We start from the raw sequence: 56,461 nt of genomic DNA on the forward strand, positions 1-56,461 counted from the left end.
CGGGGTTTTCGCCCATCTGGTCGGCACCCTGGAATTGCTCTCGCCGAGCGAGCAGGCGCGGGTCAAAGGTTTTGTCATCAACCGTTTTCGCGGTGACATCGCCTTGCTCCAGCCCGGCCTGGACTGGCTCGAAGAACGTACCGGCAAACCGGTGCTGGGCGTGCTGCCCTATGTGATGGACCTGCACCTGGAAGCCGAGGACGGCATCGACCAGCGCCAGGGCATCAAGGCCGGGCGCCAGCTCAAGGTCATCGTGCCGGTGCTGCCGCGTATCAGCAACCACACCGATTTCGATCCGCTGCGCCTGCACCCGCAGGTCGACCTGCAGTTCATTGGCCCCGGCCAGCCGATTCCGCCGGCCGACCTGATCATCCTGCCCGGCTCCAAGAGTGTGCGCGGGGATCTGGCGCAGTTGCGCGAGCGCGGCTGGGACCAGGCGATCAGCCGTCATTTGCGTTATGGCGGCAAGGTCCTGGGTATTTGCGGCGGGCTGCAAATGCTCGGCCGGCGCGTGGAAGACCCATTGGGCCTGGAAGGGCCGGCGGGTGTCAGCGACGGCCTGGGGCTGCTGGACTTTGTCACCGTGCTGGAGGCCGAGAAACAGCTGCGCAATGTCGCCGGTACCCTGCAACTGGAACAAGCGGCCATCAACGGCTACGAGATTCATGCCGGCGTCACCCAGGGACCGGCGCTGGAGCGCCCGGTGGTGCAGCTGGACGATGGTCGCGCCGATGGCGCCATTAGCGCCGACGGGCAGATCCTCGCCACCTACCTGCATGGCCTGTTCGAGGTGCCGCATTGCTGCGCCGCGCTGTTGCGCTGGGCCGGGCTGCAGGAGGCAGAGCAGATCGATTATCAGGCCCTGCGCGAACGCGACATCGAGCGCCTTGCCGATCTGGTCGAGCAGCACCTGGACACCGCGCGCCTGCGCCAACTCTGCGGACTGAACTGAAATGCTCAACCTGATTCTTGGCGGTGCCCGTTCGGGCAAGAGCCGCCTGGCCGAACAGCTGGCGGTGCAGAGCGGCCTGGCCGTTACCTACATCGCCACCAGCGAACCGCTCGACGGCGAGATGAATGCGCGGGTGCAGCTGCACCGCGAGCGGCGTCCGCCGGAGTGGGCATTGATCGAAGAGCCGCTGGAACTGGCCCGGGTGCTGCGTGCCAATGCCAGTGCCGAGCGCTGCCTGCTGGTCGACTGCCTGACCCTGTGGTTGACCAACCTGCTGATGCTCGACAACCCCGAGCGCCTGGCGGCTGAACGCACTGCACTGCTCGATTGCCTGGCGCAGCTGCCGGGCGAAATCATTGTGGTCAGCAACGAAACCGGCCTGGGCGTGGTGCCCATGGGCGAGCTGACCCGCCGTTATGTCGATGAAGCCGGCTGGTTGCACCAGGCCATTGCCGAACGCTGTCAGCGCGTGGTGCTGACCGTCGCCGGCCTGCCGCTCACCCTTAAAGGACCTGCACTATGAGTCAAACCTGGTGGCTTGAAGCCTGTCGTCCTGTTGACCAGGCTGTTCGCGAACAGGCCCTGGCGCGTCAACAGCAACTGACCAAACCGGCTGGCTCGCTGGGCCGCCTGGAGCAGTTGGCGGTGCAACTGGCCGGCTTGCAAGGCCAGCTCAAGCCCAGCGTTGAGCAGGTCTGGATCGCAATCTTTGCCGGCGATCACGGCGTGGTCGCCGAGGGTATCTCGGCCTACCCGCAAGCAGTGACCGGGCAAATGCTGCATAACTTCGTCAGCGGTGGCGCCGCCATCAGCGTGCTGGCGCGGCAGTTGAATGCACAGCTGGAAGTGGTCGACCTGGGCACCATCGACCTCGCGCTGGAGCTGCCGGGTGTACGCCATCTGCGCGTCGGCGCCGGCACGGCGAACTTCGCCCAGGTGCCGGCGATGACCCATGAACAGGGCGTGCTGGCCCTGCAGGGCGGGCGCGAGAGTGCCTTGCGCGCGGCCGCCAGCGGCGCCCAGTTGTTTATCGGCGGCGAGATGGGCATCGGCAACACCACCGCCGCCAGCGCCCTGGCCTGTGCCTTGCTCGGCTGCCCGGCTGTGGAGCTCAGCGGCCCGGGCACAGGGCTGGACGCCGCCGGTGTACGGCACAAGGCCGAGGTCATCGAGCGAGCGTTGCAGCAGCATGCAGATCTCGGCGACGACCCGCTGCAGCGCCTGTTCTGTTTTGGTGGCTTTGAGATCGCCGCACTGGTCGGTGCCTACCTGGGGTGCGCCCAGGCCGGTGTTGCCGTGCTGGTGGATGGCTTTATCTGCACGGTCGCTGCGCTGGTGGCGACGCACATCAACCCGGGTTGCCGCGACTGGCTGCTGTTCGGCCATCGTGGCGCCGAGCCCGGGCATCGCCGGGTGCTCGCCGAGCTCGACGCCGAGCCGCTGCTGGAGCTGGGCCTGCGCCTGGGCGAGGGCAGTGGCGCGGCGCTGGCGGTGCCGGTATTGCGCCTGGCCTGCGACCTGCACGGGCAGATGGCGACCTTCGCCGAAGCGGCAGTGGCGGACCGCCCGGCATGATCATCGACCTGCTGCGCCACGGCGAAACCGAACTGGGTGGCGGCCTGCGTGGCAGCCTCGACGATGCCCTGACCGCCAAGGGCTGGGCGCAGATGCATGCCGCAGTGAGCGGCGCGGGGCCCTGGGATGCGCTGGTCAGCTCACCCTTGCAGCGCTGCGCACGCTTTGCCGAAGCGTTGGCGGCGCAGTTGAACCTGCCGCTGCAGCGGGTGCCGGGTCTGCAGGAGCTGCATTTTGGTGAGTGGGAAGGGCGTAGTGCCGCAGACCTGATGCTCACCCACGAAGCCGAACTTGGGCAATTCTGGGCTGATCCCTATGCGTTCACACCGCCTGCTGGCGAGCCGGTGGCGGACTTTTCCGCACGCGTGCTGCAAGCCATCAGCGCCTTGCACCAGGCGCACGCCGGTAAGCGCCTGTTGCTGGTCACTCACGGCGGTGTGATGCGCCTGTTGCTGGCCCGCGCTCGAGGCTTGCCCCGTGAGCAGTTGCTGCAGGTCGAAGTGGCCCATGGTGCCCTGTGTCGCCTTGAGCTGCTGGCGGACGGCAGCCTGCGGGAAGTGCACTGACATGCTGGCGTTCTGGATCGCCCTGCAATTTCTCAGCAGCTTGCCGGTGCGCCTGCCGGGCATGCCGGCCCCCGAACAAATGGGCCGCTCACTGCTGTATTACCCGCTGGTGGGGCTGTTGTTCGGGGGGCTGCTCTGGGGGCTGAACGCGCTGCTGGCGGGCAGCCCGGTGCTGCTGCACGCCGCCTTGCTGCTCAGTGCCTGGGTGCTGCTCAGCGGCGCCTTGCACCTGGATGGCCTGGCCGACAGCGCCGACGCCTGGCTGGGCGGTTTCGGCGACCGCGAGCGCACGTTGCTGATCATGAAGGACCCGCGCAGCGGGCCGATTGCCGTGGTCACGCTAGTGCTGGTGCTGTTGCTCAAGTTCTGTGCCTTGCTGGCGTTGCTCGACAGCGGCCAGGGCGTGCTGTTGTTGCTCGCGCCGCTGATCGGCCGCGCGGCATTGCTGGGTTTGTTCCTCAGCACGCCCTATGTGCGCAGCGGTGGGCTGGGCCAGGCCCTGGCGGACCACCTGCCTCGTGGGGCGGGCAAGCTGGTATTGCTGGTCAGTGCGCTGGCCTGTGTGCTGCTGGCGGGGCTCAAGGGCCTGTGGGTTGTGCTGGTTGCCGCAGGGGTCTTCGCCTGGCTGCGTCGCTTGATGGTTCGCCGTCTGGGTGGCACCACCGGTGATACCGCCGGGGCCATGCTTGAGCTATTGGAGCTGGCGGTATTGATCGCCCTGGTGCTGTGAGTGGCGAGTAAAAGCTTGCAGTTGGCCAGGTGCGGGTATATACACGCATTATGTTGACCAGCGAATGCATCTGCACCCACCTGCGTCGCGCCGCCCGCGGGGTGAGCCGACACTACGACGAGGCCCTCGAAGGCTTTGGGATCAATGTCGCGCAGTTTTCTTTGCTACGGCATTTGCGTCGCCTGGACCAACCGAGCATTTCCACCCTGGCCGAGGCCATGGGCCTGGACCGCAGCACCCTCGGGCGCAACCTGCGGGTGCTGGAGGCTGAGGGCCTGGTGGCTTTGGCCGAGGGGCAGGATCAGCGTAACCGGATCGTTCTGCTCACCGAGCAGGGCCAAGCCAGGCTGCAAGCGGCAGAGCCGGCCTGGGAACAGGCGCAAAGCGACTTGATCGATACCCTGGGCGAGGGCCGGCGCGATGAACTGGTACGCCTGCTGGAGCTGTTGGCCTGAGCTTTTTTAAACTATAAGCGGGTATATACCCGCATAAGCCTTGCGGCGCTTTGGAGACAACAAAAATGACATCGGTATGGCGAACCAGTGGTTGGATTCTCCTCGGCGCGGCGCTGATCCTGGCGTTGTCGCTGGGCGTGCGACATGGCTTTGGCCTGTTCCTGGCGCCGATGAGCGCCGATTTTGGCTGGGGCCGCGGTGTGTTCGCCTTCGCCATCGCCTTGCAGAACCTGATCTGGGGCCTGGCCCAGCCGTTTGCCGGTGCCCTGGCTGATCGCCTGGGGGCGGCCAAGGTGGTCATGGTCGGCGGTATTCTCTATGCCGTCGGGCTGGTGCTGATGGGTATGTCGGACTCGGCCCTGACCCTGTCGCTCAGTGCCGGCTTGTTGATCGGTATCGGCCTGTCCGGCACCTCGTTCTCGGTGATCCTGGGCGTGGTCGGCCGCGCCGTGCCGCCAGAGAAACGCAGCATGGCCATGGGCATCGCCAGCGCCGCCGGCTCCTTCGGCCAGTTCGCCATGCTGCCCGGCACCCTCGGCCTGATCGGCTGGCTGGGCTGGTCGGCGGCCTTGCTGGTACTGGGTTTGCTGGTGGCCTTTATCGTGCCGTTGGTGGGTTTGCTGCGTGATCGGCCTTTGCCCAGCACCGGCAATGAGCAGACCCTCGGCCAGGCCCTGCGCGAAGCTTGCACGCATTCCGGTTTCTGGCTGCTGGCCCTGGGCTTTTTCGTCTGTGGCTTCCAGGTGGTGTTCATCGGTGTGCACCTGCCGGCCTACCTGGTCGACCAGCACCTGCCGGCGACCATCGGTACCACGGTGCTGGCGCTGGTCGGGCTGTTCAATATCGTCGGCACCTACACCGCCGGCTGGCTTGGCGGGCGTATGTCCAAGCCGCGCCTGCTGACCGCCCTGTACCTGTTGCGTGCGGTGGTGATCGTGCTGTTCCTGTGGGCGCCGATCACCCAGTTCAGCGCCTACCTGTTCGGCATTGCCATGGGCCTGCTGTGGCTGTCGACCGTACCCTTGACCAACGGCACCGTCGCTACCCTGTTCGGTGTGCGCAACCTGTCGATGCTTGGCGGTATCGTGTTCCTTTTCCACCAGTTGGGCGCTTTCCTTGGCGGCTGGCTGGGCGGGGTGGTGTATGACCAGACCGGCAACTACGACCTGGTCTGGCAGATTTCCATCCTCCTCAGCCTGCTCGCCGCGGCACTCAACTGGCCGGTACGCGAGCGCCCGGTCGCGCGCTTGCAGGCGCAAGCGGCATGAACCCTGTCGCTATTCGCACCTTGCTCGGCCTTGGCGCACTGTTGCTACTGGGGTTGGCCTGGTGGGGCTGGCATGAGGGCGGCCTGGCATTGATGCAGTTGGGCATGGGCGTGTGCTAGGAGTACTCTGATTTCTCCAGGAACGTTCGAGGGAGAGAGAAGATGCGCACACGCTGGATGTTGGTTCCGCTGTTGACCCTGGCCGCCGCTGCCAATGCCCTGGCCGCCGCTGCCAATGCCCTGGCCGCCGATTGCCCGGCGCTGCTCGACAGCAAGCTGCCGGAACTGCGCGGCAAGGAGCAGATCGACCTCTGTGAGCGCTTTGCCGGTAAACCGCTGGTGGTGGTCAATACCGCCAGCTATTGCGGCTTTGCCCCGCAGTTCGAAGGGCTCGAGAGCGTCTATAAGGAATACCGCGAGCAGGGCCTGGAAATGCTCGGGGTGCCCTCCAACGACTTCAAGCAGGAAGACGCCGATGCCGAGAAAACCGCCAAGGTTTGCTATGCCAACTACGGCGTGACCTTCACCATGACCCAGGCCCAGCCGGTGCGCGGCAGTGACGCTACGCCGCTGTTCAAGGAGCTCGCCGCGCAGAGCAGCGCGCCGAAGTGGAATTTCTACAAGTACGTGATCGACCGCCAGGGCAAGGTGGTGGCTAACTTCTCCAGCCGAACCAAGCCGGATGATCCGGCGTTCAAGGCAGCGATCGAAAAGGCTATCGCTTCCCAGCCCTGAGCGGCTGCCTCAGTGGCTGGTGTGCACGGTCCAGGCCACCAGCTTGAGCACGATCGGGCGTACCACCAGTACGCAGGCGAAGGCCACCGGCATGGCCAGTTGGTAGGCCTTGAGCACGTTGCCCAGGTACTGCTCGTCGATGCCGGCGTTGGCGGCGGTGATCACGAAGCACATCAACAGGGCCATGATCGCCGACATGTAGAAGGCAAACACGTAGGGGGTGGCGCGAACGCCGAGTTTGCGTCGGCTGCGGGCGCTGGTCTGGGTCGTCATGCTGGCTCCATTGGTGTGGGGGAGGGCGCAGCCTAGCAAGGCCGCCTTTGGCTCGGGTAGACGCCTGCGGCTTAGGTCTTTATAAAGAAGATCTTACGAATGCCCGGAAGCCTGCCATGAACCTGCTCGGTTCGATCAAGAGTTTCATCAAGGTTGTCGAAGCCGGCAGCATTGCCGGTGGCGCCCGTAGCCTGGGTTTGAGTGCCGCCGCCGTGAGCCAGAACGTCGCCCGCCTGGAAGCTCACCTGCAGGTGCGCCTGCTCGCGCGCACCACCCGTAGCATGGCGCTGACGCCCAGTGGCAGCCTGTACTACGACAAGGTCAAGCATATCGAGCGCGACCTTGAACAAGCGCAGCAGGCGGTCACCACCCCGGATTGCGAACCCAAGGGGCGCTTGTGCATCGCTTCGTCTTCGGCGTTTGGCCGTCATGTACTGGCGCCGTTGATTCCGGCGTTCAGCGCGCGATACCCGCAGCTTTCAATTGAATTGGTTACGAATGATCGGCGGGTCAATCATGCCCAGGAGGGCGTCGATGTCAGTATTCGCATCCAGCCACAACTCGAAGATGGCCTGCTGGCCCGGCACATCGCCAGGGTGCCGTTCATTTGCTGCGCCTCCCCGGGCTATCTGGCGGCGGCCGGCTGGCCACAATCGCCCGAGCAGCTCAAGGAGCATCGCTGCCTGGTGTTTCGTTACCCGGTAGACGGACGCTTTTTACGCTGGGGCTTTATCCGCGAGGGTCTGCGTTTTGATGCCGAGTTCGACAATGTGCTGATCAGCGATGACATCGATGTACTGACCCAGATGGCCGTGCAGGATGGTGGCATCGCCCGGCTGGCCGAGTTCGTCGCCCGGCCCTTGCTTGAGCGTGGCCAGCTGGTGGCGTTGTTCGAGTATTCGCAGCCCGCCATGGCCTATGCCCAGACCGAGCCGATGGACGTCTATCTGTGCGTGGCCGATCGCTTTGCCCTGACGCCCAAGGTGCGGGCGTTCATGGAGTACATCCAGCTTGAGGTCGGGCCTGCCTGGCCGGTCCATCAGGCATAAAAAAACCGCCAATGAAGGCGGTTTTTTTAGTGGCGCTGCAATCAGAAGCGATAGGTCAGCGACGCGCCAATACCGTGAGCGCTGTTTTCGTACTTGGCGTTGTACGAACCCTTGGTCGGGCTGGCCAGGTTGACCTTGGTGTCTTCTTCCCACAGGTAGGAGTAAGCCAGGTCGATGGTCATGTCTTCGGTAGGGCTGTAGCCAGCGCCCAGGCTGAACACCTTGCGGTCGCCAGTCGGAATGCGTGGCGAGCGGTCGTGGTTGTTGGTCGGCGACTGGTCGACGGTGAAACCGGTGCGCAGTACCCACTCTTTGTTCAGCTTGTACGAAGCACCGATGGCATGTGCCCAGGTGTCGTGCCAGTTCTGGTCTTCGTTGATGGTGCCGAATTGACCGGCAATCGGCGCAGGCACTTCGTTGGTTACGGTGATCGCTTCCAGACGGCTCCAGCGGGTCCAGGTGCTGCCCGCGTAGAGGGTCCACTGGTCATCCAGTTCGTGGGTGACCGAGAAGTCTACCGACTCAGGGGTCTTGATCTTCAGTTCGGCGTCAAACTTGCTGCCGCTGAACGGGCCGATCAGGGCCGAGTTGATCTTGGTGTTGCCTTCGAGCTTGTAGTCGACCATCGAGTGGTAGGTCAGGCCCAGGCGGGTCTTGTCGGTGGCTTGCACCATGACGCCGATGTTGTAGCCGACCGCGGTATCGTCGCCCTTGATCTTCACTTCGCCGTCGTTGAAGCCCGGGCTGCGTGGGTTGAGGACGTTGGAGCTCAGTTCGCCCTTGATACGGTTGAAGGTCGGGCCGAAACCGATCGAGACCTTGTCGTTGAAGGCATAGCTGACAGTAGGCTGGAAGGTAATGACTTCAACGTAGCTTTTCTTGCCCCAGTAGCGGCTGGCAGCTTCGTCTTCGTATTCGGTCACCAGGCCGAAGGGTGCGTAGACACCAAAGCCGACGGTCCAGTGATCATCGATCGGCTTGACGTAGTAGCCCATGGGCACGCCAACGAACGGCACCATGTCACCATCGGTGCTGCCGCCTGGGCGGCCGCCACCGGAAATGTCGGACTTGGCGATGACGGCGGCGCCGCCAACGGTGATCTGTTCGCGTTTCAGGCGCGACATGCCGGCAGGGTTGCCGAAAACGGTGCTGGCATCATCGGCAGAAGAAGAACGACCCGCGAAACCTGTGCCCATGCCGCTGACGCTTTGTTCGTTGAGGGCAAAGCCGCTGGCGAACAGTTGAGTCGAAGCGAGAGTGACGGCGAGGCTAAGAGAGGTTTTGAGCATGACTTTTTTCATTATTAGAACTCCTTGGGATCTCCGGGGCGAAAACTACCAACATTTCGCCCGCAGCGCTATAGGCTGTATCGCAGGAGATAGAGCGGTTTTGTAGGACAATCCGACCAAAATGGCGGGAATTTTCCGATTATGGAAAGCAGTGACTCTCAGCAGGCCTGAAGAGTCACAGGAGCGATGCAGGTTTGCCAGGCGCAGGTGAAATCGCGCAGCCGGCCCTGAGGTTGGAAGGTTTGTCGCCAGATGCGTGCCAGGCCCAGTAAATCGTCGGCGGCGGGCAGTTCAGGGGCCTGTTCTTCGATCAGCATCCAGGCGATGGCGGTGGCGTAGCGCAGGTTTACCGTCAGTTCCAGGTGCGGGCCGCTGAGGAAGGCGTGCTGGCTGGCCAGGCCGCGGACCAGGCTGGCAAGGTCCGGGTCGCGGGCCAGGAACTGGTCCCAGAGGCTTTGGTGGCGCAGTTCGCCGATGCGGTACAGGCCGTGCCCGCGACGGTCGTGCAGAGCCGAACCGAGTGCTGACTGGCTGGCGGCGACGCCGAGCAGCAGGGCTTCGGCGCTGGCGCAATGACGACCCAGGTAGATCAGGGTCGGACGAATGACAAACTGGCTCAACTCGCTCGCGGCGATACCCATGATGCCCTCGAACTTGAAATTGACCGGCGGACGCTGGAGCTTGGCAGCTAGTGAGTCGGTCAGGCCCGCCGGAAGCGGCCTTTGCCGCTTGAGTTGAAGTGTAGTGTCATATTCGCGCTGTAAAGGCCTGTTTTTAAAACATTTGCGGCTTTTAGTTATAAATCATATGCCGTGTGGCGATTAGTGATTCGCACTTAAGAATGGCCAAATTCCTGTGGGAGCTGGCTTGCCAGCGATGGCCGCAACACGTTAGCCGGGGCTGCCCTCATCGCTGGCAAGCCAGCTCCCACAGGGGGATTCGACAGATTTACCAGGCATAAAAAAACCCCGCCAGAGGGCGGGGCTTGAGCGTTTGCAGCGCCGTGCGGATCAGGCCACCAGGGCCTGACGGGTGCGCTCGATGACGGCCTGCAGCGGCTCGGCTTCGGAGTATTGCTCCGGGTACAGGCGCTCGCTGTGACGGGCAATGCCGTGCTCGTTGACCAGGGTGAAGCTGAAGCCGCCTTTGCGCGACGCCAGGATCAAGCAGTTCAGAGGGGCAAATGCCTGGGAAAGGGTGCGAATGGCAGCCTGAGTATGGTTGGAGTGATTCATAGTTATTAGGTGTTCCTGCAATAGACACGGATTCGATCCGTGCACATATAAAACGTTCCAGTAACGCGGGCATTTAAGCCGGTGCGAAGAACCTGACTGGAACAGGGCAGCCAGTTTTGGGCGCATTTATCATGTGGCGCTGGGGCTGACTGGTAGGTACGTCAGAGGACAGGCAACAGCCAGGGTCGGGTTCAATGCCGCTGGGTGAAGATCCTGATCAATCTGCAGGTTGGTTCGGTCAGAGTAAGAAGTGATTTACCTGGGGAACCATCGAGTGGGCCGGTCCTGGTTTCAACAGGCCTGTCCGATGTGAGGGGGCAGGGCACTGTAAGGACTGCTTTGGCCAGAATTGACTTTCAGCTTGGTACTAACGGCGGCAAGACTACAGGACTTTCCGGGTCTTGGCAAGCTTTGGGGGTTTTCGTCTGGCGAGCCGATCAGTATGTCGCGTTCCCGGCGCTCTGTGAAGTGGTATTTCACCGGCTTTGTAGCGTCGTGAGGCAGGGAACGTGCCAGTTTCGTGCAGATAAACGCCTCGCTTCAGGGCGGTTGTACACATTTGGGGCAGCCCCTGTTACAGCCCTGCAACAACGCGGCACATGGCCGCTAATGACTTGGCCGTTGCCTTAAGTCAATGAAAAAAAACACTTATTTTAGCTGGTGAAAAAATCGACAGTTTGACTGAAAGCCCCATTCCATAGGGGTTTGCGGGGTGGTTTAGGGGGTTGTCCACCGAGTTATCCACAGCTTCTGTGGATTGTCCCGAGCGCTTGCTCTAGGACGGGCGTGCCAGCTTTTTGGCCGGTGTCCGACAATCCTTCGGCAGTCTTCTGTCAGGGACAAAATGCCCGCCCTGACGTCAAGAAAAAACGCTGAAATATTTTGAAAAAAAGTGCAAAAAAGCACCGGGCCATTGTCAGAGAAATGGAGTAGAGTGGCGCGCCTCTCGAGTTGCCTTCGCTGTTTTTTATGAAGTTTCGCTCCAAAATCCCCGTTGACCCAGCTGCCCAACCGCCTCTGCCCGAGCCCAAGCGCTTCTCCTTGAAGGTTGCCTTGTGGTTGCTCGACAGTCCGCGCCTGGGTGACAACCCCAACGTCAAGCACTTTGCCGGGCGCTTGCTCAAGCAGCCGGCGCGCCAGGGCGTGGTGGTGGCCCAGAGCCGCTTGGGGCAGATGCTCTGCCGCGATTGCGGCAATGCGCGCGACCGTCGTATCGGCCATGAACTATTGCGCCAAGCGGCGCGGGCCGGTGATCGCCGGGCCCAGCTTGAATACGGCCGGCTGTGCGCCCTGGGGCAACTGAACGAACCCGCTCAGGGCCGCTTCTGGTTGGAGCAGGCGGCAGCCCAAGGCTCGCAGGAAGCCCTGCGCCTGCTCAGGCAATTGCCTGAAGCCTGAATACGGCGCACAGGCCCAAGGCTGATAAGCTGAGCCGTTGATTGTTGGCCGAGGGAGTTCGGGGTGGCTATGGCAGTGGATCTGACCAGCATTCTGCTGGGTATCGTGGTGGCGGCTGTGCCGTGTCTGGCGCTGGTGCTGCAGGTGCAGCGGCGCCTGAGTACGCGCCAGGCGCAAGCGGCTTTGCTCGAAGAGCGCCTGAGCAGCGTGCAATTGGCCCAGGAAGGCCTGCTCGCCCAGCTGGATGCCAGCCGTGACGAAATCAGCGACTTGAGCCAGGCCAACGCCGCCAAGCAGGCCACTTTGGCCGCTCAGGCCCGTGAGCTTGAGCTGTTGCAGATCGACCGTGATAACGCTCGGGATGCCGCCCACGCCTGGCAGCTGGAGCGTTCGGCCCGTGAAGCCGAATTGCGCCGTCTGGACGCCCAGAGCGCAGCCCTGAGCGCCGAGCTGCGCGAACAACAGGAAAGCCATCAGCAACGCCTCGACGACCTGCAGGGCTCGCGTGACGAGCTGCGGGCGCAATTCGCCGAAATGGCCACCAAGATATTCGATGAGCGCGAGCAGCGCTTTGCCCAGACCAGCCACCAACATCTGGGGCAATTGCTCGATCCGCTCAAGGAGCGCATCCAGGCCTTCGAAAAACGCGTCGAAGACAGCTACCAGCAGGAAGCCCGCGAGCGCTTCTCGCTGGCCAAGGAGTTGGAACGCCTGCAGCAGCTCAACCTGCGCCTGAGCGATGAAGCCACCAACCTGACCCAGGCGCTCAAGGGTCAGAAGACCCAGGGCAACTGGGGCGAACTGATTCTGGAGCGGGTGCTGGAACACGCGGGGCTGGAGAAGGGCCGCGAGTACCAGACCCAGGTCAGCCTCAAGAGTGCCGATGGCGAGCGCTTCCAGCCCGACGTGCTGATCATGCTGCCGGGCGACAAGCAGGTGGTGGTCGACTCCAAGGTCAGCCTGACCGCCTATCAGCAGTACGTTGCCGCCGACGACAGCGAGATCGCCCAGGCCGCGCTCAAGCAGCACGTGCTGTCGCTGCGCAACCACGTCAAAGGCCTGTCCGGCAAGGACTACAACCGCCTCGAAGGCCTGCACAGCCTGGATTTCGTCCTGCTCTTCGTGCCCATCGAGGCGGCGTTTTCGGCGGCCTTGCAGGCCGAACCGAACCTGTTCCAGGAAGCCTTCGACCGCCAGATCGTGATCGTCAGCCCAACGACCTTGCTGGCCACCTTGCGGGTCATCGACAGCTTGTGGAAGCAGGAGCGCCAGAGCCAGAACGCCCGGGAAATCGCCGAGCGCGCCGGCTGGCTGTACGACAAGTTCGTGCTGTTCATCCAGGACCTGGACGAGCTGGGCAACCGCTTGCAACAGGTCGACAAAGCCTACAGCGCGGCGCGCAACAAACTCTGCGAAGGCCGTGGCAACCTGATCAGCCGCAGCGAACAGCTCAAGCTGCTCGGCGCCCGGGCCAGCAAGAGCCTGCCTGCCGACTTGCTCGAGCGGGCCATGAGCGAAGGCGACCCGCTGGCCGCCAGTGCCCTTACTGGACCAGGCTCAGATGCCGATTGAGCAGGGCGCGCAGGGCCGCCGGCTTGACCGGCTTGGCCAGGTAGTCGAGGCCGGCGGCATGTACCTGGGCAACCATCTCGCTGCGCCCGTCGGCGCTGATTACCACGCCGGGTACCGGCTCGCCGAGGCGGGTGCGTAGCCAGGCCATCAGCTCGGTGCCGACCTCGCCATCGTCCAGGTGATAGTCGACCAGCGCCAGGTGCGGGCGCAGGCCGTTTTCCAGCAAGGCATCGCATTCTGCGCGGTTGCGCGCGGTCGACACCTGGCAGCCCCAGCGGCTGAGCAGGCTGTTCATGCCGATGAGAATGCTGTCTTCATTGTCGACACATAGCACCTGCATGCCCGCTAATGGCTGCCCGGCCTGTTCGGCGGGGCTGACCACCGGTACCGCCGGCGCCGTGGCCAGCGGCACGCTGACGCGGAACACGCTGCCCTTGCCCGGCCAGGATTTCACTTCAAGCGGATGCCCGAGCACCTTGCACAGGCCATCGGCAATCGCCAGGCCCAGGCCCAGGCCTTTTTCGGCGCGGGTCTGGTGGCTGTCCAGGCGTTTGAATTCCTCGAAAATCACCTGCAGCTTGTCATCGGCGATGCCGCTGCCACGGTCCCAGACCTCCAGCCACAAGCGGTCATGCTGGCGGCGCACACCCAGCAGGATCGGGCTCTTGCCATAGCGGAAGGCGTTAGTGAGGAAGTTCTGCAAAATGCGCCGCAGCAGCTTCATGTCGCTCTGCACCCGCAGGCGGCTGCCGCGCAGGCGGAAATCCAGGCCTTGCTGCTGGGCCAGCACCTTGAATTCGGCGCCGAGGGTGTCGAACAGCTCGTTGAGGGCGAAAGGCTTGACGTCCGGGGTGATCTTGCCGTTTTCCAGGCGCGAAATGTCCAGCAGGTCGCTGATCAGTTCTTCGGCCGAGCGCAGCGAGCTGTCCATGTGCTGGACCAGTTGCTGGGCGTCGGCCGACAGGCCGTCACCTTGATGCGACAGCGCCGCCGAGAACAACCGCGCGGCGTTCAGCGGTTGCATCAGGTCGTGGCTGACGGCGGCAAGGAAGCGGGTCTTGGACTGGTTGGCCGCTTCGGCATGGCTCTTGGCTTCGGTCAGCGCCTGGTTCAGTTGCGAGAGTTCATGGGTACGTTCGGCGACCCGTTGCTCCAGGCTTTCGTTGGCACCCTTGAGAGCCTGTTCGGCTTCGCGGAACGGAGTAATGTCGGTAAAGCTCATGACAAAGCCGCCGCCGGGCATCGGGTTGCCGATCAACTCGATTACCCGGCCATTGGGAAACAAGCGCTCGGAGGTGTGTGCACGGCCCTGGCGCATCCAGTGCAGGCGCCTTGCCACGTGCACCTGGGCCTCGCCCGGGCCACACAGGCCGCGTTCGGCGTTGTAGCGGATGATGTCGGCAATCGGCCGGCCGACGCTGATCAGCCCGTCGGGGTAGTTGAACAGCTCCAGGTAGCGGCGGTTCCAGGCCACCAGGCGCAGCGACTGGTCGACTACGCTGATGCCCTGGCTGATGTTCTCGATCGCCCCTTGCAGCAAGGCGCGGTTGAACTGCAGTACCTCCGAGGCTTCGTCGGCGATGCGCACCACGTCTTCCAGCTGCATGTCGCGGCCTTCGATGGCGGCCTTGACCACGGCGCGAGTGGAGGAGGTACCGAGCACGCCGGCGAGCAGGCGCTCGGTGTGCTCGATCCAGTCACCGTCGGCGTTCTGGTTGGGGTTGAAGCCCTTGCCCTGGCGGTAGGCGAAACGGATGAAGCTTTGTCGTGCGCGCTCTTCGCCGACAAAACGTGCGGCCAGGTGCAGCAGGTCGTCGATCTGCACCGCCAGCAGCGAACGGCTGCTCGGCCGTGCGCTGGTCTGCTGGCCGATAAAGCGCCCGGCCTGCCAGTGCTCTGACACCCGGGTGCGGGAAAGGATCGACACCCAGGCGAACAGGGTGAAGTTGCCCGCCAGCGACAGCACCACGCCCTGGGTCAGCGGGGTGATCGGCAGGTTCAGCGGGTTGCCGTGCAGCCAGGCCAGGCCCGGGAACAGCTCCAGCGACCAGCCCAGGCTATGGGCGGCAATCGGCAGCACCAGGGTGTAGAACCACAGGAACACCCCGGCGGCCAGGCCGGCGAACACACCGCGGCGGTTGGCCTGCTTCCAGTACAGGGCGCCAAGCATGGCCGGGGTCAGTTGGGTCACGGCGGCAAAGGCCACCTGGCCGATGGTCGCCAGGCTCGCGGTGGAGCCAAGCAGGCGGTAACTGACATAGGCCAGCAGGAGGATGACGACAATAGTCACCCGGCGCACCGAGAGCATCCAGTGGCGGAAGGCTTCGAACGGCCGCTCGGCGTTGTTGCGCCGTAGCAGCCAGGGCAGCAGCATGTCGTTGGAGACCATGGTCGACAGCGCCACGGCCTCGACGATGACCATGCCGGTGGCCGCCGAGGCGCCGCCGATAAAGGCCAGCAGCGCCAGCGCCGGATGGGCCTCGGCCAGCGGCAGGCTGATGACGAAGGAGTCGGGCAGCACCGAGTCAGGCAGCAGCATCTGCCCGGCCAGGGCGATCGGCACCACGAACAGCGCGGCGAGGATCAGGTACATCGGGAACACCCAGCGCGCCAGGCGCAGGTCCTGGGGTTCGATGTTCTCTACCACGGTGACGTGGAACTGTCGCGGCAGGCAGATGATCGCCATCATCGCCACGCCGGTCTGCACGATCATCGACGGCCAGTTGATGGTCTCGCTCCAGAAACCTTCCAGGCGCGGTGCCAGTTGCGCCTTGCTGAACAGGTCGTCGAAGCCATCGAACAGGCCGAAGGTGACAAAGGCGCCGACGGCAAGGAATGCCAGCAGCTTGACCAGGGATTCGAAGGCAATGGCCAGGACCATGCCGCGGTGGTGTTCGGTGACGTCCAGGCTGCGGGTACCGAAGACGATCGAGAACAGCGCCAGCACCAGCGACACCACCAGCGCGGTGTCCTGCACGCGGCTGCCGGTGGCGTCGGCGCCGGCACCAATCAGCAGGTTGACGCCGAGCACGATGCCCTTGAGCTGCAGGGCGATATACGGCAGCACGCCGATCAGGCAGATCAGCGCCACCACCACCGCCAGGCTCTGCGACTTGCCATAGCGGGCGGCGATGAAGTCGGCGATCGAGGTGATGTTTTCCTGTTTGCTGATCAGCACCATCTTCTGCAGCACCCAGGGGGCGAACAGCAGCAACAGCACGGGGCCGAGATAGATCGGCAGGAACGCCCAGAGTTGTTCGGCGGCCTGGCCGACGGCACCGAAGAAGGTCCAGCTGGTGCAGTACACCGCCAGCGACAGGCTGTACACCCAGGCACGCAGGCGCGGCGGCAACGGTGTGCTGCGGCGGTCGCCGTAGAAGGCGATGGCGAACATGATGGCCATATAGGCCAGGGCGACCACGGCGATCAGCCCACTGGACAGCGACATGACAACTCCGAAGCAAAAGGGTGATTCAGCCTGACAGCGAACCTCGATCAATCAGTCTGGCACGCCGCCGAGGCTTCGTCAGCGCCGACGATGGTCGCAGTGGCAGAGCGTCGCAGGCCTTAACCGGGCAAGGCCAGGTCAAGCAGGCGGTAGAGCTGTTCCAGGGTCGGCGGGGCTTCGGCGAACAAGGTACGGTAGACGGTCGGCGCGACGATCAAATCGAGCAGGTGCTCGATGTCTGGCAAGGCCTCGCCGCGCGCCTGGGCACGATCGAGAATGACCTGCAACTGCCCGCGCAGGATGTTGGTGCAGTAACCCGGGCAGGCGCTGCTGAGCACGTCGCGCATCAGGTTGCGGCCTGGCTCGGAGGTGATTTCGTCGAGGTATTGCTCGGTCCAGGCGCGCAGGTCGGCGCGTAGCTCGCCGGTGTCCAGCGGCGCCACGTCGGGCAGCACACGCTCGACGGCGACATCGGCCAACAAGGCCGCCAGTTCGCCCCAGCGCCGGTAGATGGTCGACGGGGTGACGCCGGCGCGGGCAGCAATTTGCGGCACGGTCAGGCTCGCGCGGTCCTGCTCTTTGAGCAGCTCGCGTACCGCCGCATGTACCGATGCCTGAACACGGGCGCTGCGCCCACCCGTGCGGATACCTTCTTTAATCGCCATCGGTCGACCTTAACACAAAGGGTTTGCGTTAAGGAATGAAGGCGAGCAGACTGCGCAAAAGCTAAATAATTGCTTTAGCGGAGTGCTGACCATGTTCATGTTGTTCAAAGCCCCGGCCTCGCGGCGTTTTCGTCTGGTGTTTCTGGCCACTGCTCTGCTTGGTTTTCTCGCGGCGTCGAGCACCCCCACGCCCTTGTATCACCTGTACCAGCAAGCGTGGCAGTTCTCGGCGGTGACCCTGACGCTGATCTTCGCCGTGTATGCCGTGAGCCTGTTGGCGGCGCTGTTGACGGTCGGTTCGCTGTCGGACTACCTGGGGCGGCGGCCGTTGATCTTTACCGCGCTGGTACTGGAAAGCGTCGCCATGCTGTTGTTCCTGCAGGCCGACAGTGTCAGTGGGTTGATCGCGGCGCGGATCCTGCAAGGCTTTGCCACCGGTATGGCCACCAGTGTGCTGGGGGCCGCGTTGCTGGATATCGACCGGGAACAGGGGCCGCTGGTCAACAGCCTGACCCCCTTGCTCGGCATGGCCAGCGGTGCGCTGGGTACTGGTTTGCTGGTGGAGTTTGCCCCATGGCCGTTGCGCCTGGCGTACGGGCTGTTGCTCGGCCTGTTTGTGGCGCAGGCGTTGCTGGTGTGGCATCTGCCCGAGAGCGTCAGCCGCCAGCCCGGCGTCCTGGCATCGTTGCGCCCGGCCCTGCATGTACCGCCCCAGGCGCGAGCAGCGGTGTGGCGGATGTTGCCGGTGAACGTTGCCGGTTGGGCATTGGGCGGGTTCTTCCTGTCGCTGGCGCCGTCACTGGCGCGCGAGGCGACCGGGGCGACCTCCAACCTGGTGGGCGGCGGGCTGGTGGCGGCGTTGACGGTGACCGGCGCCGTGGCGATCTACCACCTGCGACTGCGCCCGGCCGGGCAGATCCTGCGCCTGGGCACTGGAGTGTTGCCGGCTGGGATGCTGTTGATCCTGCTGGCGTTGCATCGCGGTGAACTGGGGCTGTTTTTCATGGCCACGGTGGTCACCGGCGTCGGCTTTGGCGCGAGCTTCCTGGGCGCGCTACGCAGCATCATGCCGCTGGCCGAGGCCCACGAGCGCGCCGGGCTGATGGCGACATTCTATGTGCTGAGCTACCTGGCCTTCTGTGTGCCGGCCATGCTGGCCGGGTGGATGGTGCGCAGCTTCGGCCTGGTGCCGACCGGGGAGGTTTATGCGTTGGGGGTGATCATACTGTGTGCCGTGGCAGCGATTCTGAGCTTGCCGGTGCGGGCTTTGTCCCGCGGCTGACGGTACTGGCGTCATCGCCGGCAACGCCGGCTCCCACAATAGATCTGCTTGTACCGGACCCTGTGGGAGCTGGCCTTGCCAGCGATCGAGCGCGTAGCGGTCGCAATCCCCTCAGCGCCGAGCCCCCAGGTAATAAAACAGCGCTGCCAGCAGCACCGAACCGATCAACAGGTAAAAGGTCGCCACCGGCACCAGGTGCGCCAGGGCAAAGCCGCAGATCACCGGGCCCAGCGCCGCGCCGAGGTTGGACAGGTTCTGCGCGCCGTAATACACCCCGCGCAGATGCTCCGGGGCGATGCTGTCGATGAACATGTACTCGGCAGGGATGACGATGATCTCGCCGAGGGTGAACACCAGCATCGCCAGGCACCAGACCAGCAGCGACTGGGCCAGCGAGAATCCCAGCAGGCCGACCAGGAACAGCGTCATGCCGGCGATCAGCCAGGGCATCAGCTGGCGGCTGCTGATGCGCCGGCCAATCACATACTGCAAGGCAATCACCGTCACCGCGTTGGTCGCCACCAGGTAGCTGATGTAGCGCGCCGCTTCGCTGGCGCTGCTGGTCACCACCAGGTACTGCGACAGGTAGGCGGTGAACTGGCCGAACACTACCGCACTGAGGGCACCGCCGAGGGTGAAGCAGATCAGCCGGCGGTCTTTCACCAGTTGCACGCCAACACTGAGAAACCCGGCCTGTTCGCTGCCTTCGACCCGCGCCCGCGCCGCGCGCTCGCCCCAGCGCCGGTAGCTCAGGCACATGGCCAGGCCGAGCAGCGCCGAGAGCAAAAACGGCAGGTGATCATCCAGCAGCACCAGCGCCACGCCGACGAAGGGCCCGACCGCGTAGGCGACGTTGCTCAGGGTGTACTTGATCGAGAACACTTCGCTGCGCTCCTCCAGCGGCAGCAGCGCGCAAAAGCCGGCCTTGGCGGCGATGTCCACCACCGCCAGGGCCAGGTTGATCAGCACCAGGCAGATGAAGAACAGGCTCAGCTCGCGGCTGACCACCGCGCCAATGAAGGCCAGGGTAAAGGTCAGGGTCGCGGCGATGATCACCGTGTAGCTGCGCAGGGTATCGATCAGGTAGCCGCCATACAGGCTCAGCAAGGAGGCGACGATCAGCGCGCCGCCGATCATCAGGCCGATGCCGCTGATGTCCAGGGCGAAGTTCTGTGCAAGGTAGACCACCAGGTAGGGCAGGGTGATCGCCCGGGCCAGGGTCAGGGTGAAGGTGGTCGCCAGCAGCAGACGAACTTGCGGTGCATAGCGTTTGATGGCGGTGAGCATTAACGACGTCCTTGTTGTTATCGGCGCTGAGCATACGCCTTGTGCAAGGCAATTTGTATATTGGTAAAACCGATAACAGATAGAGAAATTACCCGTTATATAGATATATTTTCCCAGCATAAGATGAACTCAACCTCACCGGAGGACAGGAGAATTCATCATGCCTTGCAGCCAAACCCGCACCTCGCCGTTACGCCCGCTGAGCCAGCTGGCGCATCCGCGTGAAGTGATCCGTCAGTTCACCCCCAACTGGTTCGCCGCGACCATGGGCACCGGCGTGCTCGCCCTGGCCCTGGCGCAGGTCGATGTACCCGGCCTGCACGCCTTGGCCGAATCCCTGTGGTTGCTGACCATCGGCCTGTTCGTGCTGTTTACCCTGCTGTACACCGCGCGCTGGGTGCTGTTCTTTGATGAAGCGCGGCGGATCTTCGCCCATTCCACCGTATCGATGTTCTTCGGCACCATCCCCATGGGCCTGGCGACCATCCTCAACGGTTGCCTGGTGTTCGGCATCAATCGCTGGGGCGAGGGCATCCTGCCCTGGGTCGAGGCGCTGTGGTGGTTCGACGTCGGCCTGGCACTGCTGTGCGGCGTGGCCATTCCCTACCTGATGTTCACCCGCCAGGAACACAGCATCGACCAGATGACCGCCGTGTGGCTGCTGCCGGTAGTGGCCGCGGAAGTCGCCGCTGCCAGCGGCGGCCTGCTGGCGCCGCACCTGGTGGATGCGCACGCGCAATTTCAGGTGCTGATCACCAGCTATGTGCTGTGGGCGGTGTCGTTGCCGGTGGCGTTCAGCATCCTCACCATCCTCATGCTGCGCATGGCCCTGCACAAACTGCCGCAGGCCAACATGGCCGCGTCGAGCTGGCTGGCCCTGGGGCCGATCGGTACCGGCGCCCTGGGCATGTTGCTGCTGGGGGCCGATGCCCCGGCGATCTTCGCTGCAAACGGCCTTGGTAACCTGGGTGAAGTCGCCCGCGGCCTGGGCCTGATTGCCGGCATCGTGTTGTGGGGTGCGGGCCTGTGGTGGTTACTGACGGCGGTGCTGATCACCCTGCGCTACATCCGCCACGGCATGCCGTTCAACCTCGGCTGGTGGGGCTTTACCTTCCCGCTCGGTGTGTACACCCTGGCCACCCTGAAACTGGCGGCCTGGCTGGGCCTGGGCTTCTTCCATGAGCTGGGCATGCTGCTGGTGGTGGCGCTGGCCGCACTCTGGCTGCTGGTCACCGCCCTGACCCTGCGCGGCGCCTGGCACGGTGAGCTGTTCGTGTCGCCATGCATTGCCGGTCTGAACAAGTAGATTGCATTTACCTGGGGGTTTGTGGCTTTGTGCGGCCTGCGCGTATCCAATAACAAAGCCCCACTCAGGTACACGGACGATGAGTCAATCTTCACAATTCAGCCTGCTTGGCAAACGGCGCTTCTTGCCGTTCTTCGTCACCCAGTCGCTGGGTGCGTTCAACGACAACCTGTTCAAGCAGTCGGTCATCCTGTTGTTTCTCTACAAGATCGCCAGCCCCCACGGCCAGGACACTGCCATCTGGGTCAACGCCTGCGCCTTGATGTTCATCCTGCCGTTCTTCCTGTTCTCGGCGCTGGCCGGGCAGTTCGGTGAGAAATATGCCAAGGACGCGCTGATCCGCGTGATCAAGCTGGCCGAGATCGCGATCATGGCGGTCGGGGCCATTGGCATCATGACCCAGATGCCCTTGCTGATGCTCCTGGCGTTGTTCGGCATGGGCACCCATTCGGCCATGTTCGGCCCGGTGAAGTACTCGATCATGCCCCAGGCCCTGCGCGAGGAAGAGCTGGTCGGCGGCAACGGCCTGGTGGAAATGGGCACCTTCCTGGCGATCCTCGCCGGCACCATTTGTGCCGGGGTGTTGATGTCCAGCGCCGATTACGGCGTCTGGGCTGCGTCGGCGGTGGTGCTGGTGGCCGTGCTGGGCTACCTGGCCAGTCGCAGCATCCCGCGCGCCGCAGCTTCTACACCGGAGCTGAAAATCAACTGGGACATCGCCAGCCAGACCCTGGCCACCCTGCGCATGGGCCTTCAGCAGACACCCGCGGTGTCGCGCTCGATCGTCGGCAACTCATGGTTCTGGTTCATCGGCGCGGTGTACCTGACGCAAATCCCCGGTTACGCCCAGCAATGGCTGCACGGCGACGAGACCGTGGTGACCCTGATCCTTACCCTGTTCTCGGTGGGCATCGCCGTCGGTTCGCTGTTGTGCGAGCGCATGAGCGGGCACAAGGTGGAAATCGGCCTGGTGCCGTTCGGCTCCTTCGGCCTGAGCCTGTTCGGCCTGCTCTGGTGGTGGCACTCCGGCGAGATCCTGCCGGCGGCCGCGCCTTACGACTGGCTGGCGGTACTGGGCATCGGCCAGGCCTGGTGGGTGCTGGGGTCGATTCTCGGCCTGGGTGTGTTCGGCGGCTTCTATATCGTGCCGCTGTATGCACTGATCCAGTCACGTACCCCGGTGGATCAGCGCTCGCGGGTGATTGCCGCCAACAACATCCTCAATGCACTGTTCATGGTGGTCTCGGCGATCTTCAGCGTGGTGCTGCTGAGCTTCCTGGAACTGAGCATCCCGCAGCTGTTCCTGGTGGTGTCGCTGCTCAACATCGCGGTGAATTTCTATATCTTCCGCATCGTCCCCGAGTTCACCATGCGTTTCATGATCTGGCTGCTCAGCCATTCCATGTACCGCGTCGAGCACCGTGACCTGCAGCAGATTCCTGATCAGGGCGCAGCACTGTTGGTGTGCAACCACGTGTCGTTCGTCGATGCGCTGCTGATCGGTGGCGCGGTACGTCGGCCGATCCGCTTCGTCATGTACTACAAGATCTACCGCTTGCCGGTACTCAATTTCATCTTCCGTACCGCCGGGGCGATTCCGATTGCCGGGCGCAGCGAAGATGCCGAGACCTACGAGCGCGCGTTCAAGCAGATCGCTGCGTACCTGGCCGATGGAGAGCTGGTGTGCATCTTCCCTGAAGGCAAGCTGACCACCGACGGTGAAATCGACGAGTTCAAGGGCGGTGTGAGCCGGATCATCGAGCAGACGCCGGTGCCGGTGATCCCGTTGGCGTTGCAGGGCTTGTGGGGGAGTTTCTTCAGCCGCGACCCGGCCAAGGGGTTCTTCCGCCGCTTGTGGTCGCGGGTGACCCTGGTGGCCGGTTCTGCCGTCCCGGTGGAAGCGGCGGAACCGGCGTTGCTGCGTGAGCGGGTCAGCGAGCTGCGCGGCGACTCACGCTGAAGGGGCAGGGCTGGGTCAGCTGGCGCTGACCTTGAGCCCGACCAGGCCGCAGATGATCAGCGCCACACTGACCAGACGCACCAGGGCCATGGATTCGCCGAACAGGATGATCCCGGCGATCACCGTGCCGACTGCGCCGACTCCGGTCCAGATCGCGTAGGCGGTGCCCAGCGGCAGTTCTTTCATGGCCAGGCCCAGCAGGCCGAGGCTGATGACCATGGCGCCGACGGTGAGGACGGTGGGCAGGGGGCGGGAAAAGCCGTCGGTGTACTTCAGGCCAACGGCCCAGCCGACTTCGAACAGGCCGGCGAAAAACAGGATGATCCAGGACATGCAGAGTCTCCATCAAGTGATGGGGCCGTCCCCGGAATGGTCACGCGGTGCGTCGTGAGGCCGTCCTCACAGTGGGCAACATGGTGCCCAAGTTGCTTTTGTACTGCAAGTTGGGCCGCGTTGCGGCCCATCGCCGGCAAGACCGGCTCCCACAGTGTTGGCATTAACCGAGCGGCTGGGTTTTAAGCTCCACCTCAGGCTCTTGCATGCGCCGAAACCAGGTCGACAGCAACGCCCCGGAAATATTGTGCCAGACGCTGAACAGTGCGCTGGGCACCGCCGCCAATGGCGAAAAGTGTGCACTGGCCAGGGCCGCGCCCAGCCCGGAATTCTGCATGCCGACCTCCAGCGCCAGCGACTTGCGCTGTGCCAACGGCAGTTTGAACAGCTTGCCAGTGATGTAGCCAAGCATGAAGCCAAAGCCGTTGTGCAGCATGACCACCACCATGATCAGTACGCCGGACTCGGCGATTTTCGCCTGGCTGGCGGCCACCACGGCGCAGACGATCATCACGATGCTGACCACCGACACCAGCGGTAGCACCTGCACCGCCAGTTGTACCCGCGCGCCCAATAGGCGTTGAGCCAGCACGCCAAGCACGATCGGCAGCATCACCAGTTGCAGGATCGACCAGAACATGTCGAGGAAAGACACCGGCAGCCAGGCCGAGGCCAGCAGCCAGATCAGCGCCGGGGTCAGCAGCGGGGCGAGCAGGGTGGTGACGGCGGCAATCGCCACGGCCAGGGCCAGGTCGCCCTTGGCCAGCCAGGCCATGACGTTGGATGAAGTGCCGCTGGGGCAGCAGCCCACCAGGATCACGCCCACGGCAATTTCCGCCGGCAGCTGGAACAACTGGCACAACAGCCAGGCCACGCCGGGCATGATCATGAAATGCGCGACCACGCCCAGGGCCACGCGCCAGGGCTGGCGGGCGACGGCGGCGAAGTCATCGAGTTTGAGGGTCAGGCCCATGCCGAACATGACCAGGCCGAGTAGCGGCACGATGGCGCTTTTAAGGCCGATGAACCACTGCGGTTGCAAGAAGGCCAGGATGGCGAACAACAGCACCCACCAGGCGAAGGTATTGCCGACGAAGCGGCTGAGGGCAGCGAGGGTACGCATGGCGCAGGTCCTTCTTATCACGACCGCTGCGCGCTCGATCGCTGGCAAAGCCAGCTCCCACAGGTTCGGCGTACACAGATCCATTGTGGGAGCCGGCTTTGCCGGCGATGAGGCCGGCAAGGTCGCTACAATACTCAGATCCCCTGCGGGATTTCTTCTCCTCCCAACGCCTCGAACAGCGCCGGCAGGAACTCGCCAAAGGTCAGCATCATCAGGGTGAAGCTGGCATCGAGCTGGCCCAGGGCCTCGTCGCCGCCGTCTTCTTCGGCCTGGTCCTGCAGCAGCTCTTCAAAGCGCAGGCGCTTGATGACCATCTTGTCGTCGAGCACGAACGACAGTTTGTCCTGCCAGGCCAGCGACAGTTGCGTGACCACCTTGCCGGTGCCCAGGTGCAGCTGGATCTCGTCGCTGGTCAGGTCCTGGCGCTTGCAACGGACGATGCCGCCGTCTTCGTGGGTGTCGCGCAGCTCGCACTCATCCAGTACATAGAAGTCAGGCGCGGCCTGCTGGGTCTTGACCCAGTCGGTCATGGTCGCGCTCGGGGCGATCTTCACAGTCACCGGGCGCACCGGCAGCGAGCCGATGACTTCACGCAGGGTCGACAGCAGGTCTTCGGCACGCTTGGCGCTGGCCGAGTTGACCAGGATCAGGCCTTGCTTGGGGGCGATGGCGGCGAAGATCATCGAGCGGCGAATAAAGGCGCGCGGCAGGAAGGCCTGGATGATCTCGTCCTTGATCTGGTCGCGCTCCTTCTTATAGACCTTGCGCATCTGCTCGGCTTCGATCTCGTCGATCTTCTCTTTAACCGCATCGCGCACGACGCTGCCCGGCAGGATGCGCTCTTCTTTACGCGCGGCAATCAGCAGGAAGTCGCCGCTGACATGCACCAGCGGTGCGTCTTCACCTTTGCCGAACGGGGCGACGAAGCCGTAAGTGGTCAACTCCTGGCTGGCGCATGGGCGAGCCGGCTTGCTGGCCAGAGCGGTTTCCAGTGCCTCGGGGTCGAACGAAATGTCCTGGGTCAGGCGGTAGGTCAGCAGGTTTTTGAACCACATGGGGTGAATCTCTCCTCAACACATAAGGAGGGCATTAAACTCCGAGCGGGCACTTCAGGCCAAGCACCGCTAAGTCTTTGGAACGCCTCAAAAATTTTTTTAAAAAAGTGCTTGCCAGAGTGTTCGGTGCTCCGTAGAATGCGCGCCACACCGAGACGAAGGGTGATTAGCTCAGCTGGGAGAGCATCTGCCTTACAAGCAGAGGGTCGGCGGTTCGATCCCGTCATCACCCACCACTTCTCAGTGTATCGCGCAGCGGTAGTTCAGTCGGTTAGAATACCGGCCTGTCACGCCGGGGGTCGCGGGTTCGAGTCCCGTCCGCTGCGCCATATTTAGCTTCCAGGGCCCACTGAACACCCGGAAGCAACAAAGAAAGCGACCTTAGGGTCGCTTTTTTTGTTTCTGGAATTCGTCCAGAATCCACCAGTACGCTGGGACGCTACTGTTTTGCTCCGTGCCAGCACCACTTCTGAGCAAGAGAACGAACATGCAGGATGCAAGCACTTCCCCGGCGCCAATGCTGGGTATCGACCTGGGCACCACCAACAGCCTGGTGGCGGTCTGGCAGGATGGCCGGGCACAACTGATCCCCAACGCCCTTGGCGACGTGCTCACGCCTTCGGTGGTCAGCCTCGACGAAGACGGCAGCATCCTGGTCGGCAAGGCCGCACGCTCACGCCTGACTACCCATCCGCAACGCACCGCCGCCGCCTTCAAGCGCTTCATGGGCAGCGAAAAAAAGATCACCCTCGGTGACCAGGTATTCAGCCCCGAAGAACTGTCGGCGCTGGTGCTCGGTGCACTCAAGGCCGATGCCGAAGCGTTTCTCGGTTGCCCGATCAGCGAAGCGGTGATTTCCGTGCCGGCCTATTTCAGCGACGAGCAGCGCAAGCGCACCAGCTTTGCCGCCGAGCTTGCCGGTCTGAAAGTCCAGCGCCTGATCAACGAACCGACCGCCGCAGCCATGGCCTACGGCCTGCACGAGCAGAAATTCGAACGCACATTGATCTTCGATCTCGGTGGCGGCACCTTCGACGTGACTGTACTGGAATACGCGCTGCCGCTGATCGAGGTGCATGCCTCGACCGGCGACAACTTCCTCGGCGGCGAAGATTTTACCGGCGCCTTGCTGCAGGCCTGCCTGCAGCACTGGCAACTCAAGCCGGCGACGCTTGCGCCCCAGGCCCTGGCCAGCCTTGCCGATGCCATCGAGCAGCTCAAGTGCAAGCTGGGCGAGGGCGAGCAGCACTTGAGCTGGAACGGTGACGGCGTCAGCCGTCACTGGTCGCTCGATGAAGCCCGTGCGCAGAAGATCTGGGCGCCGCTGCTGGCGCGGATTCGTGCACCGATCGAGCAGGCCCTGCGCGATGCACGCCTGCGCGCCAGCGACCTCGACAGCCTGGTGCTGGTCGGCGGTGCCACGCGCATGCCGGTAATCCAGCAGATGGTCTCGACCCTGTTCGGCCGCCTGCCTTACCGTCACCTCGACCCGGATACCATCGTTGCCCTCGGTGCCGCCACCCAGGCGGCGTGCAAGGCGCGCGACTCGGCGATCGAAGAGCTGATCCTCACCGACGTCTGCCCCTATACACTGGGTATCGCCGCGATGGATGGCGAATACCAGACCGAGATCTTTGCGCCGATCATCGACCGCAATACCGTGATCCCTACGTCACGGATCAAGCCGTTCTACAGCACTCATATTGAACAGACAGCCATCAGCATCCGCGTCTATCAAGGCGAGCGGCCCTGGGTCGAAGACAACATCTTTGTCGATTCTTTCAAGATCCCGCTGACCCCGAACGGCAAGATCCAGCGCCTGGACGTGCGCTTCAGCTATGACATCAACGGCCTGTTGGAAGTCGATGTGACCTTGCCGCAGACTCGCGAGCAGTTCAGTCACGTGATCGATCGCAGCCCCACCGGGCTGGATGAAGACGCGCGCCAAGCCAGCCATGAACGCCTTGCCGGGCTGAAGATCCACCCGCGCGATGCCTTGCCCAACCGCACCTTGCTGGCACGCCTGGAGCGGGCCTGGGCGCAGAGCCTGGGGGCTGAACGCGATGCGATCGGCGACTGGCTCAATGAGTTCAGCGCGATCCTGGCCGGCCAGGAGTCGACCGAGATCGCCGGCGCTCGCCAGCGCCTCATCGAGGCGCTGGACGACATGCGTTACTGACCGTTGAGCCGTCGCAGGGCGGCTTGCAGGCCACCCTGCAGGTTGTCCTGCGGCTGATTGACGGGCGGCACGCCGTAGCGGTTGGGCAGCGGTTCGCCCGGCAGGAGCAGCAGCACCAGCGGCAAGAAGTGCAGGAACGGGATCAGCATCACGAAGATGATCATCATCGGGATGCCCCGGCCAATGTCGTGCAGGCGGCGCAGGGTGGCGCTGCCGAGCAGGCCGACGAACAGCAGGCCGAAGAAGATCTGCTCGACTGCACTGCTGGCCATCAGGGTCAGGATCGGCCCGAGAAGGATGCTGGCGACTACCTGCACGCCGTAACCCTTGCGGCCCAGGCGGCTACCGATTTTCCACACGTGCGAGGCCGGTACCGGTTGGCTGCCGGAATTGGCCAGCAGCAGGCGCTCGGACCACGACAACAAGGCAGTCAGGGCTGCGCGAATGCCGGCGTCCATGCCCGGGTAATCCTTGCCGCGCTGCAATTCCTTGAGCACCTTGGCCCGCGGCACCCCGGCGCTGCCGTAACGCGCCAGGTCCTTGAGGCTGTCGAGCATGCTGTAGAACAGCGTGCTGTTGATCAGCTCGTCTTCCTCCAGCACCTTGCGCGGCGGGCGCACCGGCTCGCCCTTGATCAGGCCGTTGCGAAACGGTTCGAACCAGGCATCCGGGCAGGTCAGGGTCGAGATGCGCCGCAGCAGGCTGCCATGCTGTTCGGCGTTCAGGCTCGGGTCGTGATAGAGAATGGCGCACAGCACCATCATGCCCAGTACGTCATCATCGAAGGCGTGCGGGTCGTTTTCCAGGCAGGCGTACAGTTTCAGGTTGCTGGGCAGCTTGGCGCTGTCCAGGGCTTGCTGCACCGTCGACAGGCGCTGGCCGATAAAGCCTTGCAGCGGGTCGTTGTCATCCAGCCAGCCGAGCAGGCCATCGACGTTGCCTTGCTGGCCCTGCAGGCGTAGCAGCAACTGCTGCAGGCTGGCGAACGGATGGCCGGCCGGGTATGGCAGGCTGGCCAGCAACTGCGCTGGCACCATCGCCAGCCAGCGTTGGGGCTGGTCAACCAGGGCGAGCATGAACAGGTTCTGCCGGTGCCAGGTCCACAGACCATCGTCGGCAGGCGGGCGCGGCAGTTCGATGCCGGCTTCGGCAAGGTCCGAAAGCAGCTGCACGCCGAAAGGCGTCGGCATCAGGTTGGCCGGCTTGATCAGCGCGGTCAGCTTGGGCAGGGTGGCGGCCGGGTAGCTGCGCATCCGCCGCAGCCAGTCGCGGGCTACCGACAGGCCGCTGCCTTCGCAGAGCACTTCGGGCAGTTGCGGCTGTGGCGAAGGGCTGTTGATGAAGGCGGTCAGGGCCAGGGCCAGCGGTGACTGCTCGAGCCAGCGCAACTGTTGCTCGGCCTGGTACTTGAAGCCTTCGATGATCAGTTGATCCAGCGGGTCGTCGCCCAGCGGCTCGGCCATGATCTGCCGCAGCAGGCCGCTGTCACCACGGTGCAGCGCCCAGGCGTGGCGGTACAGGCGCTGCAGCTGGCGATCCGGCTGGTCGTCGAGCAGCCAGGCCAGCAGCGGCAGTTCGTCTTTGCCGTCCAGGCGCCATTTGACGAAAATCCCGGCGATGCCTTCGTGCTCGTCACGTGCGGCTTCGAACCAGCGTGTCAGGGTTTCCGGGCGCTGCGACGGGCTGCCCCAGATCTGCGCCAGATCGTTCAAGTCTTGTGGCCATTGGTACACCGGCTCCAGGCGATCAAGGGCCTGGATCAACAGCGGCAGGCGCTGCGGTTGGTGCTGGGCGCACAGGTTGAGCAGCCAGCGTCCCGCTTCCGGGTGCTGGTGCTCGCACCACAGGCGGGTCCAGCACTGGCGGGCGAGTTCTTCCTGGCCGGTGTCGCTGGCCTGGCAGGCGAGCAGGTACAGCAGGTCGATATCGTCCGGTGCCTGGCGTTGCTGCTCGGCGATCATGGCAAAGAAGCTGGTACTGCCGATGCCGGCCTGGCACAGCTTGACCATCAGGCGCTGGATAAAGGCCGGGTCATCCGGGAACGGCAGGCAGGTGTGCAGGGTGACGAAGCTCTCGAACTCGAACAGCGGCCGGGTGTGGTAGAGGAAATCCAGGTTCCTGGCGAACCACAGGGTTTCTATTTGCGCTTCTATCGACCAGTGCTTCATCACGCCGGTGTCAAACGGGTCCGGCTCGCTGATGCGTTCAAGAAATTCATCAGCCTGGCGCGGATCTTCCAGGCGCAGTACCTCGTTTTCCCAACCCAGGTGCCTGGCCATCAGTTGCACGCAGGCGTGCGACAACGGGCCGGTCTCCATCAGCTTGTACAGCAAGTGCCAGCTGACCTGTTCCTGGTCATCCAGGGTCAGGCTGGCGAAACCATCGATGAAGGCCTGCCAGGCTGGCGGGTCGAAGCGGCGGGTCGGGTCGCCGAGCAGCTTGGAAAAGTCGCTCATGGTCTGTTCGATCAGTGCATTGCGCACCAGCACCGGCTCGTCGTGCTCAGGGGCCTCATCCTGCTCGTCGCGGGCCAGGCGCAGGGCGTGCTCGTAAGCCTCGCGCAGGGCCTGGAAACCCTGCGGGTCGGTTTCCGGGTGGTGCTGCGGCAACAGCGCGCGGTAAGCGCCGCGGATGACATCGGGGTCGTTGGTCGGCTCGATGCCCAGGCGAATCCAGCAGCTCATGACCAGCCTCCTTGCAGGGTGTCGGGGCGTTCCGGCAGGTTCAGCGGCAGCTCCCAGGGGATGCTGGCGAAAAAGCCCAGGGCGTCCTGGCTCAGGTTCATCATGATGCAGCGGTTCCAGTGTTCGCTGCCCTGGCGCTCCAGGCACTGCGCCAGTTCTTCGTCGCTGGCGCTGGAGCAGTTCCACAGCGCCTTGCCAAACAGGTAGCCGGCCAGGTAGCGGTCCCAGCTGTTGTAGTAGTGCCGTGCACGCAGGGCCAGGCGGCCTTGCAGCCAGTGGCTTTCAGCGATGCTGAGGTAGCCCTTGCGCAACCCTGCCCGCAGCAGGTAACCCATGCGCCCCAGGTCCCAGGCGCGCACGCCGCCCTGGCCGCAGTCGGCCAGGGTGCGCCGGGCGAACTCGTACTGGATGCGCTTGCGCGGTGTCAGCGCTTCAAGCACCTGCGGCCATTCGCTGGGCAGGCAGCGCGCGGCTTGCCAGTAGGCGTCCTTGAGCTCCAGGGCGTGGCCGGTGTCGGCCATGCTGAGCATGTTCAGCAACTCCTGGCGATTGTTGATGCCCCACCACTTTTTAAGGTCGGTCTCGTCTTCGTCGTAGGTCTCGAAGTAGGTCGCGGCGGTGTAGCTGGCGCCGTTGAGGGCGGCCATGGGGGCGGAAAGGGCGTACAGCCAGTGCTGCTCGATTTCTTCCATGAAAAAGCTCCGGGGCCGGTAGGGGAATGTGCGGGTGCCGGCCGTAATGGCGCGGATTGTAGAGAGCCGCGCGGTGCGCGGCAAACCGGATTCGCCGACTTAGGCGCTGGCCAGCATGGCGCGCTCTTCCTCGCGCAGGGTCAGCACCTCAAAGCCCTCGGCGGTGACGGCGATGGTGTGTTCCCATTGCGCCGACAAGCTGCGGTCGCGGGTGATCACCGTCCAGCCATCCTTGAGGGTGCGCACCCCGCGCCCGCCTTGGTTGATCATCGGTTCGATGGTAAACACCATGCCTGGCTTGAGCTGCAGGCCGCTGCCCTTGTGGCCGTAGTGCAGCACCTCGGGCGCCTCGTGCATCTGCCGACCAATGCCATGGCCGCAGTACTCGCGCACCACGTTGTAGCCAGCCGCTTCGGCATGGCGCTGGATGGCGTAGCCGATATCGCCCAGGGTGGCTCCCGGGCGTACCTGGCGGATGCCCTGCCAGAGCGCGGCATAGGTGGTGTCGACCAGGTGCCGGGCGGCGGCATCGATCTGCCCCAGGCAATACATCTTCGACGAGTCGGCAATGTAGCCGCCTTGCTCAAGGGTGATGTCGACATTGACGATGGAGCCGGCCTTGAGCACCTCGTCGGCATGCGGCACGCCGTGGCACACCACATGGTCGACCGAGGTGTTCAGCGAATAGGCGAAGCCGTACTGGCCCTTGCTCGCCGGGCGCGCCTTGAGCACATCGACGATAAAGGCCTCGGCCCGGTCGTTGATCTGCAGGGTGCTGACCCCGGGGGCGATGAAGCTGTCGAGGTGGGCGAACACCTGGCTTAACAATTGCCCGGCATTGCGCATCAGGGCCAGCTGTTCGGCGTTTTTGAGGACCACTTGGCTCATGGGGGAAGGTATTTCGTCTCTCGGAATGTGCGCCAATGATAAAGCCTCGCCGGGTGGCAGTGCCATCCGATGGTGCAAGCGGGCCCATTGCGGTGCAGGCTGCCCGGCGCCGCCAAGTGCCTGAGCCCCGTAACGCAAGGCTCCGGCCATTCTGGCGCGGCCCTTGCTACAGCTTGAGTATCCGGCAATCAACGCAGATTGCCCCGTTCACGACAAAGGCGCCGTGTTGCCCCGCTTGTTCATTCAAGCCGGGGGCAGCAGGGCGCCTTTTTGTTTGCGCAATCAGGAGGTAGGCCGATGAGCAGCACCAGCGTGCGCAGCGTGTGCCCGTATTGTGGCGTCGGTTGTGGCATCGTCATGAGCGTCGAAGGCGGGCGGGTGACCAAGGTCAGTGGTGACAAGCTGCACCCCAGCAATTTTGGCCGCCTGTGCACCAAGGGTCTGACCGCCCATCAACCGCTGCGTGAGTCCGGGCGCATGGAGCACGCTTACTTGCGCGACCAGCGTCAGCGCGACCCGGTGCAGAGCGGCATCGATACCGCTATCGAACAGGCAGCACAGCGCCTGCGGGCGATCATTGATGAACATGGGCCCGACGCCCTGGGGTTCTATGTCTCCGGGCAGATGTCGCTGGAGGCCCAGTACCTGATCAATAAACTGGCCAAGGGTTTTGTCCGCAGCCGGCATATCGAGTCCAACTCGCGCCTGTGCATGGCCAGCGCTAGCAGCGGCTACAAGCTGTCGCTGGGCGCCGATGGGCCGCCGGGCAGCTACCAGGATTTTGACCGCGCCGAGGTGTTCCTGGTGATCGGCGCGAACATGGCCGATTGTCACCCGATCCTGTTTTTGCGCCTGCTCGACCGGCTCAAGGCCGGTGCCCGGCTGATCGTCGTCGACCCCAGGCACAGCGCTACCGCCGACAAGGCCGACCTGTTCCTGCAGATCAAGCCGGGTACCGACCTGGCGTTGCTCAATGGCCTGCTCTACCTGTTGCTGGAAAACGGTCAGTGCGACGCCGATTTCATCCAGCGCTACACCGAAGGCTGGGAGGATATGCCGGCCTTTTTACAGGACTACACACCCGAGCGGGTCGCTGCTATCACCGGGCTGCGCGAAGCCGATATCCGCCAGGCCGCCAACTGGATCGGCCAGGCCCCGGAGTGGATGAGCTGCTGGACCATGGGCCTGAACCAGAGCATCCATGGCACCTGGCAGAGCAACGCCCTGTGCAACCTGCACCTGGCCACCGGCGCCATTTGCCGGCCGGGCAGCGGACCGTTCTCGCTGACCGGCCAGCCCAATGCCATGGGCGGGCGCGAAATGGGCTACATGGGCCCGGGCCTGCCAGGGCAACGCTCGGCGCTGGTCGCGGCGGATCGCGCCTTCGTCGAGCAGCTGTGGCAGATCCCCACCGGCAGCCTGCGCAGCGAAGCCGGTGACGGCACGGTGGCGCTGTTCGAAAACCTCGCTGCCGGGCAGATCAAGGCTTGCTGGATCATCTGCAGCAACCCGGTGGCCAGCGTCGCCAACCGCCAGCAAGTGATCGAAGGTTTGCAGGCGGCGGAACTGGTGATCACCCAGGATGCCTTCCTCGACACCGAGACTAACCGCTACGCCGATATTCTCCTGCCCGCCGCGCTGTGGGCTGAGGGCGAGGGGGTGATGGTCAATTCCGAGCGCAACCTGACCCTGATGAACCAGGCCGTCGAGGCGCCGGGCGCGAGCTTGCCCGACTGGCAGATCATTGCCCGTATCGCCTGCGCCATGGGCTATGCCGAGGCGTTCAGCTACGCCAATGCTGAAGCGGTGTTCAACGAGTTGCGCCAGGCCTGGAACCCGGCCACGGGCTACGATGTGCGCGGCGTCAGCTATGCCGCTTTGCGTGAGACGCCGCAGCAATGGCCGTGTGAACCCGGGCGTGAGAACGATCGCAGCCCGCTGCGTTATCGCAACGACGGTATCAGCCAGGCCCTGTTGCGCGATGCGCAAGGCGAGGCACCTGCCATTGCCTTCCCCACCCGCACGGGCAAGGCACGCTTTTTTGCCCGGCCGTGCCTGCCCAGCGCCGAGCTGCCGGACGCTGACTTCCCGCTGGTGCTCAACACCGGCCGGGTCCAGCACCAGTGGCACACCCTGACCAAGACCGGCAAGGTGGCGGCGCTGAACAAGCTTGACCCCGGGCCGTTCGTGGAAATTCATCCGGACGATGCCGAGCGCCTGGGCATTGCTGAAAAGGACCAGGTGCAGATCCGTTCACGCCGCGGGCAGGCCGTACTGCCGGCACGGATCACCACCCGGGTATTGGCGGGAAACTGCTTTGCGCCGTTCCACTGGAACGACGTCTACGGTGAACACCTGGCGATCAATGCGCTGACCAGCGACGCGGTCGATCCGCTGTCGCTGCAACCGGCCTTCAAGTATTGCGCGGTGGCCCTGAGCCGGGTCGCTGGCGAACGTATCAACGCCGCCCAGATCGATCATCAGCCCGTTTCGGTGCAGGACAAACACCTGCTGCTCTGGGCCTCGCAAACCGGCAACGGTCAGGCCCTGGCCGAGCAGTGTGCCGAGCGCCTGCGCAAGGTCGGCTTGCCGGTGCAGTTGAGCTGTATGGAAGACGTGGCCCTGGAGCAGCTGGACAACCCGGCCAGCCTGCTGCTGATCGCCAGCACCTTTGGCGACGGTGACGCGCCGGACAGCGGCGCGGCATTCTGGCGTGGCCTGCACGGCGAGCATTCTCAACGCTGCGCCGGCTTGCCTTATGCGGTGCTGGCCCTGGGGGATTCCAGCTATGAACAGTTCTGCGGGTTTGGTCGCAAGCTCGATCAGCGCCTGGCAGAACTGGGGGCTGAGCGCTTGCTCGACAGGGTCGATTGCGAGGGCGATTTCAATGAACCGGCCGGGCAATGGCTGCAGGCGCTGCTGGGCAAACTGGGCCACGGCCAGCTGCTGCTCGAAGCGCCAGTGGCAGCGCCGGCCGCAACCGGCTTCAGCAAAACCAGGCCGCTGGCAACGACTCTGGTCGGCAATCGCCTGCTCAACGGCCCCGGCGCGCTCAAGGAAACCCGCCAACTGGTATTCGACCTGGGCGACAGCGGTTTCACTTATCAGGCCGGTGACGCCCTGGGCGTGTGGCCGCGCAACTGCCCGGCGCTGGTCGACGAACTGCTGAGCGCCACCCGCTTCGATGGCAGCCGCTGCGTCAGCCTCAAGGGCCAGGCCGACATGCCGCTGGCCGAGGCGCTGTTGCAACACCTGGAGATCGCCCGGATTACCCCGCAGTTGCTCGAGGCCTTCGCGGTTGGCAATCCACAGTTGCGCGAGTTGCTTGAGCCGCACAACAAGGCCGCGCTCAAGGACTGGCTGTGGGGCAAGCAACTGATCGACCTGGTGTACGGCTGCACACCCGAGCTGAGCCTGGAGACCTGGTTGAGCCTGCTCAAACCCTTGCAGCCGCGGCTGTACTCGATCAGCTCGAGCCAGAAGTTGCACCCTGATCAGGTTCACCTGACGGTTTCCACCGTCCGTTACGGCCAGCGCAAGGGCGTGTGCTCGACCTACCTGGCCGACCGCGGTGAGCCGGGCCGCGTAGAAATCTTCAGCCAACCGACCGCGCACTTTCGCCTGCCCAGCGATAGTACGGCGCCAGTGATCATGGTCGGCCCCGGTACCGGTATCGCGCCGTTCAGGGCGTTCCTCCAGGAGCGTCAGGCTGAAGGCGCCACAGGCCGCAACTGGCTGTTGTTTGGTGAACAGCAGGCCGCTACGGATTTCTATTACCGCGACGAGCTGCTGGCCTGGCAGCGCAACGGCCACCTGACCCGCCTGGACACCGCGTTCTCCCGCGATCAGGCGCAGAAGATCTACGTGCAGCAGCGCCTGCTCGAACAGGGCGCCGAGCTTTGGCGCTGGCTGGAGGAGGGTGGGCATTTCTACATCTGTGGTGACGCCGAGCGCATGGCCAGGGATGTCGATGCGGCGCTCAAGCAGGTGGTGCATCAGTACGGCGGCATGAGTGTGGAGCGGGCCGAGGCCTATGTCAGCGAGCTGAGCCGCGCCAAACGCTACCTGCGCGACGTGTACTGAGTGCCCCATAAGGGGGAGGGCTGCACCAGCCTGGGTCGATAACGGCCGTGGTGGACAGTCCTCAAGCCCCGGTTTCAAAGGCTTTGGCAGTTGGCACGCTACCTGCTTTTGCTTAAGTACAACGTCCTCGCGGGTCAATGGCGATTCGCAACCGGGACTACATAAAACGACCAGGCAAAGGCGCCTGGAGCTTCGGCTCCAGGCGCCTTTTTTTGTTTTTCGGGGTTGGCCCCCAGCAGCAAAGCCACCGTGAATGGCCTTGAGTGAGGATCGGGTATGAATGGGTTTACCAGCATCGAAGCGCGGCAACAGCTGATCATCGTCGGCAACGGCATGGTCGGTCATCACTGCGTCGAGCAACTGATCGAACGCGGTGCCCTGGGTCGCTTCGAGGTGCGGGTGTTCGGCGAAGAACGCCAGCGCGCCTACGACCGCGTGCACCTGTCGGAATACTTCAGCGGCAGCGATGCCGAGACCCTGGCGCTGGGCGAGGCGGGTTTGTACGCCGGGCACGGCATCCACCTGCACCTGGGCGAGCAGGTGCTGGAGATCGACCGCGAACGCTGCGAAGTGGTCACCCACCTCGGGCGTTATCCTTACGATCAACTGGTCCTGGCCACTGGCTCCTATCCGTTCGTGCCGCCGATCGAAGGCTCGCACGGGGCGGCGCGCCTGGTCTATCGCACTCTCGATGACCTCGATGCCATCCGTGCCGCCGCCAACAGTGCCCGCCGGGGCGTGGTGGTCGGCGGTGGCCTGCTCGGCCTGGAGGCAGCCAATGCCTTGAAATCCCTGGGCCTGGAAGCCCACGTGGTGGAGTTCGCCCCGCGCTTGATGCCGGTGCAACTGGATGCCGAAGGCGGCGCGGCCTTGCGTGCGCAGATCGAAGCCCTGGGGGTTGGCGTGCACCTGTCGCGGGCGACCCAGGCCATCGTTGCCGGTGAAGACTATCGCTACCGGATGAACTTCGACGGCGGCGAATTTCTCGAAACCGACCTGATCGTGTTCTCCGCCGGTATCCGCCCGCAGGATGCCCTGGGCCGCAGCAGCGGTCTGGACATCGCGCCACGCGGCGGGGTGATGATCGACAGTGCTTGTCGCAGCAGCGACCCACGGATCTTCGCCATCGGCGAATGCGCCTCGTGGAACGGCAGCGTGTTCGGCCTGGTAGCGCCGGGCTACAGCATGGCACGCAATGTCGCGGCGGCGCTGTCCGGTGAGGACGCTGGCAGCTTCACCGGGGCCGACATGTCGACCAAGCTCAAGCTGCTCGGCGTCGATGTCGGCTCCATTGGCGACGCCCATGGCGCCACCCCGGGTGCGCGCAGCTATCGCTTTATCGATGAAGCTGCCTCGGCCTACCGCCGCCTGGTGGTCGATGCCAGCGGCAAACAGGTGATCGGTGCGGTGCTGGTTGGCGACAACAGCTACTACGATACCCTGCTGCAATACGTGCAGAACGGTATTGCCCTGCCAGCCGATCCGGCCGGCCTGATCCTGCCGCAGTCGGCCGGCGCGCCGGCACTGGGCGCGGATGCCTTGCCCGCCAGCGCGACCATCTGTTCCTGCCACAACGTCAGCAAGGGCGCGATCTGCGCCGCCATCGACAGCGGTTGCGGCGAGCTTGGCCAGCTCAAGCAGCAGACCAAGGCCTGCACCGGTTGCGGCGGTTGTGCGGCATTGCTCAAGCAGGTGTTCGAGCATGAGCTGATCGCCCGCGGCGTCAGCGTCGACAAGAGCCTGTGCGAACACTTCGCCTACACCCGCCAGGAGCTGTACGCGCTGGTGCGGGTCGAGGGCATCCTCAGCTTTGACGAGATGCTCGCCAAGCATGGGCGCGGCCATGTCGGCTGCGATATCTGCAAACCCACGGTCGGCTCGATCCTCGCCTCGTGCTGGAACCAGCCGATCATGGACCCGTCGCTGGTGCCGCTGCAGGACACCAACGACACGTTCATGGCCAACATGCAGAAGAACGGCACCTACTCGGTGGTGCCGCGGATTCCCGGCGGCGAGATCACCCCCGAGAAGCTGATCGTCATCGGCGAAGTGGCGAAAAAATACGACCTCTACACCAAGATCACCGGCGGCCAGCGCATCGACCTGTTCGGCGCCCAGCTGCATGAATTGCCAGAAATCTGGGCCGAACTGATTGCCGCAGGCTTCGAGACCGGCCACGCCTACGGCAAGTCGACGCGCACGGTGAAATCCTGCGTGGGCAGCACCTGGTGCCGCTACGGCGTACAGGACAGCGTACAGATGGCCCTGACCCTGGAAGACCGCTACAAGGGCCTGCGTTCGCCGCACAAGCTCAAGTTCGCGGTGTCCGGCTGCACCCGCGAATGCGCCGAGGCACAGAGCAAGGACATCGGCGTGATCGCTACCGAGAAAGGCTGGAACCTGTACATCTGCGGCAACGGCGGCATGCGCCCGCGGCATGCCGAACTGTTCGCCACCGACCTGGACGACGCCAGCCTGATCCGCATCATCGACCGCGTGCTGATGTTCTACATCCGCACCGCCGACAAGCTGCAGCGCACCTCGGTGTGGCGCGAAATCCTGGAGGGCGGGCTGGACTACCTCAAACAGGTGATCCTCGACGACAGCCTCGGCCTGGGTACCGAGCTGGAAGCGCAGATGCAACAGGTGGTCGACCGCTACGAGTGCGAGTGGGCCAATGCCCTGAAGGATCCGGACAAGCTCAAGCGCTTCCGTACCTTCGTCAACGACCAGCGCCCGGACCCGGGTGTGCACTTTGTCCGCGAACGCGGCCAGCGCCGGCCCATCGGCGCTGGCGAACTTCACTTGATCCCGACCACCGAGGAGGTGCTTTGATGAGCCAGTCCAACGCTGCGATAACTGTTCAGGCGCAACACTGGCAGACGGTCTGCACCCGTGCCGACCTGGTCGCCCAGTCGGGGGTGGTGGTGTGGTTCGACGGCCGCCAGGTGGCACTGTTCTACCTGCCAGGGCAGGCCACGCCGGTGTTTGCCGTGGACAACCACGACCCCAGGTCCGGGGCCAATGTGATCGGCCGCGGGCTGGTGGGGGAGCTCAAGGGCGAACTGGTGGTGGCGGCACCGTTGTACAAGCAGCATTTCTGCTTGCGTGACGGGCGTTGCCTGGAGGATCCGCAGCAGGCGTTGCAGGTGTGGCCGGTGCGGATCAGTGGCGAGCAGGTAGAGCTGGGGCGCTATTGATGGCCTCATCGCTGGCAAGCCAGCTCCCACAGTGTCTGGGGTATGCAGTACCTGTGGGAGCCGGTCTTGCCGGCGATCGACCGCAAAGCGGTCGCAGTCTTGCCGGAGCCCCGATAAACTCCGGGGATGAACCTCGATACCCGGATCAAATTCCGCCACCTGTTGTGCTTTCTCGAGATTGCCCGCCAGGGCAGTTTTGCCAAGGCCGCCGACGCCATGGCGATCAGTCAGCCGGCCATCTCCAAGACCCTCAAGGAACTTGAAGACCTGCTGCAGACGCGGCTGTTCGAGCGCAGCAAGCAGGGCGTCGAGCTGACCCCGGCCGGGGTGCGTTTCATGCGCTACGCCGGCCCCAGCGTGCAGGCCCTGCGCGAAGGTGTCAGCACCTTGCGCGGCGAAGAGCATGCGCCGCCCCAGGTGCGTGTCGGCGTGCTGTCGACCGTCGAAAGCCTGCTGATGCCCGAAGTACTTTGCCGCCTGCACCAGCGCCATGACGCCCTGGTGGTCAGCGTTGCCACCGGCCCCAGCGCGCACCTGCTCGGGCAATTGCATGTGGGTGAACTGGACCTGGTGATCGGACGCATGACCGACAGCCCGCAAATCCAGGGGCTGATGTTCGAGCACCTGTACAGTGAGTCGATGTCGCTGGTGGTGCGCCCCGGTCATCCCTTGCTGGGCCGCCAGCCGATCGAGCGCAGCCAGGTCGGGCGCTACCCGCTGGTGTTGCCGCTGGCCGGCACGACCATCCGCAAGCACGCCGACAGCCTGTTCGTGCAGTGCGCCATCGAGCAACCCACGCAGCGCCTGGAAACCCTGTCGCCGGCCCTCAGCCGCCGTTATGTGCAAGGCAGCGATGCGGTCTGGGTTGCGCCTCGGGATGCGGTGCGCGTCGACCTCGGCCGCGGTGAGCTGTGCGAGCTGGACCTGGGCGTCAGCGAGCCGGGCGGCTCGGTCGGCATCTGCAGCAACGCCGCCTTGCCCCTGGCAGTGCCGGCGCAATGGCTGTGCGAGGTTTTGCGCGAGGTGGCGGCGCAGTACCGCGACGGCCACTACCCTTGAGTGCCCGCTGACAACAGCGCGTTGATTTCTTGCAGGCCGGCATCGCCGAGGCTGCCGCTGGCGGCCAGCAGCCTGAGCTGGGCCAGCACGATTGAATAACGCTGTTCGGCCAGTTGCTGCTCGGTTTGGGTCACCTGCTGTTCGGCATCCAGCACATCGGCACTGATCCGCGCACCGGCTTCGAAGGCACGGGTGGTCGAGGTCAGGTTGGTCTGGCTCGAGCGCAGCGCCTGCTGCAGCGCCGCATACTGGCTGATGCCGCTGGTCAGGGTCAGGTAGGCCTGGCGCGCCATCAGGCCAGCCTCGCGGCGGGCGTCTTCGACTTCATCCAGGGCCACACCGTGCAGGGCGCGGGCCTCGCGGCTGCGGCTGGTAGTGCCGCCACCAGCGTACAACGGCAGGCTGACCTGCACACCGACCACGGTCTGGGTGTACTTTTCTTCCGGCAGGGTGACGTCGTACAGGCTGCCGCCCACCGAGGCGAAGCGCCCGTGAGCGGCCACCAGGTCGACCGTGGGCAAATGCCCGGCCTGTTGCTTGTCGATCTCCTTTTCTGCCACCAGGCGCTTGATCTGCGCCGCCTGGACCTTGAGGTTGTGCTGTTGCGCCTGCTCGGCCCAGGTGCCGATCAACGCCGGTTGCGGCCCCTGAAAACGCACCTGCGGGTCGAGTCGGGCGAGGGACGCGGGCACGCTGCCGGTCAACTGCGCCAGGGTTTCCTGGTGCAATTGCACGGCGTTGTGCGCGGCCATCTGCCGGGCATAGGCCAGGTCGTAGCGGGCCTGGATGCGCTGCACCTCGCTTTCGGTACCGGAGCCGGCCTGGTAGAAGCGTTCAGCCTTGCCGCGTTGCTCCTGCAGGGTGCGCACCTGCTGGCGGCTGGTGCCGAGCAGGTCTTCGGCCAGCAGCAGGTCAAAGTAGGCGTCGGCGACCCGCAGCATCAGGTCCTGGCGGGCGGCCTGCAGGTTGATTTCCCCGGCCAGCACCAGGGCCTTGCTCTGGTCATGGCCGATCACGTTCTGCCAGCGCAGCAGCGGCTGGATCAGCACCAGTGCGTAGGCATTGGAGTTGTCGCGATTGCGTGTCGCTGCACCGCTGTCGTCGCGGTCGACCCAAGCGGCGCCCCCTTCAAGTGACAGGTTGGGCAACAGCAGGGCGCGGCCTTGGGGTTCTTTTTCGTTGCTGGCACGTTGCTGTTCGATGGCCGCGGCGTATTTCATGTCATGGGCCAGGGCTTTTTGATAGAGCTGGTAGAGGTCTTCAGCCCGGGCCTGCTGGCTGCTGCCGAGCAGTGCCAGGGCCATCAGGCCTGCGTGGATTCGCGAGAGTTGTTCGAGCACGGCAAGGCTTCCTGTTCGGGTTGAGCGATTCGTTTGGGGTTGCGCATCAGCAGGACCATCGGCACACCGATCAGCATGACTGCGCCGAGCAGGCCGAAAAGCATGCTGAAGCCGAGCATCTGTGCCTGTTCACGGGTATTGACCAGGACCAGCAGGGCTTGCGCCTGAGCGGGATCGCTGGTGCCCAGCGAAAGCACGCGCGGGTCGTAGCGGGCAACATCCCAGCCGCTGGCGATGATGCTCGACTCGGTGACGTGCTCGGATAATTGCCGGTAGCGCGCCCAGGAAAAGCGCGTCAGCAAAGTTGCGGCAATGGCGATGCCGACGCTGCCACCGAGCTGGCGCATGAGGTTGAGCACCCCCGAGCCGACCGAGATCAGTTGTGCAGGCAGTTGGCGCATCGCCAGGTTGGTGAGCGGAACGAAAATCATGCCCAGACCAAGCCCGCGGATGATCAGCGGCCAGTACAGGGTGTCGGGGCTGCTTTGCAGGGTGAACTGGGTGTGCAGGTACATCGCATAGCCGTAGATGAGGATGCCGATGCTGACGAACAGCCGTTCATCGACCTTGTTTTCCTGGGACAGCTTGCCGATCACCAGGGTGCTAACGGCGCTGGCCAGGGCGCCGGGAAAGATCACCATGCCGCTCTGGTAGGCGCTCTGCTCAAGCAGCGTCTGCAGCAGCAACGGCACCATGAACAGTGTGCTGTACAGGCCGAAGCCGACACAAAAGGCACAGATCGAGCCCATGAGGAACTCGCGGTTGCGAAACAGCGCCATGTTGACGATCGGCGTGGCCACGCGCTGCTCCCACCAGAAAAACGCCAGCAGGCCGAAGCTGCCCAGCAACAGGCAGGCGATAGTCAGGTCCGACTCCAGCCAGTCCCAGTGTTCGCCACGCTCAAGCATGATCTGCAGGCTGCCGACGCCCAGGGCGAGCAGGGCGAAGCCGATGTAGTCGATGCTTTGCGGGCGTTTCTCGTTGATCGAGTCATGCACGCAGAGCCACGACAGAAGGATCGCCACAGCGCCGATCGGCAGGTTGATCAGAAAGATCCAGTGCCAGGAGAATTCATCAATCAGGTAACCGCCCACCGAGGGCCCCAGGGTCGGTCCCATCATTACCCCGACCCCGTACAGGGCCAGGCCAGTGCTGACCTTTTCCTTGGGGAACACGTCGTAGATGATCGCCTGGGAGATACCCAGCAAGCCACCGCCGGCCAGGCCCTGGATAATCCGAAAGGCCACCAGTTGCCAGAGTTCGGTGGACATCGCGCAGCCCAGCGAGGCCAGTACGAACAGGATCGAGGAAACCAGGTAGTAGTTGCGCCGGCCGAACCAGGCCGACAGCCAGCCACTGGCCGGGAGGATTACCACGTTGGCGATGATGTAACTGGTCGAGACCCAGGAAATTTCATCCACCGAGGCGCCGAAGCTGCCCATCAGGCTGGGAATGGCAACGTTGACGATAGTGACGTCGAGCAGCTCCATCATCGAGATCAGGGTCACGCTGAAGGCGACCAGCCAGGGCGATTTCATAAGCGTTGCTCATCACCGGTATCGACTTCGACCAAGGCGCTCATGCCCTGGCTCATGGCTGCCTGGTAAGGCAGCGCAAGCGGCTCAAGTTCGATCCGCGCTTGCAGGCGCTGGACCACCTTGGTGAAGTTGCCGCTGGCGTTTTCCTGCGGTAGCAACGAGAAGCGTGCCCCTGTGGCCGGCACCAGGCTCTGCACCCGGCCGCGCAATACCCTGTCGGGGAAGGCGTCGAGCGTGACGCGTGCTGGCTGGCCAACCCGGACCCGGCTGATCTGGGTCTCCTTGAAGTTGGCCACTACCCACAAATGATCGGTAGCGACCAGGCTCAGCAACTTTTGCCCGGCCACCACGAACTGCCCGGGTTCGACATGCTTGTCGGCGACGATACCGGCCAGCGGCGCGCGGTGACGGGTGTCTTGCAAGCGAATCTGCGCCAGTTCCAGGTCGGCCCGGGCGGCATCGATTCGATAGCTTTGCAACTTTAGCGCAGCCTGTTGCGCCAGACTGCCCTGCGCCGCGGCCTGGGCGTTGTTGCGCGCGCCCTGCAACTGGTGGCCGAGGGCATCGAACTGCGCCTTGGCCGCTTCCAGGTCCTGGTTGCTGAGGACGCCTTGGGCGGCCAGGCGTCGGGCGCGCTGAAAGTCGCTACGGGCCTGTTCAAGCCCGGCAGAGAGCTGGCCGATGGTTGCGGTGGCGGCCTGGCTGTTGGCCGCCGCGCTGCGCGCCTGACTATCAAGCAATCCGGGCGTGCCTTGGCTGCCGGTGGCCGCATGCAACCTGTTCAATGCTGCCTGGGCCTTGTCTCGTTGTTGCAGGTATTCATCATCGCGCAGCTGCAGCAACAGGTCGCCGCTGGCTACCCGGCCGTTGTGTTGCACCGGCACTTGCACAACGATGCCCGAAAGTCTGGCGCGGATCGGCACGATGATGCCCTCGACCTCGGCGTTATCGGTGCTGACGTATTGCAGTTTGTACTGCCAGCGTTGCCAGCCGAGCAGCATCAGGCTGCCGATTACTGCGGTACAGACCACTAGCTTCAGGTAGGTAGGCTTGCCCATGAACTGCGCCTCTAGTCATCAAGAAGGGCAGAGCTTGGCGTGTGCAGCAGGTCAGGTATTGAACGAATCGCTCGTGCGCATCAGCACGCCAGCCGCTTGCGCCGGAGACAGGCCGAGCATGCGCCGCATCATCCGGCTCAGGTGCGCCTGGTCGGCAAAGCCGCCATCCACGGCCGCTTCGCTCAAGCTATGGCCGGCTGCCAGGGCGTGTGCGGCGCGCTCCAGCTTGCGCCAGATGATCCACTGCGACAGCGGCACGCCCATGTCGCGCGTGGCCACGTGACGCAGGCGCGGGCTGGACAGCCCGACCGCTTCGGCTGCGCGGCCGACCGCGCCGCTGCCGTCGCAGTCTTCGCGCAACAAGGACAGGGCGCTGGCCAGGCGCGGGTCGAAATCCGCTGGGCTGCCGACGATGCGGTTCAGTGCCGCTACGGTCTGTTCGGTGCTGCGCTGCAGGGCGAAGCAGTCGACGATGGCCTGGCTGGCCAGGGCGCTGCCATTGAGTGGCAACTGTGCGTTGAGTGCGCGCCCAAGGGGCGATTCCGGGTAGATGAACAGAAACGCCAGCGGCTGCGGCTGTTGCACCGAGCGGTGTTTGACGAAAGGCCCGATGATGACGCCAGCGCCTTCCAGGCTGTGCTGTTCGAAATCGACCCGCACCGGGCCGCGAATCCCGATGCAAAGCTGGATGGCCACATGGCTGTGGGCCGATGAATCCTCACTGTGTCCCACATAGCCGAACCAGTAGTCGCTGAAGGTGACCCTGCCGTCCCACATTGCTGCCGTCCTTGCCGCTGCTGCGCTGCCCAGGATGATAACCGCCCGCTGCACGGCATCGATACAAACTGCTACAAAACCTCACCGGCGGATTTGCCCAACTGCCGGGTCCCGTCAATACTGGCCACTGGCTGCAGCCGAGGATGAAGAAGGTTTAATCTGGCTGAACTTATCCGGGTTTTCTTGCTCTCATGCCGGTAGCCATTGGTCGTGGCCGCCTGATAAGCTCGCGGCTTTACTCGATTGCCCTATTGGCGCATGAACAAGGAAATAGCATGAAACAGCATCGGTTGGCGGCTGCGGTTGCCCTGGTTAGCCTGGTACTGGCGGGTTGCGATTCGCAGACCAGCGTCGAGCTGAAGACTCCGGCACAGAAAGCCTCCTACGGTATTGGCCTGAACATGGGCAAAAGCCTGGCTCAGGAAGGCATGGACGACCTTGATTCGAAAGCTGTTGCTCAAGGTATCGAAGACGCTGTCGGCAAGAAAGAACAGAAGATCAAGGACGAAGAGCTGGTTGAAGCCTTCGCAGCCTTGCAAAAGCGCGCTGAAGAGCGCCTGGTCAAGATGAGCGAAGAGTCGGCTGCGGCCGGCAAGAAGTTCCTTGAAGAAAACGGCAAGAAGACTGGCGTAGTGACTACCGCTTCGGGCCTGCAGTACGAAGTGATCAAGAAGGCTGATGGCGCCCAGCCAAAACCGACTGACGTGGTAACCGTCCACTACGAAGGCAAGCTGATCGACGGCAAGGTCTTCGACAGCTCCGTCGAGCGTGGCAGCCCGATCGACCTGCCGGTCAGCGGCGTGATCCCGGGTTGGGTCGAAGGCCTGCAACTGATGCACGTGGGCGAGAAGTACAAGCTGTACATCCCGTCGGACCTGGCTTACGGCGCCCAGAGCCCGAGCCCGATGATCCCGGCCAACTCGGTGCTGGTATTCGAACTGGAACTGCTGGGTATCAAGGACCAGGCCAAGGCTGATGAGCCTGCCGATCCTGCTGCCGAGTAAGGCCAGCTGATACCGGCAACGCCCCGTCTCGACGGGGCGTTGTCGTTTCTGGGGTTTAACGAACCCTCGGGGCCATGCAGGGTCTTAAAAGCTGCGGCTGTTGACGAATCATGGCGCAGCGGGCAAAACGTTTGCGTGATTGAAACAGGTGTGTAAAAAACGCCCGATTTAACCCGGACCCTTGCCGGGCGGGCGCCTTGAGCCTGAAACTGAGCTCTGTTCACAAGGTTATCCACAATTATTGTGGATAACCTTCCTTGGCACTGGCCCTGGAGGCCGTATGAAAGCACCGTGGAATTTCGCCCGATTTCTGCCCCTGGCCGAGCGCTTGCTCAGCCGCGGGCGCCTGCCGGCGCTGATTTTTGCCGTGGCGCGCAAAGGCCCGCGGCTGGGCAAGCTGCGCGAGGACGTGCGCCTGATGCAGGCCCTGTGCCTGGCCTGGTGGCGCGGCGAGTACCGGGCCATCAGCCCCAAGGCGCTGATCACGGTAGTGGCGGGATTGTTGTATTTTGTCAGCCCGCTGGATGCGATCCCCGACTGGTTGCTGGGCGTCGGCATGCTCGACGACATCGCCGTGCTGGCCTGGGTGATGAAAGCCGTATCCGATGAACTGGCCGCTTTCAGCGCCTGGCGCAGCCGTCAGGCACCGGAAAAACTGCGGGTGGTCGAACGCCTGCCCGACACGCCGGAAGCGCTACGCCTGGAACAGGAAAAAAGCTGATCACATCGCGACCCTGCACACCCTTGTTGGCTGGTAATATAATTGGCATAAGGATTATGCCTACCGATTACATATCGTAATCCTACAAGGGGGTTGTAATGGGTATTCAGGTCATCAGCCGAGACGGTCAACCCGAGTACGCGGTTGTTCCCTGGGAGCAGTACCAGGCACTGCTTAAAGCAGCCGGGCAAGGCGAGCCGGTTGCCGCCGAAAACACACCATCCAGCGCCACAGACAGCGCCAGCTTGCCGAGTTTCAGCGAGCTGGCGCGTTTGCGTGAGGGCAAGGGCCTGGCGCCGGAGCAGCTGGCACGCAGCGTCGGCATCAGCCCGGTGTACCTGGCGCTGATCGAAAGCGGCGAACGCCAGCCGGATGCCGCGATCCGCCGCAGCCTGGCCTGGGAGCTGGGTGTAGCCGGCTGGAGCGAGCCGTCGTGAGCGTGCGGATCAGCCGCCAGCACTGGGAAGGCCTGCTCGGCGAGCTGGATGTCGCCCGCCGCCAACGTCACCTGCTGACTTACCGTGCCTTGCTCGAGCGTCTGCAATTGCCCAGCCCGGCCATGCAGACCCTGACCGCGGCGCTGGAGCACCTGGCGGCGCTTGACGCCCGCGCCGAGCAGCCGCTGCGCAGTTCGCTGGTGATCAGCCAGGGTGCCAGCCGTTTGCCGCGCACCGGTTTCTTCGAGTGCGTCGAGCGCCTGGGGCGTTTCTCCGGGCCGTCCGACGGTATGGCCGCAGCCTCCTGGCACGCCTCGGAAGTGGTGCGGGTGTTCGAGTACAGCTACCCCGAACACGAAGAAGCCTGAACGGCAGGCGCGGTATCGATCAGGTACAGGCTGTGCCCGGGCACATCCTTGGCCTGATGCTTGGCCTGTGAGGCCAGCTCGGCCAGTTGCCCGGCATCGAGCCCGGCACAGGCCTGCGGGTGCAACTGCACCACGCCGATCGACAGCGATAGCAAGGCGAATTCCTGGCGCCGGCCCTGACGGTCGGTGGCAACGAAGCACCCGGCCTGCAGGTGCTCGGCACGGTAGAAGCGCCGGCACTGTTTCTGAAAGTCCTCCAGCAACAGCTGCAAGCGCTGTTGCCAATCTTCCGAGCCCAGCACCAGCATGAAATCGTCGCCACCGATATGGCCGACGAAATCCCGGCTGGGGTCGACCCGTTCGCTCAGGCACTGGGCCAGGCACAGCAGCACTTCATCGCCGCGGCCATAGCCGTAGATATCGTTGAACGGCTTGAAACTGTCGATATCCACGTAACAGATCGCTGCCGCGCGTTGCTGTTGCAGCAGGCGGGTCAGGCACTGCTGGATCGGCACGTTGCCCGGCAGCAGGGTCAGCGGGTTGGCATAGCGGGCCTGCTGGATCTTCTGCTCGGTGATCAGCTTGAGCACGTCGATCACCCGCCCCAGGCCCAGGTAGCGGCCGTTGTGGGTGATGATGAAATCTTCTTCGATACGCTGGCGGGCGCGACTGGTGAGCAGGCGGCTGACCTGTTGCAGCGACTGGCCCAGATCCACGGCGAGAAAATCATCGCTCATCAACCGGCTGATCGGCTTGCGCGCGAACAAATCAGTGGCAAACGGCTTGAGCAGGGCCTCGGAGAGCGAGTGGCGATGCACGATGCCACATGGCTGCCCATGCGCGTCGAGCACCGCCAGGGAATTGAGATTGGCCTGGCTGCGAAACAGTTCGAGCACCTGCGGCGTGGGCGCCTCGCGGTTCACCGCGGGCTGTTCGATCAGCAGCGCGGCGAGGTTGCCGCTGTCTTCATTGAGGCTCTGCAGCACCTGCGCCGGTTGCCCGAGCATGCCCTGCACATCCCGCGCCGCCTGTTCCTGCGGGCGGCCCAGCAGGTAGCCCTGGACCAGGTCGATGCCCATCTCGGTGAGCACCTTGAGCTCTTCGGCCAGTTCGATACCTTCGGCAATCACCTGGGCTCGTGACGCTCGGGCGATCTGCAGGATCGAGCCGACGAACTCGCGCTTGACCGCATCCAGGTGGATGCCGTCGATGAAGTGACGGTCGATCTTGACGTAGTCCGGGCGCAGCTCCGACCACAGGCGCAGGCTCGAATAGCCGGCGCCGAGGTCGTCGAGGGCGATGGAAAAACCCATGTCGCGGTAGTGGTGCAGGGCGTTGAACAGCAGCTGGAAGTCGTCGGTCGGCGTCTGTTCGGTGAGCTCGATCACCACCCGGCTGGGCGGCACGCCAAGTTCGTGGAGCATCTTCAGGGTACGCCCGGACTGGTACTGCGGCTCGAGCAAGGATTCCGGCGAGACGTTGAGGAACAGCTTGCCTTCGAGGTTCTGCTGGCTGAAGCGCCGGCAGGCGCTCTCGCGGCAGGCCACTTCCAGCTCGGTCAGGCGGCCGGCCTGGCGGGCCACGGCGAACAGGTTGATCGGCGAGTGCAACGGGCTGTTGGACGGGCCGCGGCTCAGTGCTTCGTAGCCGAGGATGCGCCGTTCGGACAGGCAGACAATGGGTTGGAACAGGCTGTGCAAGCCGCTTTGAGCCAGGATGGTGCTCAACGCGCTGAGCTGTTCGTTGACGGTCATGGCAGGGCTACCTTGAAAAAAAGGGACTGAGCACCCGCGGCGCTCAGTCCCTTATTTCACGACAGTCTGATGACTATTTGATGACGCAATGACGCACAGTCACATTATTTTGCCATCACCGTTTTACGGGTTGTTCCGCGCCACCTGCGAATTCAGGCCCAGGTAATCCAGCAGGATCAGCCCGGACTCCTTCAGGTAGGCGTCGTCTTCCGGCTTGGTATCGTCCGGCTCGACCGGCAGGGCGTCTTCGTCTTCCTTCTTCAGTTCCTTGAGCGGCTCTTCGCCCTTGGCCTTGCGTCGGGTGTTTTCCAGCGCCAGTTGCTTGCTTTCGATATCGGCATGCTGGGCACGGCGTTCGGCTTCGTTGAGGCTGACGGTTTTCTCGTTCATCAGCTTCTGGGTCAGGGCCAGGCGGTCGCGGATATAGACGAACTCCGGATCCTTGGCCGTACGGGTGTCGTGACGGGCCTTGAGCTGGGCCAGGAACGGCTTGAACGGGTCGACCGCAGGCTTGATCGCCGGGCGGATGGTGTCCCATGGCATGGCTTCGGGCAGGGCGCTTTCGCCGATTTCCTTGGTGTCGATGATCGACGGGTAATCGATGTCCGGCAGCACGCCCTGATGCTGGGTGCTCTGCCCGGAAACCCGGTAGAACTTGGCCAGGGTCAGTTTCAGCTCGCCATGGTTGAGCGGCTGGATGGTCTGCACCGTGCCTTTGCCGAAGGTCTGCCCGCCAAGGATCAGCGCGCGGTGATAATCCTGCATGGCGCCAGCGAAAATTTCCGACGCCGAGGCCGACAGGCGGTTGACCACCAGCGCCAGCGGGCCTTTGTAGAAGGCGCCGCTATTCTCGTCCTCAAGCACGTCGACGCGGCCGTCGCTGTTGCGCACCAGCACCGTCGGGCCCTTGTCGATGAACAGGCTGGTCAGCTCGGTGGCTTCCTGCAGCGAGCCGCCGCCGTTGTTGCGCAGGTCGATGACCACGCCGTCGACTTTTTCCTTCTGCAGTTCGGTCAGCAGTTTCTTCACATCGCGGGTGGTGCTCTTGTACTCCGGATCGCCGGCACGGAAGGCCTTGAAGTCCAGGTAGAAGGCCGGGATCTCGATGATGCCGAGCTTGTAGTCGCGCCCGTCCTGCTTGAGCTTGAGCACCGATTTTTTCGCGGCCTGCTCTTCGAGTTTCACCGCTTCACGGGTGATTGGCACGATCTTGGTGGTCTGGTCGTTCGGCGCATTGCTGGCCGGGATGATTTCCAGGCGCACCACCGAGCCTTTCGGCCCGCGAATCAGCTTGACCACTTCATCCAGGCGCCAGCCGATCACGTCGACCATTTCCTTGTTGCCCTGGGCCACGCCGATGATCTTGTCGGCCGGTGCCACCAGCTTGGTCTTGGCGGCAGGGCCGGCCGGTACCAGACGCACGATCTTGACCTGGTCGTTGTCGCTTTGCAGCACGGCACCGATACCTTCGAGCGACAGGCTCATGTTGATATCGAAGTTTTCCGCGTTGTCGGGCGACAGGTAGTTGGTGTGCGGGTCGTAGGACTGGGCGAAGGTGTTGATGTAGGCCTGGAAGATGTCTTCGGCGCGGGTCTGGTCCAGGCGCGTGAGCTGATTCTTGTAGCGCTTGGTCAGCAGCTCCTGGATCGCCTTGGGCTCTTTGCCGGCGATTTTCAGGCGCAGCACTTCATCCTTGACGCGTTTGCGCCAGAGGTCGTCGAGCTCGGCCTGGTTCTTCATCCACGGAGCGTCCTTGCGGTCGATCAGCAAGGTCTCCTTGGTGGTGAAGTCGAAGTTGTCGACGCCCTTGTTCAGCTCGGCGAGGGCGAAGTCCAGACGCGATTTGACCCGGTCCAGGTAGCGCTTGTAGATGGTGAACCCGGGGTCGAGATTGCCGCTCTTGAGGAAATCGTCGAACTGGGTCTTCCATTTGTCGAACTCGGCGATGTCGCTGGCGGTGAAGTAGCTGCGCGCAGGATCGAGGAGTTTGAGGTAGCTGTCGTAGATGATTACCGAGCGCGCATCGTTGAGCGGCGGCTTGCTGTAGTGGTGGCGCTTGAGCAGCTCGACCACATTGAGGCTGGCGACCACTTCATCGCGGTCAGGCTGGAGCTTATCCCAGCTGTTGGCGGCCCATGCACTGCCCGCCAATGGCAGACTGCCCAGACCGATCAACAGGGCGAGGGTGGTGCTCGGCAGAAAATGCTTCATGCTGATTCGACGTAGGGACAATTGATCACGCATATTAGGCCGTCTTTGAATTCGCCGGTTCCATGAAAACCGGACGCATAATGCAAAAAGCCCGGGGCTACAGCACCCGGGCTCAGTCATGACTCAACTATGGAGGCACTGTGAAGGCATTGCAAGGCGTTGACGGACATGTGGAGTGGGTTGCGACGACAAGTCCAGCTTGCGATATCGGTCAAGTACGAATTCGCGTGGCCGCAGCCGGCCTCAATCGTGCCGACCTGCTCCAGCGTGCCGGGCTCTACCCGCCACCGCCGGGGGCCAGCGAGTTTCTCGGCCTGGAATGCTCAGGGATCATCAGCGAAGTGGGCGCCGGTTCCTCCTGGAAGGTCGGCGATCGGGTCTGTGCCTTGCTCGCCGGCGGCGGCATGGCCGAGGAAGTGGTGGTCGATGGCCGCCACGTGTTGCCGGTACCCGAAGGCCTCAGCCTGCAGGAAGCAGCGGCAATCCCCGAGGTGTATGCCACGGCCTGGCTCAACGTGTTCCAGCTGGCCGCGCTCAAGCCCGGTGAGAAGGTGTTGCTGCATGCCGGCGCCAGTGGCGTCGGTTCGGCGGCGATCCAGCTGTGCAAGGCCTTTGGCAGCCCGTGCTGGGTCAGCGTTGGCTCGGCCGAGCGGCTGGCTTATTGCCAAGGGCTGGGCGCCAGCGGCGGCGTGGTGCGTGGTGAAGACCTCAACGCGCTGAATGATTTCGCCCCATTCAACGTGATCCTCGACCCGGTCGGCGCCAACTATGCCGAGCTCAACCTCAAGCTGCTGGCACGGGACGGACGCTGGGTGATCATCGGCCTGATGGGCGGGCGCAAGGCCGAGCTGGACCTGGCGCAACTGCTGGGCAAGCGCGTGCAGGTAATGGGTTCGACTTTGCGTACCCGTGATGATCAGTTCAAGGCTGACCTGCTCAGCGATCTGGGCCAACAGGTGTGGCCGCTGTTCAGTGAAGGCCGGCTCAAGCCGCAACTGGCCAAGGCCTTCCCGATCAAGGATGCCGAAGCGGCGTTTGCCGAGCTGGCGAGTAATCAGGTGTCGGGCAAGCTGGTGCTGGTGATCGACGAGAGTCTGGTGTAGTCCGCCAATCGCTGGCAAGCCAGCTCCCACAGGTCAGGTGTATGCAGTACCTGTGGGAGCTGGCTTGCCAGCGATGCTTTTCATTTCCAGGTATGAATCGGCCACTTGTTCTTCTCGGCATGCTCACGCAACACCGGGTCCGGATTGACCACATGCGGGAAATCCACCTTCAGCAGCAACGGCAGATCGTTGCGTGAATCCGAGTAGAAACTCGCGCCTTCAAGGTTTTCTTCTTCCTGGTCCAGCCATTCCAGCAAGCGGATGATCTTGCCTTCGCGGTAGGTCAGCACGCCAGTGGTGCTGCCGGTGTAAACACCGTGTGCAACCTCAAGCTCGATACCAAGAATTTCATCAATGCCCAGGCGGTCGGCAATCGGCTTGACCAGGTGGGTACCAGAGGCCGAAATCACCAGGATCCGGTCGCCAGCCTTGCGGTGGGCGGCAATGGTTTTGGTGGCGTCACTGAAGATGATCGGTTCGATGAAATCTTCCACCCACGGTGCTACAAGATGCTCGACTTCTTCCGGGGTGCGGCCAATCAGCGGCTCCAGGCTGAAGGTCATATAGTCCTCCATGGCCAGATGGCCCTTGCCGTAGGCATCCATCAGTTCCTTGTCACGACGCAGGAACGACTCGCCATCGACCCAGCCAAGGCGGACCATCTGCTCGCTCCACAATGACGCGCAGTCACCGTGGATCAGGGTTTCGTCCAGATCGAAAATCGCTAGTGCCATATTCAGAAAAACTCCTGTGCAACCCTCAGGCGACTTCGCAGAGGGCGGTGGGATCGATCGACAAGGATACCCGCTGGCCATCCGGGTGCAGGTCGGCGGACGAGCGGTTGAGCACATCGACCAGCAATTCTACCCCGCGCGCTTCGACCCGGTAGCGGATCACGTTGCCGAGCAGGCTGTGACTGCGTACCAGCCCCTCGAGTTCGCCGTTGAGGCTCAGGACGATGGCTTCCGGGCGGATTGCCAGGCGGCTGCCAATCGGCCGCTGCAGCAGGCGGCTGGCGCTGTCGGCATCGAGCAGGTTGTAGTTGCCGATGAAGCCGGCGGCAAATACGTCCACCGGCGCGGTATAGAGGGTTTCGGCATCGCCGCTCTGAACGATGCGGCCCTGGTTCATGAGGAAGATGCGGTCAGACAGGGTCAGCGCTTCTTCCTGGTCATGGGTGACGAAGATGGTGGTCAGGCCCAGCTCGCGCTGGATGGCACGGATCTGCTCGCGCAGGTGTTTGCGAATACGCGCGTCCAGCGCCGACAGCGGCTCGTCGAGCAGCAGCAGGCGCGGGCGGGTGACCAGCGAGCGGGCCAGGGCCACGCGCTGGCACTGGCCGCCGGACAGCTGGTGCGGGTAGCGGCGGGCAAAATCCTGCAGCTCGACCAGTTGCAGCACCTCGCGTACCCGCGCCTGGCTATCGTCGCTGTTGACCTTCTGCATGCGCAGGCCAAACGCGACGTTCTGCTCGACGGTCATGTTGGGGAACAGCGCGTAGCTCTGGAACACCATGCCGATCCCGCGCTTTTGCGGGCTTAGCGGCACCAGGTCGTTGCCATCGAGCAAGATCCGCCCGCTGTCCACGGCGGTCAGCCCGGCGATGCAGCGCAACAGGGTGGATTTGCCGCAACCGGAAGGGCCGAGCAGGGTGACGAATTCGCCGCGTTCGATCTGGCAGTTGATGTCGTTGAACACCGGGCTGCCGGCATAGCTTTTTTGCAGGTTCTGTACGCTGACGAAGCTCATATCAGGACTTGTCCTTGTTCAGGCGGTTGGCTGCCCAGGTCAGCACCAGCACGAAGAGGAAATAGGAAACCACCAGGGCACTGTTGAAGTGGCCGCTGCTGTTGCGCATGTTATTGAGGTACACCTGCAGGGTCTCGTAGCGGGTGCCGACCAGCAGGTTGGCGAACACGAACTCACCGAACAGGAACGAGAACGACAGCAGCAAGGCCACCATCAGGCCCTTGCGCAGGTTCGGCAACACCACCAGGAAGGCGGCCTGGAAGGTGCTGGCACCGAGCAGCTGGGCGGCGTCCATCAGGTCGCGCAGGTTGATCGCCTGCAGGTTGTTGGTGATCGCCCGGTACATGAACGGCAGGGCCACGGTGAAGTAGCAGCCGATCAGGATCCACGGCGTGCCGACCATGGCCATCGGCCCCGAGCCGTAGAGTTGCAGCAGGCCCACCGACGACACCACCGGCGGCACCGCGAAGGGCAGCAGGATGAGGATGTTCATCAGCGCATCGAGCCGGGGGAAGTGGTAATGCACCACGAACAACAGCGGCAGGATCAGCAGCACCGACAGCAGCAGGGCGCCGACACAGACCAGCAGCGACTGGCCGAAGGCGGCGAGAAAGCGCGGGTCGCTCCACAGCGCCAGGTACCACTTGAAGGTCAGGCCGCTGGGCAACAGGCTGGCCGACCAACTGGTGGCCAGCGAGTAGAGCAGGGTGCCGGCCAGCGGCAGCAGCAGAATGATGAACAGCAGGTAGACCACCAGGCGGTGGTACAACGTGGCAGAGCCCGGTTCAGCGCGCGACATGGTAGCTCCGCTTCAACAGCCATTGATGGACGAAAGTCACCAGGGTCATCAGCCCGACCAGGATGACCGCCAGGGCGCTGGCCAGGTTCGGGTCCAGCGAGATGTCGCCGGCCACCAGCGCGGCGATGCGGATCGGCAGTACGTTGAAGTTGCCGGTGGTCAGCGCATAGACCGTGGCGTAGGCGCCCAGGGCGTTGGCCAGGAGGATCACGAAGGTGCCCAGCAGCGCCGGGGTGAGCACCGGCAGGCCGATGTGCCGCCAGTATTGCCAGGCGCCGGCGCCAAGCAGCTCGGCCGATTCGCGCCAGTCCTCGCGCAGGGCGTCGAAGGCCGGGTAGAGCAACAGCACGCCGAGGGGGATCTGGAAATAGGTGTAGAGGATGATCAGCCCGGTCTTGGAATAGAGGTTGAAGTCTTCGATGATCCCGGCCTGTTTCAGCAGCATCGTCAACGCGCCGTTGAAGCCGAGCAGGATGATGAAGGCAAAGGCCAGCGGCACCCCGGAGAAGTTGCTGGTCATGTTGGCGAAGGCATTGACGAAATCGCGCAGGCGCGAGTCGACCCGGCGCAAGGAATAGCTGCCGAGGATGGCGATGAGGATGCCGAACAGGCTTGACCAGAAGCTGATTTCCAGGCTGTGCTGGATCGCTTGGCGATAGAACTTCGAGCTGAATATCTTGCTGAAATTATCCAGGCCCCAGGTCGATTCCACCTGCACGCTGTGGAGCATTACCCAGGCCAGCGGGGCGATCTGGAAGATGATGAAAAACACTGCGAAAGGTACCAGGCAGAGCAGGGCCAGCCATTTGCCGCGCGTGATCGAATTCACTTGAGCAGCTCCCGGCACACCGGTTTGTCGTGGGGCACGCCGAGCAATTCGCAAAGGGTGCCGCACAGTTCGGTCTGCAGCGGCTTGGCTGCCGGGTCGAGGCTGAACGCCTCGCCAAAGACAAACAGTGGTACTTCGCGTTCTTCGGCCAACAGGCCGTTGTGCGAGCGGTCGTTGTTCATGCCGTGGTCGGCGGTGACCAGCACTTGATAGCCCTCTTCGAGCCAGGTGCGCAGGTAGTCGGCCAGGAGGATGTCGGCGCTGCGCGCGCTGTTGCGGTACTGGCTGCTGTCCAGGCCGTGACGGTGGCCGGCATCGTCGATGTTCATCGGGTGCACCAGAAGAAAGTTCGGTGCATGACGGCGGCGCAGGTATTCGGCGTCGGCGAACAGGTGCGAGTCGGGGTAGTGGTCGGCGTAGTAGAACAGCCCAT

At 63.8% G+C, this 56,461-nt stretch carries 49 protein-coding genes and 2 tRNA genes (2 of these 51 cut by a window edge); 27 read left to right on the top strand and 24 right to left on the bottom strand.

Annotated elements, in window-relative coordinates:
• The 9 genes from CCOS864_RS07490 to CCOS864_RS07525 form a co-directional block, all read left to right on the top strand.
• Positions 1 to 952 carry the 3' portion of a cobyric acid synthase gene (locus CCOS864_RS07490; protein WP_115085748.1) on the top strand. It extends 503 nt beyond the left edge of the window, so 952 of the gene's 1,455 nt are visible here — the last part of the coding sequence; its start codon lies beyond the left edge, outside the window; the stop codon is at positions 950 to 952.
• Position 953: 1 nt separating this feature from the next.
• A complete protein-coding gene (cobU, locus tag CCOS864_RS07495) occupies positions 954 to 1,475 on the top strand; it encodes a bifunctional adenosylcobinamide kinase/adenosylcobinamide-phosphate guanylyltransferase (RefSeq protein WP_115085749.1) in 522 nt (173 codons plus the stop codon).
• Entirely contained in the window at positions 1,472 to 2,527 is a 1,056-nt protein-coding gene (gene cobT, locus CCOS864_RS07500; RefSeq protein WP_115085750.1) for a nicotinate-nucleotide--dimethylbenzimidazole phosphoribosyltransferase, read from the top strand. The genes cobU and cobT overlap by 4 nt, the downstream gene beginning before the upstream one ends.
• Entirely contained in the window at positions 2,524 to 3,093 is a 570-nt protein-coding gene (gene cobC, locus CCOS864_RS07505) for an alpha-ribazole phosphatase family protein (RefSeq protein ID WP_115085751.1), read from the top strand. Before cobT ends, cobC begins: the two co-directional genes overlap by 4 nt.
• A gap of 1 nt (position 3,094) precedes the next feature.
• Complete coding sequence (locus CCOS864_RS07510) at positions 3,095 to 3,823, top strand: adenosylcobinamide-GDP ribazoletransferase (protein WP_115085752.1); 729 nt, start codon at positions 3,095 to 3,097, stop codon at positions 3,821 to 3,823.
• A gap of 50 nt (positions 3,824 to 3,873) precedes the next feature.
• Positions 3,874 to 4,278, top strand: a complete 405-nt coding sequence (locus CCOS864_RS07515; protein ID WP_115085753.1) for a MarR family winged helix-turn-helix transcriptional regulator — start codon at positions 3,874 to 3,876, stop codon at positions 4,276 to 4,278.
• Between the two features lie 65 nt (positions 4,279 to 4,343).
• On the top strand, positions 4,344 to 5,546 hold the full coding sequence (locus CCOS864_RS07520; protein WP_115085754.1) for an MFS transporter: 1,203 nt from the start codon (positions 4,344 to 4,346) through the stop codon (positions 5,544 to 5,546).
• Positions 5,543 to 5,665 (top strand): hypothetical protein, encoded by a 123-nt coding sequence (locus CCOS864_RS28590; RefSeq protein WP_258578246.1) that lies wholly within the window; start codon positions 5,543 to 5,545, stop codon positions 5,663 to 5,665. Before CCOS864_RS07520 ends, CCOS864_RS28590 begins: the two co-directional genes overlap by 4 nt.
• Positions 5,666 to 5,707: 42 nt before the next feature.
• Entirely contained in the window at positions 5,708 to 6,280 is a 573-nt protein-coding gene (locus tag CCOS864_RS07525) for a glutathione peroxidase (RefSeq protein WP_115085755.1), read from the top strand.
• 9 nt (positions 6,281 to 6,289) lie between these two features.
• Here the strand turns inward: CCOS864_RS07525 and CCOS864_RS07530 are convergent, their stop codons facing one another.
• The gene (locus CCOS864_RS07530) at positions 6,290 to 6,553 is read right to left on the bottom strand and encodes a DUF2798 domain-containing protein (protein ID WP_115085756.1); all 264 of its coding nucleotides are present in this window, start codon (positions 6,551 to 6,553) and stop codon (positions 6,290 to 6,292) included.
• 116 nt (positions 6,554 to 6,669) lie between these two features.
• Here CCOS864_RS07530 and CCOS864_RS07535 point away from each other — a divergent pair, with 116 nt between their 5' ends.
• Positions 6,670 to 7,602, top strand: coding sequence for a LysR family transcriptional regulator (locus CCOS864_RS07535; protein WP_115085757.1), 933 nt, complete (start codon positions 6,670 to 6,672; stop codon positions 7,600 to 7,602).
• A gap of 41 nt (positions 7,603 to 7,643) precedes the next feature.
• Here CCOS864_RS07535 and CCOS864_RS07540 read toward each other — a convergent pair whose 3' ends face one another.
• The 3 genes from CCOS864_RS07540 to CCOS864_RS07550 all read right to left on the bottom strand — a co-directional run bounded on the left by CCOS864_RS07540 (position 7,644) and on the right by CCOS864_RS07550 (position 10,126).
• Positions 7,644 to 8,903, bottom strand: a complete 1,260-nt coding sequence (locus CCOS864_RS07540; protein WP_115085758.1) for an OmpP1/FadL family transporter — start codon at positions 8,901 to 8,903, stop codon at positions 7,644 to 7,646.
• 146 nt (positions 8,904 to 9,049) lie between these two features.
• Entirely contained in the window at positions 9,050 to 9,532 is a 483-nt protein-coding gene (locus CCOS864_RS28315) for a hypothetical protein (RefSeq protein WP_045195516.1), read from the bottom strand.
• A 369-nt stretch (positions 9,533 to 9,901) separates the two neighbouring features.
• Entirely contained in the window at positions 9,902 to 10,126 is a 225-nt protein-coding gene (locus CCOS864_RS07550) for a hypothetical protein (RefSeq protein WP_115085759.1), read from the bottom strand.
• A 969-nt stretch (positions 10,127 to 11,095) separates the two neighbouring features.
• Between CCOS864_RS07550 and CCOS864_RS07555 the strand changes: the two genes are divergently transcribed.
• Positions 11,096 to 11,524 carry a tetratricopeptide repeat protein gene (locus tag CCOS864_RS07555; protein ID WP_115085969.1) on the top strand — a complete coding sequence of 143 codons (429 nt, stop codon included), beginning with the start codon at positions 11,096 to 11,098 and terminating at the stop codon, positions 11,522 to 11,524.
• A 183-nt stretch (positions 11,525 to 11,707) separates the two neighbouring features.
• The gene (locus CCOS864_RS07560; protein WP_166675658.1) at positions 11,708 to 13,096 is read left to right on the top strand and encodes a DNA recombination protein RmuC; all 1,389 of its coding nucleotides are present in this window, start codon (positions 11,708 to 11,710) and stop codon (positions 13,094 to 13,096) included.
• Here CCOS864_RS07560 and CCOS864_RS07565 read toward each other — a convergent pair.
• Both CCOS864_RS07565 and CCOS864_RS07570 read right to left on the bottom strand, forming a co-directional pair.
• The gene (locus CCOS864_RS07565; RefSeq protein ID WP_115085761.1) at positions 13,068 to 16,544 is read right to left on the bottom strand and encodes a hybrid sensor histidine kinase/response regulator; all 3,477 of its coding nucleotides are present in this window, start codon (positions 16,542 to 16,544) and stop codon (positions 13,068 to 13,070) included. The genes CCOS864_RS07560 and CCOS864_RS07565 overlap by 29 nt on opposite strands.
• Before the next feature lie 119 nt (positions 16,545 to 16,663).
• Complete coding sequence (locus CCOS864_RS07570) at positions 16,664 to 17,209, bottom strand: TetR/AcrR family transcriptional regulator (RefSeq protein ID WP_115085762.1); 546 nt, start codon at positions 17,207 to 17,209, stop codon at positions 16,664 to 16,666.
• Between the two features lie 91 nt (positions 17,210 to 17,300).
• On the opposite strand from CCOS864_RS07570, the gene CCOS864_RS07575 reads away from it, so the two are divergent.
• Positions 17,301 to 18,491, top strand: a complete 1,191-nt coding sequence (locus tag CCOS864_RS07575; protein ID WP_115085763.1) for an MFS transporter — start codon at positions 17,301 to 17,303, stop codon at positions 18,489 to 18,491.
• 111 nt (positions 18,492 to 18,602) lie between these two features.
• Here CCOS864_RS07575 and CCOS864_RS07580 read toward each other — a convergent pair whose 3' ends face one another.
• Positions 18,603 to 19,778: an MFS transporter gene (locus tag CCOS864_RS07580; RefSeq protein WP_115085764.1), complete on the bottom strand. Its 1,176-nt coding sequence runs from the start codon at positions 19,776 to 19,778 to the stop codon at positions 18,603 to 18,605.
• Positions 19,779 to 19,938: 160 nt separating this feature from the next.
• On the opposite strand from CCOS864_RS07580, the gene CCOS864_RS07585 reads away from it, so the two are divergent.
• Both CCOS864_RS07585 and CCOS864_RS07590 read left to right on the top strand, forming a co-directional pair.
• Positions 19,939 to 21,084: a TDT family transporter gene (locus CCOS864_RS07585; protein ID WP_115085765.1), complete on the top strand. Its 1,146-nt coding sequence runs from the start codon at positions 19,939 to 19,941 to the stop codon at positions 21,082 to 21,084.
• Between the two features lie 79 nt (positions 21,085 to 21,163).
• Entirely contained in the window at positions 21,164 to 23,044 is a 1,881-nt protein-coding gene (locus tag CCOS864_RS07590; protein ID WP_115085766.1) for an MFS transporter, read from the top strand.
• Between the two features lie 15 nt (positions 23,045 to 23,059).
• On the opposite strand, the gene sugE is transcribed toward CCOS864_RS07590, so the two are convergent.
• The 3 genes from sugE to rdgC form a co-directional block, all read right to left on the bottom strand.
• Positions 23,060 to 23,377 (bottom strand): quaternary ammonium compound efflux SMR transporter SugE, encoded by a 318-nt coding sequence (gene sugE / locus CCOS864_RS07595; RefSeq protein ID WP_038993957.1) that lies wholly within the window; start codon positions 23,375 to 23,377, stop codon positions 23,060 to 23,062.
• Positions 23,378 to 23,540: 163 nt separating this feature from the next.
• Positions 23,541 to 24,500, bottom strand: coding sequence for a bile acid:sodium symporter family protein (locus CCOS864_RS07600; protein ID WP_115085767.1), 960 nt, complete (start codon positions 24,498 to 24,500; stop codon positions 23,541 to 23,543).
• Positions 24,501 to 24,634: 134 nt separating this feature from the next.
• Entirely contained in the window at positions 24,635 to 25,555 is a 921-nt protein-coding gene (gene rdgC / locus CCOS864_RS07605; protein WP_115085768.1) for a recombination-associated protein RdgC, read from the bottom strand.
• A gap of 160 nt (positions 25,556 to 25,715) precedes the next feature.
• Here rdgC and CCOS864_RS07610 point away from each other — a divergent pair.
• The 3 genes from CCOS864_RS07610 (at position 25,716) to CCOS864_RS07620 (ending at position 27,734) form a co-directional block, all read left to right on the top strand.
• Positions 25,716 to 25,791 (top strand) — tRNA-Val (locus CCOS864_RS07610).
• Positions 25,792 to 25,807: 16 nt separating this feature from the next.
• Positions 25,808 to 25,884 (top strand) — tRNA-Asp (locus CCOS864_RS07615).
• A gap of 158 nt (positions 25,885 to 26,042) precedes the next feature.
• Positions 26,043 to 27,734: a molecular chaperone HscC gene (locus CCOS864_RS07620; protein ID WP_115085769.1), complete on the top strand. Its 1,692-nt coding sequence runs from the start codon at positions 26,043 to 26,045 to the stop codon at positions 27,732 to 27,734.
• Here CCOS864_RS07620 and CCOS864_RS07625 read toward each other — a convergent pair.
• The 3 genes from CCOS864_RS07625 to map form a co-directional block, all read right to left on the bottom strand.
• Entirely contained in the window at positions 27,728 to 30,418 is a 2,691-nt protein-coding gene (locus CCOS864_RS07625; protein ID WP_115085770.1) for a DUF805 domain-containing protein, read from the bottom strand. The two genes, CCOS864_RS07620 and CCOS864_RS07625, sit on opposite strands and share 7 nt — an antisense overlap.
• Positions 30,415 to 31,110, bottom strand: a complete 696-nt coding sequence (locus CCOS864_RS07630) for a DUF1266 domain-containing protein (protein WP_115085771.1) — start codon at positions 31,108 to 31,110, stop codon at positions 30,415 to 30,417. The genes CCOS864_RS07625 and CCOS864_RS07630 overlap by 4 nt, the downstream gene beginning before the upstream one ends.
• A 99-nt stretch (positions 31,111 to 31,209) precedes the next feature.
• Positions 31,210 to 31,998 (bottom strand): type I methionyl aminopeptidase, encoded by a 789-nt coding sequence (gene map / locus CCOS864_RS07635; RefSeq protein ID WP_115085772.1) that lies wholly within the window; start codon positions 31,996 to 31,998, stop codon positions 31,210 to 31,212.
• Between the two features lie 297 nt (positions 31,999 to 32,295).
• Here map and CCOS864_RS07640 point away from each other — a divergent pair, with 297 nt between their 5' ends.
• From CCOS864_RS07640 to pcaQ, 4 genes are all read left to right on the top strand, one after another.
• Positions 32,296 to 36,081 carry a bifunctional nitrate reductase/sulfite reductase flavoprotein subunit alpha gene (locus CCOS864_RS07640; RefSeq protein WP_115085773.1) on the top strand — a complete coding sequence of 1,262 codons (3,786 nt, stop codon included), beginning with the start codon at positions 32,296 to 32,298 and terminating at the stop codon, positions 36,079 to 36,081.
• Positions 36,082 to 36,357: 276 nt separating this feature from the next.
• A complete protein-coding gene (gene nirB / locus CCOS864_RS07645; RefSeq protein ID WP_115085774.1) occupies positions 36,358 to 38,916 on the top strand; it encodes a nitrite reductase large subunit NirB in 2,559 nt (852 codons plus the stop codon).
• The gene (gene nirD / locus CCOS864_RS07650; RefSeq protein WP_115085775.1) at positions 38,916 to 39,281 is read left to right on the top strand and encodes a nitrite reductase small subunit NirD; all 366 of its coding nucleotides are present in this window, start codon (positions 38,916 to 38,918) and stop codon (positions 39,279 to 39,281) included. Before nirB ends, nirD begins: the two co-directional genes overlap by 1 nt.
• A gap of 126 nt (positions 39,282 to 39,407) precedes the next feature.
• The gene (pcaQ, locus tag CCOS864_RS07655) at positions 39,408 to 40,340 is read left to right on the top strand and encodes a pca operon transcription factor PcaQ (protein WP_115085776.1); all 933 of its coding nucleotides are present in this window, start codon (positions 39,408 to 39,410) and stop codon (positions 40,338 to 40,340) included.
• Here the strand turns inward: pcaQ and CCOS864_RS07660 are convergent.
• From CCOS864_RS07660 to CCOS864_RS07675, 4 genes are read right to left on the bottom strand one after another with little or no spacing between them, the layout of a single operon-like run.
• Positions 40,331 to 41,680 (bottom strand): TolC family outer membrane protein, encoded by a 1,350-nt coding sequence (locus CCOS864_RS07660; protein ID WP_115085777.1) that lies wholly within the window; start codon positions 41,678 to 41,680, stop codon positions 40,331 to 40,333. The two genes, pcaQ and CCOS864_RS07660, sit on opposite strands and share 10 nt — an antisense overlap.
• A complete protein-coding gene (locus CCOS864_RS07665) occupies positions 41,644 to 43,218 on the bottom strand; it encodes a DHA2 family efflux MFS transporter permease subunit (protein WP_115085778.1) in 1,575 nt (524 codons plus the stop codon). Before CCOS864_RS07665 ends, CCOS864_RS07660 begins: the two co-directional genes overlap by 37 nt.
• Positions 43,215 to 44,276, bottom strand: a complete 1,062-nt coding sequence (locus CCOS864_RS07670; protein ID WP_095161519.1) for an HlyD family secretion protein — start codon at positions 44,274 to 44,276, stop codon at positions 43,215 to 43,217. The genes CCOS864_RS07665 and CCOS864_RS07670 overlap by 4 nt, the downstream gene beginning before the upstream one ends.
• 51 nt (positions 44,277 to 44,327) lie before the next feature.
• Complete coding sequence (locus tag CCOS864_RS07675) at positions 44,328 to 45,053, bottom strand: AraC family transcriptional regulator (RefSeq protein ID WP_095161521.1); 726 nt, start codon at positions 45,051 to 45,053, stop codon at positions 44,328 to 44,330.
• 275 nt (positions 45,054 to 45,328) lie between these two features.
• Here CCOS864_RS07675 and CCOS864_RS07680 point away from each other — a divergent pair, with 275 nt between their 5' ends.
• The 4 genes from CCOS864_RS07680 to CCOS864_RS07695 all read left to right on the top strand — a co-directional run bounded on the left by CCOS864_RS07680 (position 45,329) and on the right by CCOS864_RS07695 (position 47,583).
• Positions 45,329 to 46,057 carry a BamJ family beta-barrel-assembly machinery protein gene (locus CCOS864_RS07680; RefSeq protein WP_095161523.1) on the top strand — a complete coding sequence of 243 codons (729 nt, stop codon included), beginning with the start codon at positions 45,329 to 45,331 and terminating at the stop codon, positions 46,055 to 46,057.
• A 280-nt stretch (positions 46,058 to 46,337) separates the two neighbouring features.
• Positions 46,338 to 46,778 carry a YkvA family protein gene (locus tag CCOS864_RS07685; RefSeq protein WP_115085779.1) on the top strand — a complete coding sequence of 147 codons (441 nt, stop codon included), beginning with the start codon at positions 46,338 to 46,340 and terminating at the stop codon, positions 46,776 to 46,778.
• Between the two features lie 98 nt (positions 46,779 to 46,876).
• The gene (locus tag CCOS864_RS07690; RefSeq protein ID WP_115085780.1) at positions 46,877 to 47,215 is read left to right on the top strand and encodes a helix-turn-helix domain-containing protein; all 339 of its coding nucleotides are present in this window, start codon (positions 46,877 to 46,879) and stop codon (positions 47,213 to 47,215) included.
• The gene (locus CCOS864_RS07695) at positions 47,212 to 47,583 is read left to right on the top strand and encodes a hypothetical protein (protein WP_010224211.1); all 372 of its coding nucleotides are present in this window, start codon (positions 47,212 to 47,214) and stop codon (positions 47,581 to 47,583) included. Before CCOS864_RS07690 ends, CCOS864_RS07695 begins: the two co-directional genes overlap by 4 nt.
• Here CCOS864_RS07695 and CCOS864_RS07700 read toward each other — a convergent pair.
• Together CCOS864_RS07700 and CCOS864_RS07705 are read right to left on the bottom strand one after the other, a co-directional pair.
• Positions 47,559 to 49,337 carry a bifunctional diguanylate cyclase/phosphodiesterase gene (locus CCOS864_RS07700; RefSeq protein ID WP_115085781.1) on the bottom strand — a complete coding sequence of 593 codons (1,779 nt, stop codon included), beginning with the start codon at positions 49,335 to 49,337 and terminating at the stop codon, positions 47,559 to 47,561. The genes CCOS864_RS07695 and CCOS864_RS07700 overlap by 25 nt on opposite strands.
• Before the next feature lie 123 nt (positions 49,338 to 49,460).
• Complete coding sequence (locus CCOS864_RS07705) at positions 49,461 to 51,548, bottom strand: carboxy terminal-processing peptidase (protein ID WP_166675656.1); 2,088 nt, start codon at positions 51,546 to 51,548, stop codon at positions 49,461 to 49,463.
• Positions 51,549 to 51,688: 140 nt separating this feature from the next.
• On the opposite strand from CCOS864_RS07705, the gene CCOS864_RS07710 reads away from it, so the two are divergent.
• Positions 51,689 to 52,651, top strand: coding sequence for an NAD(P)H-quinone oxidoreductase (locus tag CCOS864_RS07710; protein WP_115085783.1), 963 nt, complete (start codon positions 51,689 to 51,691; stop codon positions 52,649 to 52,651).
• A gap of 80 nt (positions 52,652 to 52,731) precedes the next feature.
• Here the strand turns inward: CCOS864_RS07710 and CCOS864_RS07715 are convergent, their stop codons facing one another.
• The 5 genes in view from CCOS864_RS07715 to CCOS864_RS07735 are tightly spaced (at most 25 nt apart) and all read right to left on the bottom strand, a layout consistent with a single transcriptional unit that may run on beyond the window.
• Positions 52,732 to 53,385: an HAD family hydrolase gene (locus CCOS864_RS07715; protein WP_115085784.1), complete on the bottom strand. Its 654-nt coding sequence runs from the start codon at positions 53,383 to 53,385 to the stop codon at positions 52,732 to 52,734.
• 25 nt (positions 53,386 to 53,410) lie between these two features.
• Positions 53,411 to 54,400 (bottom strand): ABC transporter ATP-binding protein, encoded by a 990-nt coding sequence (locus CCOS864_RS07720; protein ID WP_115085785.1) that lies wholly within the window; start codon positions 54,398 to 54,400, stop codon positions 53,411 to 53,413.
• 1 nt (position 54,401) lies between these two features.
• Complete coding sequence (locus tag CCOS864_RS07725; protein WP_115085786.1) at positions 54,402 to 55,199, bottom strand: ABC transporter permease; 798 nt, start codon at positions 55,197 to 55,199, stop codon at positions 54,402 to 54,404.
• Entirely contained in the window at positions 55,186 to 56,028 is an 843-nt protein-coding gene (locus CCOS864_RS07730) for an ABC transporter permease (RefSeq protein WP_115085787.1), read from the bottom strand. The genes CCOS864_RS07725 and CCOS864_RS07730 overlap by 14 nt, the downstream gene beginning before the upstream one ends.
• On the bottom strand, positions 56,025 to 56,461 hold the 3' portion of the coding sequence (locus CCOS864_RS07735) for an alkaline phosphatase family protein (protein ID WP_115085788.1). It continues 370 nt past the right edge of the window; 437 of the gene's 807 nt are visible here — the last part of the coding sequence; its start codon lies off the right edge, out of view; the stop codon is at positions 56,025 to 56,027. The genes CCOS864_RS07730 and CCOS864_RS07735 overlap by 4 nt, the downstream gene beginning before the upstream one ends.

The organism is Pseudomonas wadenswilerensis (assembly GCF_900497695.1).
GTDB classification, from domain to species: Bacteria; Pseudomonadota; Gammaproteobacteria; order Pseudomonadales; family Pseudomonadaceae; genus Aquipseudomonas; species Aquipseudomonas wadenswilerensis.

Coding starts and splice junctions, on each gene's coding strand:
- nirD (WP_115085775.1), top strand. CDS start 38,916: ATGAGCCAGTCCAACGCTGCGATAACTGTTCAGGCGCAACACTGGCAG.
- CCOS864_RS07570 (WP_115085762.1), bottom strand. CDS start 17,209: ATGGCGATTAAAGAAGGTATCCGCACGGGTGGGCGCAGCGCCCGTGTT.
- cobT (WP_115085750.1), top strand. CDS start 1,472: ATGAGTCAAACCTGGTGGCTTGAAGCCTGTCGTCCTGTTGACCAGGCT.
- CCOS864_RS07665 (WP_115085778.1), bottom strand. CDS start 43,218: ATGAAATCGCCCTGGCTGGTCGCCTTCAGCGTGACCCTGATCTCGATG.
- map (WP_115085772.1), bottom strand. CDS start 31,998: ATGAGCCAAGTGGTCCTCAAAAACGCCGAACAGCTGGCCCTGATGCGC.
- CCOS864_RS07705 (WP_166675656.1), bottom strand. CDS start 51,548: ATGAAGCATTTTCTGCCGAGCACCACCCTCGCCCTGTTGATCGGTCTG.
- CCOS864_RS07720 (WP_115085785.1), bottom strand. CDS start 54,400: ATGAGCTTCGTCAGCGTACAGAACCTGCAAAAAAGCTATGCCGGCAGC.
- CCOS864_RS28590 (WP_258578246.1), top strand. CDS start 5,543: ATGAACCCTGTCGCTATTCGCACCTTGCTCGGCCTTGGCGCACTGTTG.
- CCOS864_RS07690 (WP_115085780.1), top strand. CDS start 46,877: ATGGGTATTCAGGTCATCAGCCGAGACGGTCAACCCGAGTACGCGGTT.
- CCOS864_RS07590 (WP_115085766.1), top strand. CDS start 21,164: ATGAGTCAATCTTCACAATTCAGCCTGCTTGGCAAACGGCGCTTCTTG.
- CCOS864_RS07525 (WP_115085755.1), top strand. CDS start 5,708: ATGCGCACACGCTGGATGTTGGTTCCGCTGTTGACCCTGGCCGCCGCT.
- CCOS864_RS28315 (WP_045195516.1), bottom strand. CDS start 9,532: ATGGGTATCGCCGCGAGCGAGTTGAGCCAGTTTGTCATTCGTCCGACC.
- sugE (WP_038993957.1), bottom strand. CDS start 23,377: ATGTCCTGGATCATCCTGTTTTTCGCCGGCCTGTTCGAAGTCGGCTGG.
- CCOS864_RS07550 (WP_115085759.1), bottom strand. CDS start 10,126: ATGAATCACTCCAACCATACTCAGGCTGCCATTCGCACCCTTTCCCAG.
- CCOS864_RS07555 (WP_115085969.1), top strand. CDS start 11,096: ATGAAGTTTCGCTCCAAAATCCCCGTTGACCCAGCTGCCCAACCGCCT.
- CCOS864_RS07535 (WP_115085757.1), top strand. CDS start 6,670: ATGAACCTGCTCGGTTCGATCAAGAGTTTCATCAAGGTTGTCGAAGCC.
- nirB (WP_115085774.1), top strand. CDS start 36,358: ATGAATGGGTTTACCAGCATCGAAGCGCGGCAACAGCTGATCATCGTC.
- CCOS864_RS07685 (WP_115085779.1), top strand. CDS start 46,338: ATGAAAGCACCGTGGAATTTCGCCCGATTTCTGCCCCTGGCCGAGCGC.
- CCOS864_RS07640 (WP_115085773.1), top strand. CDS start 32,296: ATGAGCAGCACCAGCGTGCGCAGCGTGTGCCCGTATTGTGGCGTCGGT.
- CCOS864_RS07670 (WP_095161519.1), bottom strand. CDS start 44,276: ATGGGCAAGCCTACCTACCTGAAGCTAGTGGTCTGTACCGCAGTAATC.
- cobC (WP_115085751.1), top strand. CDS start 2,524: ATGATCATCGACCTGCTGCGCCACGGCGAAACCGAACTGGGTGGCGGC.
- CCOS864_RS07620 (WP_115085769.1), top strand. CDS start 26,043: ATGCAGGATGCAAGCACTTCCCCGGCGCCAATGCTGGGTATCGACCTG.
- CCOS864_RS07725 (WP_115085786.1), bottom strand. CDS start 55,199: ATGTCGCGCGCTGAACCGGGCTCTGCCACGTTGTACCACCGCCTGGTG.
- CCOS864_RS07580 (WP_115085764.1), bottom strand. CDS start 19,778: ATGCTCACCGCCATCAAACGCTATGCACCGCAAGTTCGTCTGCTGCTG.
- CCOS864_RS07715 (WP_115085784.1), bottom strand. CDS start 53,385: ATGGCACTAGCGATTTTCGATCTGGACGAAACCCTGATCCACGGTGAC.
- CCOS864_RS07565 (WP_115085761.1), bottom strand. CDS start 16,544: ATGTCGCTGTCCAGTGGGCTGATCGCCGTGGTCGCCCTGGCCTATATG.
- CCOS864_RS07515 (WP_115085753.1), top strand. CDS start 3,874: ATGTTGACCAGCGAATGCATCTGCACCCACCTGCGTCGCGCCGCCCGC.
- CCOS864_RS07520 (WP_115085754.1), top strand. CDS start 4,344: ATGACATCGGTATGGCGAACCAGTGGTTGGATTCTCCTCGGCGCGGCG.
- CCOS864_RS07585 (WP_115085765.1), top strand. CDS start 19,939: ATGCCTTGCAGCCAAACCCGCACCTCGCCGTTACGCCCGCTGAGCCAG.
- CCOS864_RS07575 (WP_115085763.1), top strand. CDS start 17,301: ATGTTCATGTTGTTCAAAGCCCCGGCCTCGCGGCGTTTTCGTCTGGTG.
- CCOS864_RS07700 (WP_115085781.1), bottom strand. CDS start 49,337: ATGACCGTCAACGAACAGCTCAGCGCGTTGAGCACCATCCTGGCTCAA.
- CCOS864_RS07600 (WP_115085767.1), bottom strand. CDS start 24,500: ATGCGTACCCTCGCTGCCCTCAGCCGCTTCGTCGGCAATACCTTCGCC.
- CCOS864_RS07680 (WP_095161523.1), top strand. CDS start 45,329: ATGAAACAGCATCGGTTGGCGGCTGCGGTTGCCCTGGTTAGCCTGGTA.
- CCOS864_RS07540 (WP_115085758.1), bottom strand. CDS start 8,903: ATGAAAAAAGTCATGCTCAAAACCTCTCTTAGCCTCGCCGTCACTCTC.
- CCOS864_RS07675 (WP_095161521.1), bottom strand. CDS start 45,053: ATGTGGGACGGCAGGGTCACCTTCAGCGACTACTGGTTCGGCTATGTG.
- CCOS864_RS07530 (WP_115085756.1), bottom strand. CDS start 6,553: ATGACGACCCAGACCAGCGCCCGCAGCCGACGCAAACTCGGCGTTCGC.
- rdgC (WP_115085768.1), bottom strand. CDS start 25,555: ATGTGGTTCAAAAACCTGCTGACCTACCGCCTGACCCAGGACATTTCG.
- pcaQ (WP_115085776.1), top strand. CDS start 39,408: ATGAACCTCGATACCCGGATCAAATTCCGCCACCTGTTGTGCTTTCTC.
- CCOS864_RS07510 (WP_115085752.1), top strand. CDS start 3,095: ATGCTGGCGTTCTGGATCGCCCTGCAATTTCTCAGCAGCTTGCCGGTG.
- CCOS864_RS07625 (WP_115085770.1), bottom strand. CDS start 30,418: ATGAGCTGCTGGATTCGCCTGGGCATCGAGCCGACCAACGACCCCGAT.
- cobU (WP_115085749.1), top strand. CDS start 954: ATGCTCAACCTGATTCTTGGCGGTGCCCGTTCGGGCAAGAGCCGCCTG.
- CCOS864_RS07630 (WP_115085771.1), bottom strand. CDS start 31,110: ATGGAAGAAATCGAGCAGCACTGGCTGTACGCCCTTTCCGCCCCCATG.